Origin of the sequence: Lactococcus muris, from assembly GCF_042849115.1 — a bacterium.
Taxonomy (GTDB): domain Bacteria; phylum Bacillota; class Bacilli; order Lactobacillales; family Streptococcaceae; genus Lactococcus; species Lactococcus muris.
On sequence record NZ_BAAFQO010000003.1, the window covers coordinates 1 to 56,307 of the forward strand.

Annotated in this window: 61 protein-coding genes, 3 tRNA genes and 1 pseudogene (1 of these 65 only partly in view); 55 read left to right on the top strand and 10 right to left on the bottom strand. The window is 38.2% G+C overall.

All coding sequences use genetic code 11. From position 1 onward, the window contains the following. Together ACGHCK_RS02375 and ACGHCK_RS02380 are read left to right on the top strand one after the other, a co-directional pair. A partial coding sequence (locus tag ACGHCK_RS02375; RefSeq protein WP_394304459.1) for a hypothetical protein occupies positions 1-193 on the top strand: 193 nt, incomplete at its 5' end. A 269-nt stretch (positions 194-462) separates the two neighbouring features. Further along, positions 463-2,565, top strand: a complete 2,103-nt coding sequence (locus tag ACGHCK_RS02380; protein WP_394304460.1) for a Rib/alpha-like domain-containing protein — start codon at positions 463-465, stop codon at positions 2,563-2,565. A 117-nt stretch (positions 2,566-2,682) separates the two neighbouring features. Here ACGHCK_RS02380 and ACGHCK_RS02385 read toward each other — a convergent pair. After that, positions 2,683-2,814, bottom strand: a pseudogene (locus ACGHCK_RS02385) (IS3 family transposase); the annotation flags it as partial. A 650-nt stretch (positions 2,815-3,464) separates the two neighbouring features. Between ACGHCK_RS02385 and ACGHCK_RS02390 the strand changes: the two are divergent. The 6 genes from ACGHCK_RS02390 (at position 3,465) to ACGHCK_RS02415 (ending at position 8,211) form a co-directional block, all read left to right on the top strand. Then, on the top strand, positions 3,465-3,878 hold the full coding sequence (locus ACGHCK_RS02390) for a hypothetical protein (RefSeq protein WP_271329024.1): 414 nt from the start codon (positions 3,465-3,467) through the stop codon (positions 3,876-3,878). Beyond that, on the top strand, positions 3,878-5,095 hold the full coding sequence (locus ACGHCK_RS02395) for a hypothetical protein (RefSeq protein ID WP_394304461.1): 1,218 nt from the start codon (positions 3,878-3,880) through the stop codon (positions 5,093-5,095). Before ACGHCK_RS02390 ends, ACGHCK_RS02395 begins: the two co-directional genes overlap by 1 nt. A gap of 171 nt (positions 5,096-5,266) precedes the next feature. Continuing rightward, positions 5,267-5,584 (top strand): type VII toxin-antitoxin system MntA family adenylyltransferase antitoxin, encoded by a 318-nt coding sequence (gene mntA / locus ACGHCK_RS02400; protein WP_271327844.1) that lies wholly within the window; start codon positions 5,267-5,269, stop codon positions 5,582-5,584. Next, positions 5,577-5,915 carry a HepT-like ribonuclease domain-containing protein gene (locus ACGHCK_RS02405; RefSeq protein WP_271327845.1) on the top strand — a complete coding sequence of 113 codons (339 nt, stop codon included), beginning with the start codon at positions 5,577-5,579 and terminating at the stop codon, positions 5,913-5,915. Before mntA ends, ACGHCK_RS02405 begins: the two co-directional genes overlap by 8 nt. A 423-nt stretch (positions 5,916-6,338) precedes the next feature. Continuing rightward, a complete protein-coding gene (locus ACGHCK_RS02410; protein WP_271327846.1) occupies positions 6,339-6,881 on the top strand; it encodes a hypothetical protein in 543 nt (180 codons plus the stop codon). Between the two features lie 13 nt (positions 6,882-6,894). Next, complete coding sequence (locus ACGHCK_RS02415; protein WP_394304462.1) at positions 6,895-8,211, top strand: hypothetical protein; 1,317 nt, start codon at positions 6,895-6,897, stop codon at positions 8,209-8,211. Positions 8,212-8,380: 169 nt separating this feature from the next. Here ACGHCK_RS02415 and ACGHCK_RS02420 read toward each other — a convergent pair whose 3' ends face one another. Further along, on the bottom strand, positions 8,381-9,076 hold the full coding sequence (locus ACGHCK_RS02420) for an XRE family transcriptional regulator (RefSeq protein WP_271327848.1): 696 nt from the start codon (positions 9,074-9,076) through the stop codon (positions 8,381-8,383). 1,260 nt (positions 9,077-10,336) lie between these two features. Here ACGHCK_RS02420 and ACGHCK_RS02425 point away from each other — a divergent pair. The 14 genes from ACGHCK_RS02425 (at position 10,337) to ACGHCK_RS02490 (ending at position 17,908) form a co-directional block, all read left to right on the top strand. Continuing rightward, a tRNA-Glu gene (locus tag ACGHCK_RS02425) sits at positions 10,337-10,408 on the top strand. Positions 10,409-10,584: 176 nt separating this feature from the next. Further along, a tRNA-OTHER gene (locus ACGHCK_RS02430) sits at positions 10,585-10,659 on the top strand. A gap of 29 nt (positions 10,660-10,688) precedes the next feature. Next, positions 10,689-10,895, top strand: a complete 207-nt coding sequence (locus ACGHCK_RS02435) for a hypothetical protein (protein WP_271327849.1) — start codon at positions 10,689-10,691, stop codon at positions 10,893-10,895. Between the two features lie 309 nt (positions 10,896-11,204). Further along, positions 11,205-11,504 carry a hypothetical protein gene (locus ACGHCK_RS02440; protein ID WP_271327850.1) on the top strand — a complete coding sequence of 100 codons (300 nt, stop codon included), beginning with the start codon at positions 11,205-11,207 and terminating at the stop codon, positions 11,502-11,504. Between the two features lie 14 nt (positions 11,505-11,518). Then, on the top strand, positions 11,519-11,995 hold the full coding sequence (locus ACGHCK_RS02445) for a DUF961 family protein (protein ID WP_271327851.1): 477 nt from the start codon (positions 11,519-11,521) through the stop codon (positions 11,993-11,995). A 7-nt stretch (positions 11,996-12,002) separates the two neighbouring features. Then, positions 12,003-13,685 carry an FtsK/SpoIIIE domain-containing protein gene (locus ACGHCK_RS02450; protein WP_271327852.1) on the top strand — a complete coding sequence of 561 codons (1,683 nt, stop codon included), beginning with the start codon at positions 12,003-12,005 and terminating at the stop codon, positions 13,683-13,685. A gap of 358 nt (positions 13,686-14,043) precedes the next feature. Then, positions 14,044-15,291, top strand: coding sequence for a replication initiation factor domain-containing protein (locus ACGHCK_RS02455; RefSeq protein ID WP_274708622.1), 1,248 nt, complete (start codon positions 14,044-14,046; stop codon positions 15,289-15,291). Positions 15,292-15,332: 41 nt separating this feature from the next. Then, positions 15,333-15,620, top strand: coding sequence for a hypothetical protein (locus tag ACGHCK_RS02460; RefSeq protein WP_271327853.1), 288 nt, complete (start codon positions 15,333-15,335; stop codon positions 15,618-15,620). Between the two features lie 12 nt (positions 15,621-15,632). Beyond that, positions 15,633-16,022, top strand: a complete 390-nt coding sequence (locus tag ACGHCK_RS02465; RefSeq protein WP_271327854.1) for a hypothetical protein — start codon at positions 15,633-15,635, stop codon at positions 16,020-16,022. A 110-nt stretch (positions 16,023-16,132) separates the two neighbouring features. After that, positions 16,133-16,432, top strand: a complete 300-nt coding sequence (locus ACGHCK_RS02470; RefSeq protein WP_271327855.1) for a hypothetical protein — start codon at positions 16,133-16,135, stop codon at positions 16,430-16,432. Positions 16,433-16,561: 129 nt separating this feature from the next. Then, positions 16,562-16,825, top strand: coding sequence for a SemiSWEET family transporter (locus ACGHCK_RS02475; RefSeq protein WP_271327856.1), 264 nt, complete (start codon positions 16,562-16,564; stop codon positions 16,823-16,825). A gap of 130 nt (positions 16,826-16,955) precedes the next feature. Then, the gene (locus tag ACGHCK_RS02480; RefSeq protein WP_271327857.1) at positions 16,956-17,147 is read left to right on the top strand and encodes a hypothetical protein; all 192 of its coding nucleotides are present in this window, start codon (positions 16,956-16,958) and stop codon (positions 17,145-17,147) included. Positions 17,148-17,235: 88 nt separating this feature from the next. Further along, entirely contained in the window at positions 17,236-17,547 is a 312-nt protein-coding gene (locus ACGHCK_RS02485) for a hypothetical protein (protein ID WP_271327858.1), read from the top strand. 100 nt (positions 17,548-17,647) lie between these two features. Further along, on the top strand, positions 17,648-17,908 hold the full coding sequence (locus ACGHCK_RS02490) for a hypothetical protein (RefSeq protein ID WP_271327859.1): 261 nt from the start codon (positions 17,648-17,650) through the stop codon (positions 17,906-17,908). A 174-nt stretch (positions 17,909-18,082) separates the two neighbouring features. Here the strand turns inward: ACGHCK_RS02490 and ACGHCK_RS02495 are convergent, their stop codons facing one another. Continuing rightward, on the bottom strand, positions 18,083-18,691 hold the full coding sequence (locus ACGHCK_RS02495; RefSeq protein WP_271327860.1) for a ParB/Srx family N-terminal domain-containing protein: 609 nt from the start codon (positions 18,689-18,691) through the stop codon (positions 18,083-18,085). A gap of 438 nt (positions 18,692-19,129) precedes the next feature. On the opposite strand from ACGHCK_RS02495, the gene ACGHCK_RS02500 reads away from it, so the two are divergent. From ACGHCK_RS02500 to ACGHCK_RS02600, 21 genes are all read left to right on the top strand, one after another. Then, complete coding sequence (locus tag ACGHCK_RS02500; protein ID WP_271327861.1) at positions 19,130-19,465, top strand: hypothetical protein; 336 nt, start codon at positions 19,130-19,132, stop codon at positions 19,463-19,465. Beyond that, positions 19,462-19,851, top strand: a complete 390-nt coding sequence (locus ACGHCK_RS02505) for a DUF3850 domain-containing protein (RefSeq protein ID WP_271327862.1) — start codon at positions 19,462-19,464, stop codon at positions 19,849-19,851. The genes ACGHCK_RS02500 and ACGHCK_RS02505 overlap by 4 nt, the downstream gene beginning before the upstream one ends. Before the next feature lie 96 nt (positions 19,852-19,947). After that, positions 19,948-20,856: a serine protease gene (locus ACGHCK_RS02510; protein WP_271327863.1), complete on the top strand. Its 909-nt coding sequence runs from the start codon at positions 19,948-19,950 to the stop codon at positions 20,854-20,856. 170 nt (positions 20,857-21,026) lie between these two features. Further along, a complete protein-coding gene (locus ACGHCK_RS02515; RefSeq protein ID WP_271327864.1) occupies positions 21,027-23,792 on the top strand; it encodes a VaFE repeat-containing surface-anchored protein in 2,766 nt (921 codons plus the stop codon). 110 nt (positions 23,793-23,902) lie between these two features. Continuing rightward, positions 23,903-24,139 carry a hypothetical protein gene (locus tag ACGHCK_RS02520; protein ID WP_271327865.1) on the top strand — a complete coding sequence of 79 codons (237 nt, stop codon included), beginning with the start codon at positions 23,903-23,905 and terminating at the stop codon, positions 24,137-24,139. A gap of 14 nt (positions 24,140-24,153) precedes the next feature. Then, on the top strand, positions 24,154-24,651 hold the full coding sequence (locus ACGHCK_RS02525; protein WP_271327866.1) for an antirestriction protein ArdA: 498 nt from the start codon (positions 24,154-24,156) through the stop codon (positions 24,649-24,651). Positions 24,652-24,691: 40 nt separating this feature from the next. Next, on the top strand, positions 24,692-24,865 hold the full coding sequence (locus ACGHCK_RS02530; RefSeq protein ID WP_271327867.1) for a hypothetical protein: 174 nt from the start codon (positions 24,692-24,694) through the stop codon (positions 24,863-24,865). Between the two features lie 35 nt (positions 24,866-24,900). Further along, on the top strand, positions 24,901-25,140 hold the full coding sequence (locus ACGHCK_RS02535; RefSeq protein WP_271327868.1) for a hypothetical protein: 240 nt from the start codon (positions 24,901-24,903) through the stop codon (positions 25,138-25,140). Between the two features lie 34 nt (positions 25,141-25,174). After that, on the top strand, positions 25,175-25,795 hold the full coding sequence (locus tag ACGHCK_RS02540; RefSeq protein WP_271327869.1) for a translation initiation factor IF-2 N-terminal domain-containing protein: 621 nt from the start codon (positions 25,175-25,177) through the stop codon (positions 25,793-25,795). Between the two features lie 16 nt (positions 25,796-25,811). Continuing rightward, positions 25,812-26,033: a hypothetical protein gene (locus tag ACGHCK_RS02545; protein ID WP_202231608.1), complete on the top strand. Its 222-nt coding sequence runs from the start codon at positions 25,812-25,814 to the stop codon at positions 26,031-26,033. A 6-nt stretch (positions 26,034-26,039) separates the two neighbouring features. Beyond that, positions 26,040-26,453 (top strand): conjugal transfer protein, encoded by a 414-nt coding sequence (locus ACGHCK_RS02550; protein ID WP_271327870.1) that lies wholly within the window; start codon positions 26,040-26,042, stop codon positions 26,451-26,453. A 20-nt stretch (positions 26,454-26,473) separates the two neighbouring features. Continuing rightward, entirely contained in the window at positions 26,474-28,975 is a 2,502-nt protein-coding gene (locus ACGHCK_RS02555; protein ID WP_271327871.1) for an ATP-binding protein, read from the top strand. A gap of 11 nt (positions 28,976-28,986) precedes the next feature. Next, entirely contained in the window at positions 28,987-30,684 is a 1,698-nt protein-coding gene (locus ACGHCK_RS02560; RefSeq protein WP_271327872.1) for a hypothetical protein, read from the top strand. 1 nt (position 30,685) lies between these two features. Next, entirely contained in the window at positions 30,686-31,711 is a 1,026-nt protein-coding gene (locus ACGHCK_RS02565; protein ID WP_271327873.1) for a phage tail tip lysozyme, read from the top strand. Between the two features lie 223 nt (positions 31,712-31,934). Continuing rightward, a complete protein-coding gene (locus ACGHCK_RS02570; RefSeq protein WP_271327874.1) occupies positions 31,935-32,450 on the top strand; it encodes an EF0163 family protein in 516 nt (171 codons plus the stop codon). A 173-nt stretch (positions 32,451-32,623) separates the two neighbouring features. Next, the gene (locus tag ACGHCK_RS02575; RefSeq protein WP_271327875.1) at positions 32,624-32,908 is read left to right on the top strand and encodes a hypothetical protein; all 285 of its coding nucleotides are present in this window, start codon (positions 32,624-32,626) and stop codon (positions 32,906-32,908) included. A gap of 5 nt (positions 32,909-32,913) precedes the next feature. Then, positions 32,914-33,423: a hypothetical protein gene (locus tag ACGHCK_RS02580; protein ID WP_271327876.1), complete on the top strand. Its 510-nt coding sequence runs from the start codon at positions 32,914-32,916 to the stop codon at positions 33,421-33,423. Between the two features lie 30 nt (positions 33,424-33,453). Then, positions 33,454-33,987 carry a hypothetical protein gene (locus tag ACGHCK_RS02585; RefSeq protein ID WP_394304463.1) on the top strand — a complete coding sequence of 178 codons (534 nt, stop codon included), beginning with the start codon at positions 33,454-33,456 and terminating at the stop codon, positions 33,985-33,987. 110 nt (positions 33,988-34,097) lie between these two features. Continuing rightward, positions 34,098-34,313 carry a hypothetical protein gene (locus ACGHCK_RS02590; RefSeq protein ID WP_271327878.1) on the top strand — a complete coding sequence of 72 codons (216 nt, stop codon included), beginning with the start codon at positions 34,098-34,100 and terminating at the stop codon, positions 34,311-34,313. Between the two features lie 44 nt (positions 34,314-34,357). Next, complete coding sequence (locus ACGHCK_RS02595; RefSeq protein ID WP_271327879.1) at positions 34,358-35,485, top strand: tyrosine-type recombinase/integrase; 1,128 nt, start codon at positions 34,358-34,360, stop codon at positions 35,483-35,485. A 635-nt stretch (positions 35,486-36,120) separates the two neighbouring features. Further along, positions 36,121-36,501, top strand: coding sequence for a hypothetical protein (locus tag ACGHCK_RS02600; RefSeq protein ID WP_237459914.1), 381 nt, complete (start codon positions 36,121-36,123; stop codon positions 36,499-36,501). Positions 36,502-37,571: 1,070 nt separating this feature from the next. Here ACGHCK_RS02600 and rpmG read toward each other — a convergent pair. Both rpmG and rpmF read right to left on the bottom strand, forming a co-directional pair. After that, positions 37,572-37,721 carry a 50S ribosomal protein L33 gene (gene rpmG, locus ACGHCK_RS02605; RefSeq protein ID WP_003135293.1) on the bottom strand — a complete coding sequence of 50 codons (150 nt, stop codon included), beginning with the start codon at positions 37,719-37,721 and terminating at the stop codon, positions 37,572-37,574. 30 nt (positions 37,722-37,751) lie between these two features. After that, positions 37,752-37,925 carry a 50S ribosomal protein L32 gene (gene rpmF / locus ACGHCK_RS02610; protein WP_202230060.1) on the bottom strand — a complete coding sequence of 58 codons (174 nt, stop codon included), beginning with the start codon at positions 37,923-37,925 and terminating at the stop codon, positions 37,752-37,754. A gap of 364 nt (positions 37,926-38,289) precedes the next feature. Here rpmF and ACGHCK_RS02615 point away from each other — a divergent pair, with 364 nt between their 5' ends. Beyond that, a complete protein-coding gene (locus tag ACGHCK_RS02615; protein ID WP_251420418.1) occupies positions 38,290-40,083 on the top strand; it encodes a heavy metal translocating P-type ATPase in 1,794 nt (597 codons plus the stop codon). 461 nt (positions 40,084-40,544) lie between these two features. Here the strand turns inward: ACGHCK_RS02615 and ACGHCK_RS02620 are convergent, their stop codons facing one another. Next, entirely contained in the window at positions 40,545-41,807 is a 1,263-nt protein-coding gene (locus tag ACGHCK_RS02620; protein ID WP_251420415.1) for a replication-associated recombination protein A, read from the bottom strand. Positions 41,808-41,830: 23 nt separating this feature from the next. Then, the gene (locus ACGHCK_RS02625) at positions 41,831-42,304 is read right to left on the bottom strand and encodes a GNAT family N-acetyltransferase (RefSeq protein ID WP_202231277.1); all 474 of its coding nucleotides are present in this window, start codon (positions 42,302-42,304) and stop codon (positions 41,831-41,833) included. A gap of 161 nt (positions 42,305-42,465) precedes the next feature. Between ACGHCK_RS02625 and ACGHCK_RS02630 the strand changes: the two genes are divergently transcribed. The 11 genes from ACGHCK_RS02630 (at position 42,466) to ptsP (ending at position 54,856) form a co-directional block, all read left to right on the top strand. Continuing rightward, the gene (locus tag ACGHCK_RS02630) at positions 42,466-42,930 is read left to right on the top strand and encodes a DUF3013 family protein (protein ID WP_251420413.1); all 465 of its coding nucleotides are present in this window, start codon (positions 42,466-42,468) and stop codon (positions 42,928-42,930) included. A gap of 28 nt (positions 42,931-42,958) precedes the next feature. Then, positions 42,959-43,912 carry a 50S ribosomal protein L11 methyltransferase gene (gene prmA, locus ACGHCK_RS02635; RefSeq protein WP_251420410.1) on the top strand — a complete coding sequence of 318 codons (954 nt, stop codon included), beginning with the start codon at positions 42,959-42,961 and terminating at the stop codon, positions 43,910-43,912. 3 nt (positions 43,913-43,915) lie between these two features. After that, on the top strand, positions 43,916-44,671 hold the full coding sequence (locus ACGHCK_RS02640) for a 16S rRNA (uracil(1498)-N(3))-methyltransferase (protein WP_271327880.1): 756 nt from the start codon (positions 43,916-43,918) through the stop codon (positions 44,669-44,671). A 125-nt stretch (positions 44,672-44,796) separates the two neighbouring features. Continuing rightward, positions 44,797-47,022 (top strand): RelA/SpoT family protein, encoded by a 2,226-nt coding sequence (locus ACGHCK_RS02645; protein WP_271327881.1) that lies wholly within the window; start codon positions 44,797-44,799, stop codon positions 47,020-47,022. Positions 47,023-47,083: 61 nt separating this feature from the next. Further along, the gene (gene dtd / locus ACGHCK_RS02650; RefSeq protein ID WP_251420405.1) at positions 47,084-47,533 is read left to right on the top strand and encodes a D-aminoacyl-tRNA deacylase; all 450 of its coding nucleotides are present in this window, start codon (positions 47,084-47,086) and stop codon (positions 47,531-47,533) included. Between the two features lie 19 nt (positions 47,534-47,552). Further along, positions 47,553-48,167 carry an HAD family hydrolase gene (locus ACGHCK_RS02655; protein ID WP_202231271.1) on the top strand — a complete coding sequence of 205 codons (615 nt, stop codon included), beginning with the start codon at positions 47,553-47,555 and terminating at the stop codon, positions 48,165-48,167. Between the two features lie 122 nt (positions 48,168-48,289). Beyond that, positions 48,290-48,910 carry a lysophospholipid acyltransferase family protein gene (locus ACGHCK_RS02660; protein ID WP_251420403.1) on the top strand — a complete coding sequence of 207 codons (621 nt, stop codon included), beginning with the start codon at positions 48,290-48,292 and terminating at the stop codon, positions 48,908-48,910. A gap of 97 nt (positions 48,911-49,007) precedes the next feature. Then, positions 49,008-51,581, top strand: a complete 2,574-nt coding sequence (secA, locus tag ACGHCK_RS02665) for a preprotein translocase subunit SecA (RefSeq protein ID WP_251420400.1) — start codon at positions 49,008-49,010, stop codon at positions 51,579-51,581. Positions 51,582-51,678: 97 nt separating this feature from the next. Further along, positions 51,679-52,716: a 3-deoxy-7-phosphoheptulonate synthase gene (locus ACGHCK_RS02670; protein ID WP_251420396.1), complete on the top strand. Its 1,038-nt coding sequence runs from the start codon at positions 51,679-51,681 to the stop codon at positions 52,714-52,716. A gap of 146 nt (positions 52,717-52,862) precedes the next feature. Continuing rightward, complete coding sequence (locus tag ACGHCK_RS02675) at positions 52,863-53,129, top strand: phosphocarrier protein HPr (protein WP_202231267.1); 267 nt, start codon at positions 52,863-52,865, stop codon at positions 53,127-53,129. Beyond that, on the top strand, positions 53,129-54,856 hold the full coding sequence (gene ptsP, locus ACGHCK_RS02680) for a phosphoenolpyruvate--protein phosphotransferase (RefSeq protein ID WP_202231266.1): 1,728 nt from the start codon (positions 53,129-53,131) through the stop codon (positions 54,854-54,856). Before ACGHCK_RS02675 ends, ptsP begins: the two co-directional genes overlap by 1 nt. Positions 54,857-55,008: 152 nt before the next feature. On the opposite strand, the gene ACGHCK_RS02685 is transcribed toward ptsP, so the two are convergent. The 3 genes from ACGHCK_RS02685 to ACGHCK_RS02695 form a co-directional block, all read right to left on the bottom strand. Further along, the gene (locus tag ACGHCK_RS02685; RefSeq protein ID WP_251420393.1) at positions 55,009-55,308 is read right to left on the bottom strand and encodes a YbaB/EbfC family nucleoid-associated protein; all 300 of its coding nucleotides are present in this window, start codon (positions 55,306-55,308) and stop codon (positions 55,009-55,011) included. A gap of 174 nt (positions 55,309-55,482) precedes the next feature. After that, positions 55,483-55,568, bottom strand: a tRNA-Leu gene (locus ACGHCK_RS02690). A 229-nt stretch (positions 55,569-55,797) separates the two neighbouring features. Next, a protein-coding gene (locus ACGHCK_RS02695; protein ID WP_251420390.1) for an alpha/beta hydrolase crosses the window boundary here: on the bottom strand, positions 55,798-56,307 show its 3' portion. The gene runs 429 nt beyond the window's last position; 510 of the gene's 939 nt are visible here — the last part of the coding sequence; its start codon lies off the right edge, out of view — the gene reads right to left on this strand; it ends in the stop codon at positions 55,798-55,800.

Below are 56,307 nucleotides of genomic sequence, written 5' to 3' on the forward strand. Positions count from 1 at the left end.
AGAGCCTAATGGTACAGAAGTTACAGCACCAGAAGGTACTAAATTCGCTACTGCAACAACAGATGAGGAAAAGGAAAAAGCTAAACTTCCAGCTGATGCAGTCGTGCTTGACCCATCAAAAGTTACAATTAAAGTAGTTGCCGATAATAAAGTAAGCGCTTATAGTTCTGGAGATATTACTAACACTGGGTAATAATGAATCTTCTTCCTTGAAATAAAATTTATAAAATAAAGTATTGCTGAGATTTAATTGTTTAGCAGTTTTTTTATTTTATATGTCTTGTTAATAATTAATTTATAAAAGAGAACATTTTGAAAATGAGTATTTTTAATAAAATATGAAATTTCTATGATAAATGAGAAAGACTATTGCTTTCATAGTGGAAAAATGTTAAACTGTATTATTATCAGTCGAATTAAGAAATTCATTTTTTCACATTAAATTAATTAGGAGGTATGGGGATGTTATCAAAAAGAACTAAGAAATTACAAGAGGGGAGAATGACTCCAAAACGTCAACGTTTTGCGATTAAAAAACTCACTGTGGGAGTAGCTTCTGTTCTTATTGGAACTTTTTTTTCGCTTTTTATGTCCATAGGGACGGCAATCATTTCAGCTGATGAAACTTCAACGCAACCAGTTGAGGAAGTAAATGATAGTTCGATTGAAACGCCTTCTAGCGATGAAGAACCAAATTTGGAAAAAATGATTGTTACAGCGGAAGAAGTCTCAAAATCCAATGAAACTCCAAAAACTACGGTTCAATCTGAAGCCGTTAGCAGAACAAATGATACAACTATTCAAAATAATGAACCTATAATAAAAGAGCAACCAAAACTCTTTGCGACTGTACCAATAGATCTTAGAGGTAGTAAGATTGAATTTAATAAGCCGACGTTACATGTTAATCAAGATATTGATGCAATCAATGATTTGCTGACTAGGGAATATGTTGAAAACACGATTATCAAGAAGTTAACTTTATCTGATGGTACAGTCTATGAAGGGCAAGCCTTAAAAGATGTTTTAAATGAAAATGTGGCCAGCTATGACTGGTCAGATACTCCGGAAGTTGATGTAGCTAGTGATGATGTTTATGCTAGGTTACGCGCATCTCTCAATAATAGGAGAACTGTAACTTGGCTAATGGAAGTCAATGTAGTCGGAGCTAAAGCTAAAGAAAATCTTCACACGCCGTGGGGGACTGAAATCAATGCTATTGATGCGATTGCAAATACAGCTGAATTAAAGGAGTTTGATACAGCCATTGCTCCTGTTAGTTATGATTGGAAGGAAAAACCAAACTTTAGCCCTGAAGCAGGGAGCGACCACAAAGTTACTGGAGTAGTATCTGTGAACTATCCGGATGGAACAACACAAGATGTGGAGGTTACTATTTCAGTTGATGAGTCTGACGCAGAGAAATACGAACCAAAAGGTCAAAATGTTAATACAGGCTTGAACGAAACACCAAAAGCTGAAGACGGAATCTCTAACAAGAGCGATCTTCCAGAAAGTACAACTTACGAATGGAAGGTACCGGTAGATACAAGTACATCAGGTGAAAAAGACGGTGTAGTTGTGGTTAAATACCCAGACGGTTCAAGCGAAGAAGTTCCAGTTAAGATTGTGGTTACCTCAGATGCAGATAAGTATGAACCAAAAGGTCAAGACGTTAACACAGACTTGAACGAAACACCAAAAGCTGAAGACGGAATCTCTAACAAGGGCAATCTTCCAGAAGGTACAACTTACGAATGGAAGGTACCGGTAGATACAAGTACATCAGGTGAAAAAGACGGTGTAGTTGTGGTTAAATACCCAGACGGTTCAAGCGAAGAAGTTCCAGTTAAGATTGTGGTTACCTCAGATGCAGACAAGTATGAACCAAAAGATCAAGACGTTAATACAGGCTTGAACGAAACACCAAAAGCTGAAGACGGAATCTCTAACAAGGGCGATCTTCCAAAAGATACAACTTACGAATGGAAGACACCGGTAGACACAAAAACTCCAGGTGAAAAAGACGCTGTAGTGGTTGTTAAATACCCAGATGGCTCAAGCGAAGAAGTTCCAGTTAAGGTTGTAGTAAAAGACCTTACAGATGCAGATAAGTATGAACCAAAAGGCCAAAATGTTAATACAGGCTTGAACGAAACACCAAAAGCTGAAGACGGAATCTCTAACAAGGACGGTCTTCCAGAAGGTACAACTTACGAATGGAAGGCACCAGTAGATACAAGTACATCAGGTGAAAAAGACGGTGTAGTTGTGGTTAAATACCCAGACGGTTCAAGCGAAGAAGTTTCAGTTAAAATTGTTGTAACAGATAAAACTACAGATGCGGTTGAACTTGTTCCAACGGGACAAGATAAGGGAAGCTCACCAGAAAGTATGAAGCCAGATGTTAAGGCATCAGCTAATCGTAAAGTAACTTCTGACAGCAGTGGTTATGCATTACCAGCGACAGGTGATAATGATTCTGCTGGTTTAGTAGGCCTAGGAGCTTTACTGTTAGGTAGCTTAGGACTGGTGGCTACTCGCCGTAAGAAAGAAGAAGTCTAAATATTACTTCTAAAAAGTCTTTTGTGTGAGGATAGAATAAAGATAGAGATAGTTTGATTTTATCCAAAGCATTCGATTACGTATTTGTATTGCTCCTAAGAAGTTAAACATTTAAATTTAATTAAAGGATTTAGTTCTGTGTTGTACAGGGCTAAGTCCTTTTAGTTTTGTTTTGATATGTGTGTTGTGGTAATAAATATAGTCATCAATAGCTTGTTCAAGAGACTCTAATATCTTAAAATACTTCTCAACATGAGCGATTTAATCGAGCTGTCCAATAAGAAATATTGGTGATTGGCAAACTTAGATGAAAAGAATTTAAGAGTTATTAAAAATATTATTGATTTTGAGGAAAAGCGTTAAAAACGCATTCTAGGGTTAATGCTAATAATGGTGTTGAATGTCTTACAGAACGTATTTAGTTTAGTTAGAGAAAATTGCGAAGTTATTGAGTGATAAATTTAAGGAAAAACATTTGGATATAAATTGGCATAAGTATCTCAAAAATAGAAATTTTTATGTTCATGTTTATAGCGAGGGAAACAATCAAAGATTAGCAGAATCTTCAAAAGGATATTCCACAACTTAAAGTAAAAAAGGGGAAAAATATTTCAGAAATGTAGATTAACTACAAAACTAACCGGGCGGTGAAAGAAGTATATGTACGAATAAAATTTATAAAATAAAGAGTTGCTAAACAGTTTAGCAATTTTTTACTTTGTAGATTTTTTTATTAGTTTGTGCTGACTGTTTATTTGATTTTGAAAACTTTAGATTTATTGACAGTATAGCAAACAGAATGATAAAATAAGAGTGTGAGAAAATAAACAATCTTTTGTGTTATAGAAAATACTTGTACTTTAGAAAATAGAGAAATACATTTTTAGAAGGGTGCAGGAATGAAAAAAAGTATGTTAGTATTGGCCTGTGTTTTGGCTACTGCAGTTATTATTTTGACTATTGGAGGGATTTTTTCTATGAGGAAAGAAAGTCAAGGTAAAGAAAAGCAAGTATTACAGGAAACTGTTAAAAAGGAAAGAGTTGCTGCTCAGCAAATTAAAAATACCTTCTCAGATATACAAGAAATTCATTTTTGGGAATACACTAAAAATCCATTGACAGGTCATATAACTGTTAGTGTGTCAGTTGAAACTGATGATGTTAAAAAGTCAGAGTTTGATGTAGATATGGGTGAAAATGATGATAGAGATGAGAAATACTCAGGTTCTGGTGAACTTCCTAAACTTATAGAGGGGAAAACAGAAAATAAGATTAAAGTTATTTTTTCTGATCAATCAGAGGAGGTATTGTAGTGCTTACAGATAAGGAATTAAAAACTTTAAATGAACAAGTATATCAGGTTGACCCTAACTATAAATCAAAGTCTCAAAAAGTTTATACAAATAAAGCCGATGATGAACTAAAAGAACGTGAAAGAAATAGAATAAGAATAGCTGATAATACTTTAAAAGTCATTTCTGTCAGAAATGGGAAATGGGGATTTCAAGGAATGGCAGTTGCACCAGTCAAAGGAGGTCATGTAGATTATAGTCAAGTTACGGTGGTAGCTGCTGGAACTGATCCAAGTCAGCCTATTGATTTATTGGAAGCCCTCGATGCAGCAACGGATATAGGTTCTCTTCAAGAATCCTCTGCTGAACAATTTGTTCAAGATATAATGGAAAATCATCCAAATTGGAAAATAACTCAGCTTTCTGGATATTCCCAGTCATCATATATGCTTAAAGTCGGAGCCAAATTTCATATTCCTACAACTGTTTTTAATGGCTGGTTTCAGTATGGTTCGCTATCTAAAAAGGAAAAAGAATTTATGAAGAGTCATTCAGATTGGTTCATTAATTATCGGAAAAAGAATGATAGTGTAACAGTGTGGAATGACTTTAACTCAGAATTTTTTAATAGTGAAGATTATGGTACCATTGTTTGGTTAGATGGAGATAGTCATGATTTAGCAGATTGGAAATTTGATAAAAGTGGAATGGTTAAACTCCCAAAATCTTCGGCTATGACTGCTGATCGTATAAAACAAAGTCAAACTCTTTTAAATGTTAAATTCTCACAAGCAATGTTTCGATTGAAATATCTTCGCGCGAATTTTTTTGAAAGTGGAGGCGGACTATCCTCATCAGAAAAAATATATTTGGACTCTGCTCAAGCTCTAGCCATTGTTTCTACTGCTAGGGTTGAATTTAACTTGGCTTTAAGTAAAGTTATGAAACTTTATCAAAATGGGATTAAAGAACAAGAAAAATTATGGGAGGAAACAGTGCGGGAAGCACGAGAATTAGGAGATTATCTTGAGGATTGGGAAGTTTATGAAGCTCTTGAGGAGGCAGGTTTCACTCATGAGGCTATTGTGGATACTCCTACACAACTCTACCAACATAAAATCCGTCAAGTGAAACAAACGAGTGAAAAGTTTAAAAGTCTTGAACATGAGATTAAGGGTAAAATATCGGAGTTGGTAGCTCGAGATAAGGAACTGGCGCAACAATTAAAGTCTTCATAGCCAAGTGATATAGAAGTAAAATTTATAAAATAAAGGATTGCTGAGCTTTAGTCGTTTAGCAATTTTTTACTTTGTAGATTTTATATGTGTGATTGGGGAGTGAATAGGATTATTCTTTTCTTATTTTATGATATACTGAGTATAAAGAAATCTTGTTTGAGAGGAGTCCATATGATTTTAACTATCGAGGAAATTACAAAAAAAGTTGTACCTCTTGCAAAAAAATATAATTTAAAGGAAGTTTATTTGTTTGGCTCTTATGCAAGAGGAGAAGCAAGAGAAGACAGTGATGTTGACTTTATTGTGGATTCTTCTAGTATTGAAGATTATGATGAGCTTTTTAGTTTACAAGAAGATTTAGAAGATGTGTTGAAAACTTCTGTAGATATTGTTGAAATGGAGGTCTTATCGAATAATAAAACTTCTCAACGTGAACAATTTAATCGAGCTGTCAAAGAAGAAATGTTGGAGGTTGTTAGGTTTGGTTGAAAAGGACTTAAGATATGTTAAAAATATTATTGATTTTGGGGAAAAAGCACTAAAAACATATTCCAGAGTTAATAATGATGTTGAATATCTAGAAGATGATTATGACTTATACAATTCAGTTTTAATGAGTTTGGTTCAATTGGGAGAAAATGCTAACTTATTGAGTGATAAGTTTAAGGAAGAACATTCAGAAGTAAATTGGCGTAAACATATCAAAAATAGAAATTTTTATGTTCATGTTTACGGGGCGGTAAATAACCGAAGATTAGCAGAATACCTTCAGAAAGATATTCCACAACTTATTGAATATTTATATGGACTTAGAATGTAACACTTTATCTTTGACTGAGAAAAAAAGAAACCCTAGGAGTTTGAACTTCCTAAGGTTTTTAATTTTATTATCATTTTATGGAATGGATTAATAAATACGCACAGTAAATAAGAGGAAAAAAGCTTTCAGAAGTACAGACTAACCAAAAAATTAACCAAGCAGCGAAAGAAGTATGTGTACAAATAAAATTTATAAAATAAAGGATTGCTGAACTTTAGAAGTTTAGTAATTTTTTACTTTGTAGCTTTTGTAAAAGTTAGTCCACGATAAGTTGTGTATTTGATTTTAAAGTTTTTAGATTTATTGACAACATAGAAAACAGAATGATAAAATAAGAGTGTGAGAAAATAAACAATGTTTTATTTTTGTATAGGTTACTTGTACTTCAGGAAAAGGGAAATAAATTTTTAGAAGGGTGCAGGAATGAAAAAAAGTATCTTAATATCAGCCAGTATTTTGAGTGCTGTATGTATTGCTATTATTTTAGTTATCGGAGGGAGTAGATATATGAAAAAACAGACAATTGAAAAAGAGTACCAACAAGGTGTAAAACTTATACAAGATTATGTCACTGACTATTTAGTTAAAAATTACGAAGGAATTGAGAAAATTGAATGGCAGGGTATTGGTGTAGAATATAGAAATTCTCCAATTTTAGGTCCATCTTTATTTGGAAATTATGTTAATACTACAGTGAAGATATTTGTATCTGAAGTTACTTATTTTTCTGCAGATTTTACTCTAACTGATGAAACAGAATATGATAATAACTTAAATAAATATGTTAAATCGATTTCTTTAAATCCTAGAAATACGGATTTTTCAATTCAAACAGACTTAGAAAATGCAACTGATGAATTAACTCCATCTGAAAAAGAAGATTTTAAGAATTTTAAAAAATCTTCTTATGGAAGCAAAAAAGCAAAAGTTGTTTATAATTTGGACATTTATAAATTAACATATTAGAGGTGTAGAATTGATGAGTAGTGAGATTACAACAGAAATATTAGCTAAAGCCATTGATAAAACAAAAAGCACTGTTCACAAAAAAGGTAAAAAATTAACTCTAGAGATTCAGGAGAAAAAAGTAAAGTTTGAAATTATAAAGAAAAGTGCTAGTGATGACAATTCTCAATTGAATGCTATGGCTATTGCACCTATCAAAGAGGATGAGACTCCTGACTATAATAATATCGCTGTTATCTATGCTGGGACGAATACACCTACTGAGGTTGGACGAAACGGATTTGGGACTGCCGCTGAAGCTTGGGTTGGAGGACTCTCAGGAGAATATGTTGAGGCAGAAGCTTTCTTAAAACAAACGAAAAAAGAAATTTCTAAACATAATGGGAAAATTACTGATGTTGCAGGTTTTAGCCAATCCGGGGGCTATATGATGAAAATGGCCGCTGAACATGGACGAATAGATGGATTTAAAACTACCAGCTTTGATGACTGGGGGAACAATCAGTTTGAAACTTTAACACAATCACAAAAAGAATGGTTAAAAAATCATCCTAAAGCATTATTGCGCTATCAAAATGATTCTTGGGCAAGACTTTCTCATCGTGACAATAAATATGGTAATGTGCAGGTGATTGAAGGTATAGGAGAACATAATACCCTATCTAACTACTTTGATGGAGATCTATTGAATTTAGATCGTCTAGCTAAAGATGGTATTTTTGCACCTAATATGACCAAAGAGCAGGTTGAAGAAGCTGCCAAAAACTGGGAAAGGAAAACCGGATACTGGAATCCTTTTATGGATGATAATGATGTGGCAAATGAACTGGTTAAAGAATATCTAAAATTATATGGAACTTATGCAACTAAAGATTTTAACATTCAGATGAAGAAACTTTATCAATTAAGGGCTATATTGTTTGAGAGTGGTGGCGGGTTGTCTGCCAATGAAAAATTTTATCTTGACAGTAAAGAAGCTTTGATTATTGTTGAAGAAGCAAAACATGATTTTGAAACAGCAACTGAAAGGATTATTAAACTTTATCAAGATGGGATTAAAGAACAAGAGAAATTATGGGAAGAAACAGTGCGGGAAGCACGAGGATTAGGAGATTCTCTTGAGGAATGGGAAGTTTATGAAGCTCTTGAAGGGGTAGGTTTCACTCATGAAGCTATTGTGGCCTTTCCTACACAACTCTACCAACATAAAATCCGTCAAGTGAAACAAATGAGTGAGAAGTTTAAAAGTATTGAACATGAGATTAAGGCTAAAATATCGGAGATAGTCGCTCGAGATCAGGAATTGGCGCAACAATTAAAGTCTTCATAGCTAAGTGATAGAGAAATAAAATTTATAAAATAAAGGATTGCTAAATAGCCTAGCAATCTTTTACTTTGTAAGTTTTTGTAAAATCAGTATGTTGTGTAACACTTTATCCTTGAGTGAGAAGAAAAGAAACCTTAGGAATTTGAATGTCCTAAGGTTTTTAATTTTGAAATTAGTAGGGTACAGGTACGAAGTGTGCAATAACTTTGCCGATGATTCGAGGCTCTTCGTACCAAGAAGCGAACTTATCCGCATATTTATCATTAATGGATGAGAGAACAAAGCCGTCATCTTCCACATACACTTTTTTAATAAAAGAATTGCCGTCCCAGTCTACAGCACAGACTTGTCCGTCGTAATCTGGTACATTTTGTTCCTTGATAAGGACCACTTCCCCGTTGTAGAACTCAGGCTCCATGGAATCCCCTTTAATCCAAGTTGCCATGTCATAATCTACCTCTTTGTTCCAGTAAACTGTAGAATAGTTCAACTCATTTGTATAGCCATAACCTAGACCAGCAGAGAGGGCTTGATCCATTACATGATAAGGAAAAAGTTTTTCAGATGTGACAGGAGGTTCTTGTTCTTTTAAAAACTTTTCTATTAAGGTGTTAGTTCTTTTTTGATTGGTTTCATTAAGTTGAGATAATTCATTTTCAGAAGATTTAGACTGTCTAACATCTGTTATTCCAAGCAAATAGTCTGTACTAACTCCGAAATATTTAGACAGGGTGTTTAAACGGTCAGTTGTAGGCTTGTTTTTTTTGTAGTTATAAAGAGTATTTTTTGATAAATTCAACTCTTTTTCTATTTGATTTAATGATTTTTTATTTTCTTTTGCAAGTAATTGAAGCCTTTTATAGAACATAAAATATTTCTCCTAAAAAAATCAAAAAAATTTGTACTTATCACTTGACAAATTTTAATGCATACATTAAAATATAAGTATAGTTAATGAATGAATTAACTATAAACTGAAAAAAGCAAATAGCCCCATCGAGTGGAGCTCTTCGCAAAATTGTTATGATATAACTTAGACAATTATTATTATAACAGTTTTGGAGGAGAAAAGTCAATGGATATGCTAATTTGTGATTTTTGTTCATTGACAACTGAATATTCCCGCTAATCTCTTTTAGAGATGAAAGAGATGGGGCAGGTAGGGTCGCTCCTGACAAGTGCGACAAGTCACTACTGAATGAAAGATAAGAGTGTGTGGCGAACTTCAGAGAACTGGGCGGAACCCGACAAATCTGAAGGAGTATAAAAACGGCAGGCAACTGCCCTTTGAGATATAGTGTTCATGCTGGCGATATGCACTAGCAGAGGTATCCGTGTGAATGTGAAATCAGACCTGGTGAAACAGAGCCTGTTATCTGAAAGACCGTGTTTTTCTCGCCCTTGGCGACAGGGGAGTAACGAGGCACTCAAACAAAAAACGAGAAGACCAGTGTTGAGTTTCAGGGTATTTCTTCCACGCTTTCTCAACTGACTGTAAATGCAGTCAAAACAAAAATACGTAAAGAAAAGAATAAAGGCAGTAGGCCTTGTTGAGTTTTAGGTGTCTTATGCCTTTTCTCAACACAATGTAAAAAATAACATGACAATATCTGACCTTCTGAAAGAATAGATAGGGCTTGTTCTGAAAAACAGTAAAAACTTAGGTCAATGAGCTGTTCAATGAATGGTGTTTGTTCTTCTTATGTGAAGTAAGAAGAAACTTAAGTCAATGAGTTACTCCCAGAGTAATGTTTGTTTTACTGGCAATTTAAGTTGTATGATGAAGATATTGACTGTGTGAAGTGGAAAGAGAACGACGAGATACATTAAAAGAATGTCAAAGCACTAAAATGAAGTTCGGTAATACTATTCAAATGATTTCTTATAGACTTTTTAAAAAGTGCTGGCTATTCTTAAGTGTAAATCTTTGTTTTCTTTTTATTAGGAATATCTCTTTGATGAGTTCTAATACATCAAAAACATCTATGTTGTCTCCTTTCGTTTTAGGTTGGAAACATTTTGTTTATCGGTTTTCGAAAGGAGAGGAGGATATTTTGACATATAATGATAGGGGACTATTTTTACCTTGTCAAGTTATAAAAAGAGAGCATTTACTCTCTTTTTTCTTGTTGCTGTAGTATAAGGGGTATTACGAAAGGCTTTCAATCTTTCAATGCAAGTTCGAGTCTTGCCGGCAACCTCGTCAGAAATGACGTTAAACATTTGTTGCTATTGTACGTCTATTTTTCATTCTGCGATAAACTTCTCTTTTTAATATAATAAACTAAAATTTCCAATCCTTTCTTTTTTGTAGATACGCGCTGCTAGAGGAAGAGAAATAGACGCGGCCTGTATGTCTCACATACAGGTTTTTTTGTGGTCATAGTCTAAGGGAAAGACGCTTGTATAGAGGGGATACAAGAGATACGGGTTCGACTCCTGTTGATCGCATAAATAAAGAAAGAAAAGGAGTATATAATATGAGCCATTTAAATATACACATTTCAAATAATTTGAATGATGGAGATATAATAATTCGCATATCACAGACTAAGGAATTGGAAGAAGATGAAAGGGACGGTGTTTTTGAATTTGAACAGTCTGATGATTTTAAAGATAAGTTGAGAGACAATCTAGATATGAAGATAAGTAGGTCTGTAAAGATAATTAAAGAAGATAAGGATTAATTCCTTATTTTTTTGTGATTATAGTTTAAAGGTTTTTCCTTCTTTTGACCTAGGGTAAAACACTTGTAAAATCTTTGCTTTTACAAGAGATACAGGTTCGACTCCTGTTCATCACATGGTCAGAAATGACGTTAAACATTAAAAAAGAGCATTAAGAGGGGGATTTGATGGAATAAATATTGAGATTATGAAGAAATAAGAGTGATGATTATTTTGAAGTGTTGCATGAAGAAGTTGAAAAAATGATGTCCGAACCTTGTCTGCTATGACATAAACTAGCCAAAATACATACATTTAAGGAGGGGAAATATGATTAAATTTCCAATTCAAGCCCAAAAATTTTTGGGAGATAAAATCACTGTAGATAAAAAAATCGAAATTGTGCCTAAACGTGGTGCTGAAGCAGGCTATACCCGTTATCTTGCGACAAGTAAGAAGCACCCTGAAGGTTTTGAAATCCGTGTAGAAGGTGCCAATGCCGCAAAGCCTACACGACGCCAAGAAGTTGTCTTGACAGGGGTCAAACTTGCACAGGTGCGTAACCGTATGCCTAAAGGGGGCTATGCTTACGAGTATGTGATTTATGCGGATTCACTCAAATTGGCTTAAGGGAGGAAAAAAGTATGGTATTAAAATTAAGTAAAGATTTTACAAAACAAAATGAATTGACAGAAGAATTTGGGGACTTTGATAAGGGGCTTGGGAAATTGCTCTTTTTGTCTGCGGAAGCTCAACTGCGTTATGAAGACTATGAAGCAGAAGAAGGGGAAATCAAACGCCGTCCAACAGATGAGGTGGACTATTACGAAGTTAAGCTCTATTCTGAAGCCATGGGCGAACAAATTGAAGTTAAAATGCCTGCGGATACAAGTTTTGATGGACTGGACTATGAAGATGAAGTTAAACTTGTTCATCCTTCTGCCTTCTTCTGGAGTGAGAAAGAGCTTTCCGTTTTTAATGGTCAAAGACGTGTAAACTATTATGACGGGGTCAAGTTCCGTGCAGAAAAAATCGAAAAAGCAGGTAAAGCTACAGTCTCTACTCCAAATGTCGCCACAAAATCAGAAGACAAGTCCGAAAAAGCTTCTGAGAAGAAATAGATAGCTTATGCGACAAAAAAACGTGTCCAAAGGCGCTCGTCTGTATTTGTGGAACAGGTATGACCGTCAAAGCTTTGTGGGACTTGTAGGACTTCTCTTAAGCAGTCCCAGTCTCATCTTTTATAAAGACTTTCAAGCCATGGATTCTAAAAGGCTTGCCCTTGTTTTGGCAGCCATTTTTTTTGTAGCTTTTTCTTTGTCTTTTGGTTTACTTGTCTTTACTTACCAGCGTTTTAGGGCCTTCTCCGTCAATAATTACAAACGTTTATTGTTGAATTACTTGCTTAAGCATAATCTGGTGGAGAAGGTGACAGTCAAGACAGACAGGGGGAGTCGGGAGCGCAAAAAGCTTGCCCGTATTTATGTGAAGCAACCCAACTCTTATGAATTGCATGTTTATTTCCCCATTGACGGGGGAACACACCAAGAGAAATTCTTGTCCCTTTCTGGGGAGCTTGAGACGACTTTCTTTGCGGACTTTCAAGAACAGAATTTCATCAATGAAAAGAGGATTCTGACTAAAAGGTCTTATGTGGAGTATGTCTTTGCCATTGAGGGTGAGCGAAACAGGATTCATGTGAATGATGTCGTCATTGATAAGAAACTGGGTGTGAAGCTCATGAACGGAGTCTACTGGAACTATGAAGCAGACCCACATTTATTGATTGCGGGCGGCACAGGTGGTGGAAAGACCGTTCTTTTAATGTCTTTACTCTCAGCTTTGGCTCGTGTGGGTCAGGTGGATATTTGTGACCCTAAGCGTTCCGATTTTGTAGGTTTAAAAGATGTTCCTGTTTTTAAAGACCGTGTGTTTATCGATAAAGAAAGCATGATGAATTGCTTAAGAGAAGCAGTGGTTTTTATGGATAGTCGCTATGATGTCATGACCAGTCACCCAGAATATAAGCCGGGTAAACGTTATTCAGACTATGGCTTATTTCCTAAATTCATTCTCTTTGATGAGTGGGCAGCTTTTATCGCCAGTCTGACCTATCAAGAATATGAGGAAGTGATTCAGTCTGTGACACAGATTGTTTTAAAAGGACGTGCCTCAGGTGTCTTTCTTATCTTAGCCATGCAAAGACCCGATGGCGAATACTTAAAGACCGCCCTACGGGATAACTTTATGAAACGTTTGGTGGTAGGACGTGTAACAGCGACTGCTTACCGCATGATGTTTGGGGATGAGAGTGATAAGAAAATCTTTAAATATATCAAAGGCAAAATTGGTCGTGGCTATGTGGCCAACAATGGGGAGCTGGCTCGTGAGTTTTATAGTCCCTTTGTGCCTATTGAAGAAGGCTATGACTTTATCACAGAACTGGCAAAACTTCCTGTCTTGAAAGAGACTCAAGCTGTTCAGCTTGAAGCTCCTCCTGTCTCAAATGTAGAGCTGGAGCGTGCAGAAGCAGGACGCTTGGAAGACAAGACCTATACCATTACGTCTTTAAGCCGCAAGTTAGAGCAGCCCAACAAGACGGTAAAAACAGTCATTGAGCGCTTAGCCGCAGCTGACTTTCCTATTCGGGAAAAAGCACCCTATACGGAGGATGATTATTATGCCTTACAGTCGGTCTTTTCTGCCAAGGAAGCAGGAGCTTTGACACTTCATGAAGCCATTGAGGAAATCTTGGCGGATGAAGAAGAGTACAAACGAGACTTTGAGAATTTTAAAGAGGACTTGGAGTGATTTTCTTTAAAGAAGGGATAAAACTCTCGCAGTCGGCGGTGGGAAATTATAGGACTTGTCCGTTTGTCTGAAAGACAACTTGCCCAAGGCAAGCAATTTTCCACGGTCGTACTGCCCTCACAAACGGGAGTGCGTGACAGCAGTTTCCACTTCTTGAAGCTTGTTTTTCTTTCTTTGGATTTTAGTCGTGCAGAAGCGTAAGCATAGCTCCGTGCGCAGCGTAAGGAGTGAGCGTGCGTATGCACGGAGTGGTGGCGCAAGCCGCCACTCGATCAACCCCCAGAATGCTAATGAGGGGGGTAAGAAGTGACACTACCCTAACCAAGCCAGTAACCATGCCCCTCTAAGAGGTGTCACCTTGATTTGGAGTGTGGGCAATAAAAAGAGAAAGGAGGGCAAGTCCATTGATATAAAAGCCGTAAGGACAGGGGCGCACGTGACCCAACAGTTTATGGCAGATATTTTGGGTATCTCTTTGAGTTACTACCGCAAGATAGAGAAAGGAGAAAAAGCCTTGACTCTTGACATTAAGGAAAAGATAAAAGCAGCTTTTTATAAACCTTTTGACAGTAATTCTAAGTTAGTGGCGACCATTGACTATGTGAATATCCGATTTCAAACCCTGAATGTCCGTGAGGTGATACAAGAGGTTTTGGGTTTAAAAATTGAGAACTTTCATTTGAATGATTTCAAGCGCTACAAGTACCCTTTCTTTCTCAATTACGGACATATTAATGTTTATTACCATGACAAAGACCCTAAAGCAGGGGTCTTGATTGAAATGAGTGGACAGGCTTGTCGGGAGCTGGAGTATGACTTTGAATTTCATCAAGGCAAAAAGACCTGGTATGACTTTTTCAAAAATGCTATAGATTATGCTTTAAGAAAAGCCCCTGACAATGACAATTTCATGAAAGTGACCCGTTTTGATTTGGCGCTTGATGAAGTCTACAATGAAAAAGAGGGGAACTTTGATTTGTTTCAGCTCTTGAGTGCTGCCCGTGAAGGGCGCTGGAACGGGAGAAAAAAGAGTTATGCGGCAATATTAGGAGGCAGAAGAACAGGGGAGGGCTTAATCAATGACGGGCTTTCCCTTTATTTTGGCTCCAAACGCACCCATCTCTTTTTCCGCTTCTATGAAAAAGATTATGAACGTGCCGAACAGGAGAAAACCTCTGTGGAAGCGATTCGGGACCTTTATGGTTTGAAAAATCGCTATGAGATTATCATGCGCAAGGCAATTTCAAATGCTTTTGTGAGAGAGTTTGTGGAGACAAACTTTAATCTGGCAGAAGAAGGGGTCAAGATTGTCAATGATAATTTGACCTTTTATGATTCAGAAGGTGGTCTTTATATGGACTGGTATAAGGTAATGGGGACAATGCATGCGATTCATTTTACGGTACAGCCAGAAGCACCCGATGTAAACAGAATCTTTCACTGGTTTGAAAATGGTGGTCCCGCTTCTACTTACTTATTGTTAAGCAAGTATGATGAGATGGTGGGGGATAGTCGTTTACAGGAAATCATAGCTTCTGCGGAAATCACAGAACGCAACGAAAGAATTTTAGAGCAGTTGGAGCTGATTAGAGGAGGGACGTCATAGAAGGTAATATCGAACATTTTCGTAAGCTTCAAGAAAGAAGAATGAACAACCATGACAAGCTTTTACGTTTCTTTCTCAACCAGTATCGTTTTGATAGAAACAAGTATGACAGTGGTGTCTATGACAGCCTTTATTTTCAGGTCTTTGATGAAGAAGCGGCTTTGGATGTGTTGGAGCAACTGGGTTTTCTCTTTCCTCCTGAGCCTAAGGTCTCAAGAAGAAGCTACTATGAAAGATATAAAAATAAAAAGATAGGAGAGCTTCCATTGGGCTATAGGGGAGCGCTTTATTTTTTAATCGAAAATGGTTATGCGGAAGCTGTCTTGTAGAAAGGAAGGAAAATGGATGAAATAGAAAATGAAATTGAAGCTCAAAAGCAATTCTTAACTTTGAGGAAAAATCATTCTCGTTATGAAATGAGTATTGATTTTTATGAGTCTCCTCAAGGTATAATCTCCATAGATGGCTTTAGTCCGTTTAAAATTCCATCGGGATTAAGAAGGGAGGGCTTGCCTTATATAAAAGAAAAAGAGTATTCCTGTTTTACTCGTGAACAGCTTTCTCAACTGGCCGTTCAATGGTTTGTATTGATAAATTGCAATACGGGGATAAGTTCAGAACCTGTGAGCAAAAGTGAGGAAGAAGTAGAAAAAGCAGTGGAGGAACTCACGGCTTTCTTTTCGATATTATTGAGAGAGCGATTATCTTCGCCTCATTTTTTGTTTATTTAAAATGATAGAAGCAATAAATTCAAGATTCCTTGAGCTTATGTACAAATAAAAAAGAAGTTATGGGTAAACAAATTTACTGTATTCACTATAAATAGGTATAAGGAGAAACGATGTTATTCAAAAAATTTATAAACTTCTGCCATGAACGAAAAGTGGCTTTGATTAGAAAGTCTATTTTAGAGCGCTTTACTATTCATCAAGTGTACTATTATGACGGTAGAATATCCTATGAAGTGGTTGAGATGAAAGTGAGGGCTTACTGTGGGAACTATCCTCTCTATGGTCCAGATTTTAGGCGCTTGGCAAGCTTTGATTCGGAAGAAAAGGCTGTCCAGTATTTAAGAAAGCTGCGCAATGAACAAGTGGTATTTAAGCGTGCGCTTGGTGGTTTATCGGATAAACGGGACTAAAAAATGTATTGAAGGAGAATGAGCAAAATCTTTGAATATATTTTCTGTCTTTATTATAATAGTTTTTCATGAAATTTACTAACTCTGTTAGTAAGTTTCATAGATTATATAAAGAGAGGTAATATTCTTATGACAAAAGCTAAATTTAATACATTAATAGGTACTATTGGTGCAACCATAGGTGTATTTGTATTTTTGGCATACATTCCTCAAATTATAGCTAATTTAGAAGGTCATCAAGGTCAGCCTTACCAACCTTTGGTTGCGGCTATATCTTGTTTGATTTGGGTATTGTATGGCTGGACAAAGGAACCCCAAAGAGATTATCTTCTTATTCTTCCCAATGCGGCAGGTGTTGTGTTGGGTTTAGCGACTTTTATAACATCAATTTAAACAAAAATGAGTTTAGCTACTCATTTTTTTATTTGTCTTTAAAATAAAAGCTTTACCTCAATCTTGGGTAGAGCTTTTAAATGGTTGAGAGCTTTTGTGTTTAGAAAAACTGAAAAATCTGGAAAGGAGGATGTATTTTATTTTATCAGAGTGTGAATGTGTTGCTTTAGAGGAGAAAGTCCAAAGCGGTCAAGCCTTAAGCCACCGTGAACAGCGCTTGATTTTTTTAAGTCTTGATAAACGCTTAGGCTACAACGCGGACGGCACCAGTCGTATTATAGAAAAACTTGTGGATCTCTGGCTTATAGAAATATTTGGTTAGACCTTTTTTATAAAAACATTTCAGAAGCTTGAAGGCAAAATCAGAGGAGGGAAAAAATAAACGATAGAAAGAAAAGGAAGAAGACATTATGCCAACATTATCACAGGAAATCAAAGCCCTTCAAGCAGAAGTAAACGACATTGAAGCCCTTTTTGCGGCAGGGAACGCTTTTCAAGAAGCGGCTCAAAGGCTAAAAGGAAAAGGTAAAGTTTTACGAACCGTTGAAAATGACACAACAATTTTGGATGATAGCATTGAGATTGTGTCCAATCGTACCAATGACTTGATTAAAAACTTAGTCAAGGCGTCATCCTCTTACAATTTTTCAAAGAAATCTTTCAATGAATTGAAATCAAAACTTGAAGAAGTTCAAGCGCAAGCTCGCCGTGGCGCAAAATAAAAAGACGGTTTCATAAATAGAATGAGGGTGGGATTTTGCCTTCAACCTTCTGAAATGTAAGAAAAGCGTCAAAAACCAAAGAAAGAGTGAGGGAAATATTATGACATACAGTAAAGACGAGGCACAAAGTAAAATCCAAAGACTGGGTGAGTTAATGATTGCCAAAAGATATAAGGAAGTATGGACTGTCGCAAGTAATTTATTGGCTTATTTTAGAGCTTATGGTGATGTAATGCCAGGCTCAGATTATTTGGTTGTTGATGAAGTGCTTAGAAGCTTTTTCTCTGTGAATAACCAACTTGACGAGGTAAGCATGCTTGCTTATGGCATGGGTCAAAAAGCATTGAATACTCAACTCTAAAAACAATTGGATAGAGTTCAAAAAGAAGTTCATACAAGTTCAAGGTTCGACTCCTTGTGCTTGTTTAAAAATAAAAAGTAAGCTGTTTGTATACAGACTCACTATGAAAGGAATGTTATATGAAAAAATGTATTATGTTTTTGGGAGAAAAGGGAGTGGGGAATACTAAAATGGTTAGTCTATTGTATCTCCATAATATTTGTTCATCTCATCAACAAAAATACGAAAAGCCTTACGGGTCATTTCATTGTAATGGCTTGAAAAAAGATGGAATTCAAAAATTTCTTCTTCGTTAACAAAATAGGCAGAAATATTTTCTAATTTTGCTTCTTTTGCCTGAGAAACTCTGTGGTTTCCATCAATTACACGTAAACCTCCGTGAAATTCTTTTAAAATAATAATAGGTTGACCTTGAGAGGCACTTTCTTCGGTGGAGGGAGTGTATAAGATGTTGGTTAGACTAGGTAAATACTGTTCATTACTTTCAGAGTATTGCGGAATAAACTCTTTTAGAGGAACTTGTATTTCATTTCTTTTATTGAGGGATAAGTATTTTTGAAGCTTTGGTATTGAAATACGAGAAGGAAATATCCAATCAGTTCCGAGTGTTTCTCCAAAAGAATTATTAATAGCGTAGTGGTTCCACCAGTCGTTTTCCTCATCAAAAAAACTTTTAGGAATATTGGTTATTTGATTAAGAATGAATTTTATTTTGCTACTTGAAAGGAATTCGTAAGACTCTAAATGTTGTTTGAATTTTTCTTTTACTGGATTATTTTTCATATTGTTATTTTAGCATATATGATTTTTACTTTACAAATCTTATAGGGGGGATAAAAGTTGGAAGGATTTATACTTGTCATATTTATTGAGTTATTGTTAATCATCTATCTTAGAGAGGAGGAATATGGAGAAGGATTTAAAATTATATTCTCAATTCTTCTCGCTCTCCTTAATGTTCTTATGGTTTTAAGATTTTAAAATTCAATATGTTATATGTAAAGGAGTTAAAAAATGAAATGTAAATTATGTGGTCTAGCACTTCCAAAAGAAGAGGTTATTCCAGATCAAAACTATCAAATTTGTGATGAATGTGAGGTTAAATTAGAATATGGAAACTAAAAAAGGGGTTGTGCTTTGCGAAAAATGCCATAAAGATACTGCACTTGCCACAATAGAACATCAATTATTGTGTAGAAAGTGTTACGAGGTAGTCAAATAATGCGCCTAAAAGATATTCAGCCTGTAAGTCCAGAAGATTTTGTAGTCTTTGAGAATGGCACAGCTTATAGCTATTTCATAGATAGGGGTATAGCGCGTAGAAATGCGCAAGAAGTTGAAGACTTTCCAAAGTTCTATACGGCAGAACAAATGGAAGCCTATGCCAGAATTGAACGTGATTATATTGTCGTGTTAGAGGGAGACACTATCACGAAAAGCTATGCGAAAAAGAGATTTACAGGGGCTAGCGCAGTTGACGTTTATGGGGACAGCTACAGGGTAGTGCATCATGTAAACAAAGGAAAGAAGTGGGTTTTACAGAAGGGGGAAGCATGAAAACTCATGAATTAAAATTAGACATCAAGTACTTTGACGATATAAAGAACGGCAAGAAAAACTTTGAAATTCGCAAGAATGACCGAAATTATCAAGTCGGGGATATTTTGGACTTGAAAGCATGGCAGCCTAAAAGCGCTATGTATGTTGGGGAGTACAACGAATGTGTGCATCATTATCATGCCAAAACACTCAAAGTGAAGGTGGTTTCTGTTTTCAAACCCAAAACAATAAATGCCAAAAAATATTTAGGTAGAGGTTATATAGATGAAAATTCTTCTGTTTATATAGTGAATGATGACGTCTTTAAGACTCTAAGAGAATATTTTGATACAGACCGTTTGCCAGTGGGTTATGTCGTTCTCGGAATTGAAGTGTTTCAGTGAAGAGAGGGTCAGAAGCCCTTATCAAGAGTGGGAAAAATACATTAAAAAGTTTATAATAAAATATATTTAATACCAGAAGAAGGAGTTTTAAAATTTATGGAATTTACAAAAAAACATTGGATTGTGGCAGGTATTGCCTGTCTGATTTTAGCAGGAGGAAGTGCAGGCCTTGTCGCTCATCATCAGGCGCAGGTAAAAGCAGAAAAGACAGCGCAAGAAGCTAAACGCACCTACGATAAGCTTGTAGCTTCTGCCAAAAAAGCAACAGAAAAGGCAGAGACATTCAAAGCTGAAGAAGACGTTAAAACTGCCCAAGCTGCCATTGAAAAGCTAGACAAGAAAGACCAAAAAGCACTTAGTACTCGTGTAGAGAGAGTGCGTAAGAACTGGGTCTTCTTTCATCAAGCAGACAAGGCTGTAAGTGCTGCGGAGAAAGCGAAGACAGGCCAAACTATCAAGACAGCTCAAGATGCGGTCAATACATTAAAAGATGCAATGACAAAGTCTAAAAAAGCAGAATTACAAAAGCGTTTAGACAAAGTCAAAGCAGATTTAAAGGCTAAAAAAGCTAAAGAAGAGGCAAAGGCTAAAACTCAAGCAGCACAAGAACAGGCAGACAGCTCAGCACAGCCAGCGAATAATACGCAAGAAGCTCAAGCAGAAACTCCTGCGTCAGGAACAAGTCCAGAAAATGGACAATATAGCCAAGCGCCCGCAACACCAAGCTATACAGCTCCTGCGACAGGTGGAGGTGCAGTTGCCCCAGCACAGCCAAGTGCCAGCACAGGCAACTTTGCGCCTAATAACGGATCTTCTTCTAATACCAGTGGAGGTGAGCTTACACCACCAGCTGCTCAAAGCTTTACCGGCTGGGTAAGAAATAAAGCGGGACAGATTGTTTGGTCTCAAGGTGGTTTTGGCTCTTTATCCGAAGCAGCACGTGTAGCAGCAGATTGGTTGAATGGTAATGCGACAAGTGGCGGTTGGTCTTCAGGCGCATATTAAATAAAGGTAGAAAAAGATAGTTTCTTTTAAGGGCTATCTTTTTTTTGTCCTCAATCAAGACATAAAAAGGATTGTAGGAAGGACGTGTCTATATGGTATAGGAAAAGAAGAGAAAGCCAAGCCGTGGCTTTTTATTTTGCGCAAAATAAAAAAGATAGGAGTAAATACAGATGTTCAAATTTCAGAAGAAAAAGTTGAAAAAAGCACTGACAGAAGAAAAACAGACAGGTTTTCGTTGCCATAAAAAAGGCAAGCACTTTGTGACAAGTGCCTTGCTTGTAGTAACAGCAAGTGGTATAGTCGCAGGGCTTGTACAAGCCGATGTCTTGAATACCAAACACTCCCCCTCAGTCTCATTGCCAGAAAAAGGTGGCGTAAATTATAAGTTCACAGGTACAGGGACGGTCAAATGGTCGAATGGGCATGACACTTCCGCAAATTTCATGCAAGTGAACGGGGTCACCACATTTTGTTTGGAGCCTTTCACAGATGTCTTTAATGGGGCTTTGGCGACACGTGCCGGTCAAAATGAAGCGGTCTATAAATTATGGCAGTCAATGTCGGAGTACCAACGCAATTTGGTGAACAATATTGTCTATATTGGAGAGGTTAATAATGCGGAGGCAGACCCTAACATTAACCTTGCGACACAATTTGCCATGTGGTTAGTTGAAGCGGGACAAAATGAAGTTTCAGGGCTACTTCCAAAAGTTTCAGAAGTGGACACTTCAAAACTGAATAACGTTGTAGGTGGACATAAAATTACAGGATTAGCGTCCACTGGAGCGGATATCAGTGAAGTAGTAAAATATGCGACCACTATCCTTAAACAAGCCGCCGCAAGTTCTAAAAGTCCAGACTTTAACCCCAACCCTTTAACAGTTCTGGCAGGCTCAAGTGCCACAGCTACAGATAAGGCAGGGGTTCTTGCGGGAAATGCGGGAGGCTACGGTTTGCCTTTTGACCGTATTAAAGCAAGTGAGGGATTGACTGCTCAACGTAAAGGCAATAGCCTTGAAGTCTCAGCTACCCCAAAGGCAATTGGGAAAGAGGGGAATGTGGCAGTTTGGAATAATCAAAATAGAGATTTTGCTCCAAGCTATATTTATGGCACTATTAACCCTAATGGTACTGTAGGACAAACCCTATTTGCCACAACTGACCCAGCAACTTTGGAAGGTGAATTAAAAGTCAAAACAATTGGTTTAGGTGAAGCTACACTGCTTAAGCAAGATGCCGATACAGGTAAGGCAGAAGCTCAAGGGGCGGCTCATTTAGAAAACTCAGAGTGGGGGCTCTTTTATAAGTCTAACAATCAACCTGTGACGTGGAAAGACGGTAATGAAGGCTATCCTATTACTGTGGTTTCAGGCGAAAAAGTCGCAGGTGATAATATTGTCCTTCGTATGACAGATGTTTCCAAAGGGGTAAAACTTAAAAATCTGAACTTCTCAGATAAAGTCTACTGGCAAGAAACCAAAGCTCCAGAAGGCTATGAGTTGTCTACGAAAAAGTATGATGTTGAATTTGACGAAAAGGATAAATTCAATTCAAGTACGAAAAACTACATGGAAGAAGCCACAGCCAAAGACCGTGTAGGTAAGTTTGGAGTGGTTTGGTCGAAAGTTCAGGATGTCAATGGTTCACTTACTGGCTTGAATGGGGCAGAATTTGAAGCCAAACCAATTAATGGCACAAAAGGAGAGCCTGTAAGAGTGACTTCTAAAGCAGTCACTGACCCTAGCACAGGAATTACAAGCAATGGTGTTGTAGACTTCAAAGATTTACTTATTTTTGGGGATCATGTGTTTACAGAAGTAAAAACACCCAAAGGCCTGAAGCCAATCAATCCGTTTACAGTTACACATACAACGAATCGTGATAAAGACGGGAATATCACAAGTTATACCTTTGTCTTTACAGATACGGTCACAGGTCAAATTATTTCCACAAATGACGTGGACGTGTCCCACATGAAAGATAACAATATCATGTTCAATCTGAACCTAGGGACATTCACAGATAAACCGGAAGAAAAACCTACCCCAAGTATTACAACCACTGCCAAAGACAAGGCGGATGGCGATAAGTTGTTGGGTGTAGGTCAAGCCCGTGTGACGGACATGGCTCAAATGTCTAATTTGCCTGCTTCTCAGGAGTTCAATCTTAAGGGGAAGGTCGTGTATAAAGGTACAGGCCAAGAAGTCAAGGATGAAAAAGGCAAAGCCATTGTTGCGGAGAAGAAGTTTAAGACCGATACAAATGGCAGTGCCTCTGTGCAGTTGGATTTCCCAATCATTTATACCCTGAAAGACCAAGACAAGGAGTACACGGTTACTGAACTTGTCACAGATGAGAAAGGAAACAAGGTTGTGGAGGAAAACGACTATAAGAATAACCCTTCTCAATCTGTGAAGGTGGCTAAAGCTGATGGACACACAGAAGTGCAGGACAAAGAAATAAGTCCGACAAGTACTGTAGTTAAGGATAAGTTCTTCTATGAAGGCTTAGTCAAAGGGGACACTTATACTGTTAAAATCAGTCAAGCCTACGACCATGACTTGAAGAAAGTTATTGATGTGGACGGAACTTTGACTTTTAAGGCGACAGATACAAAAGGTGTTGTGGAAGTGCCCGTCAAAGTGGATGCGACAAAATATGCGGGACACAAGATAACTTTCTATGAGGACGCATGGCACGGTCAAAAACGAAAAGACAAGGAAAAACCACTTATTTCTCATCACAACAAGGATGATGAAAAAGAAAGCTTTACAGTGAAAAAACCAACTCCTCCAAGTCCTAAGGGACTTCTTCCTCAAACAGGGGAGAAAATCGCCTTGTGGGGCATGGCAGGTTTTGGTTTCTTGCTTGTAGGTCTTGTGCTTGCGCAATGGGATAAAATTAAGTCTGTCCTTAAGAAAGACCAAAAAGATTAAAATGACTTGACCCTAAAAAGGGTGAATGGCGGTGGGAGGAATAAAAATGTCTGATATTGAAAAAATAATGCCTTATCCTAAGACGAGGCGTTTTGTATTGGAGGAAGAAAATGGAATACAAAGAAGCGTCTATGAATTATTCAAGAAAACAAGTCTATTCGTCTATTGAGCATTTGGAAAGGCGTATAGAGCATGCACGTGAGAGTTCAAGTGCTGCTTTATTTCGTACAAATTTTGGAGAAGAGGCTGGTCAAAAACTCCATGAAGCGCATCAAAGGTTTAGGGAAGTGGATGCTCTCTTATACAAGGCTTTACAAAAATTATCGGAAATTAGACAAAACTTTTGAGAGGTGAGAAGGACATGAAAACACCAAGAGTATATATTGTCAACTTAGGCAACTATAACCGAGGTCAAGCTAGAGGGAAGTGGTATGACTTACCTGTAGATTATCGTAGAGTGCAACGGGACTTGTTGCTTGATGAAGTCCATGGAGAAGAATATGCCATTCATGCTTTTGAAAACTTTTATGGCTTTTCAGTAAGCGAATATTCTTCCATAAAAGAACTCAATGCTTATGCCCAACAGCTAGAAGAAGTGTCTCATATGGATCATATTGAAGATATTCTAGAAGTCTATACCCTAAAAGAAGTTCTGGAGTTGGGAGACAATTTTGACTTTGTACAAGCTGATGATGAGGAGGATTTAGCCTATGAGGTGGTTGAACAAATGGGCGGGTTAGAAAGTTTTGAACCATCGACTCTGGAGCTGTATTTTGACTACGCAGCTTATGGCCGTGATTTAGCCCTACGTGGCTACCGTCAAAGCTCAAATGGCTATGTCCGCAAGCTAGGAAGATAATTTAAAGGTAAAGGGAGGGGAGTGGCGGAGGGTCAAAAATATGAAAATTTTAAAAGAAGGTCTTCGACTGATTTGTTGTAGTTTGATTTGCCTTGTGTTTTTTGTTTTTGTTTCTCTTTTTTGTGCATTAGCGCAGATGTATCCGATTGTTGGAGTGCTTATTGTGTCTGTGTTTGGAGGTGTCGCTTTAAGATTAACCTTATTTTCTAAGTGAAAATTTCAAGAAGTATAAGATCAAGAAAGGAAAAAATGATACATAAAATAACGAGTGAAATATCTCTTCTACTTGATAAGGCGGTAGATATTAAATCGGATTTTAGAAAACGAGAGTACACTTTGGATGAGCTCTTAGTGTTTTTACAAAAAAATAATCGCTCAAAGGATTTGCGTCACCTTTTGAGCGCTATGGATAGTCTTGAGTCTACGCTTGACCTTTTAAACAATAGTTTAAATACTATTGCGGATATCCAACAAAAATTTAGAGGCTAGAATAAGACCTCGATGAATAATAGGAGGTAAACCATTGGAAATTTATAAACTGGCAAGAGAGCTGGGGGTGAAAAGTCAAGCCCTCCTTTTTCTTGCCCAAAAAGAAGGAATAGAAGCTAAAAGTGTAGCTTCCCCATTAACAGAAGAGGAAATGGACAAGCTGCTTGTGGCTTTTGATGAAGCAGGAGGGGACTTAGAAAGTCTTGGGACTGTGCCTGATGTTGAGACAGTACAAGAAGGACATGTAGAGCTTTCTCAAAAGAAGAAGGGACTAAAGTCTCCTTTTGCTAGTCTTAAGGCATACGAAAAGCAGCCCCCAGCCCCTAAAATCCCTAAAGTGAAAACAGTGAAAGAAGGCAAGGCACTGCGTATCTATCGGGTGCTTGCTACGCTTGTGATTGCCCTGTTTATTGGTCTAGGCTACTCGGCTTATAAGGCAAATGTACAGGTAGAAACCCTCACCAAGCAAGTCAATGCGACCACGCAAACCCTAAGTGACAATCAAAAAATGCTTTCTGAGGAAAATAAAAAATTAGTGGCCCGTGTTCAAGCTTTAGAAGAAGGACAGAAAAAGGCAGAAGCTGCTTCTAAAAAAGCAAGTCCAAAGCCTTCAACTTCTAAAGCTAAAGGAGAGGCAACTAAAAATAAAAAATAGGAGGATGTATTAAAGAATGAGTTTTGAAGACATAAAATCAGGCTTTATCGTGGTGCTGGCGGTTGTTGCGGCTATTATGATTTTTAAGCACTGGAAAAATGCGGCTTGGATGGAAATTATTTCTGTTCTTGCCATTGGTGGGATTATGTGGGCACTCTTTACAGGTAAAGATATATTTGCCATGATGTGGAAGGTTATCACTGCCCTTTTGAAAGTCTTTGGGATTAATGCTGCGTGAGTGCCTATGAAAAAACAAGAACGATTACATTATGACTATGCGATTGGCTTAGAAATGCCCTACTGGATTCAAGAAATCAGACTACGTGGAAAAGTTTATTGGACTTTTCAAACACCCTTGTCTTTGTCATTTTTAGTGGTTATGGGCTTAAGCGCTCTCGTGATTTTTCTTCTCATCCGTCCCCTATTTCCCTTTCTAAGATATGTGCCTTTTATTCCTGTTTCTTTGTTTACGGTAGTTCCTTGGTTTATCGGGAAGACCTATGTTGAAAAGGAGCCTGACGGGAAAAAAGTCCATACTTTCCTTTTCGGGACTTTGCGTTTTGTCAAAAACTTTGCTTTTGATAAGCGCTGTATTTATGGTGAGGAACGGAGGGAGGAGGTACAGGAAAAAATTGTATTTGAAAAAGTTATGCTTTAGATAAAGCTAGAAAGAGGATTATGAAACTTAGTTACCCGATAGAAAAATATAAGGACAATTTAGTATTAACCAAGGAAAGAGAGGTCATGGCTTTTTATAGTATCCCTTACTTTTCGTCTTCTTCTATCAACTTTAAGAAAAAAGAAGAAACAAAAGAAAGCATAGAAAAAGCCATAAAAAAATTATTACCTAATGCCTATTTTGAGCTTTCTTTAGTTCCTCGTGATTTTCTTTTGGAAGAAAAAATGTCAGACCTTGCGGATACATTTGTATCTGAAAATAAGAAGTCGGGAGAGATTTACCTTAAGGAAGTCACAGCACGTTATACAAAAGAGATGGAGATTCCTTATAAATATGTGTGGTTACTAGGGGTCTACCTCTCCAAGGAAATGAAAGATATGTCTTTCAAAGAACTTATAAAAACTACAGTGAATAAACAAACGACAGCCTTAATGCATACCTTAGGAAGAGTGGTGCAAATAAGAGAAGACTGGTTTGAGGAGTGGAGGATAACAGAAATGGAGTTGAGACAGACCCTTTCTGCTCTAAAACCTGTGCCCTTGTCACATGAACAGATGTATTACTATCAAAGGTTACAGTTCTTGCCTTACATTCCACATCTATTTAAGGATGTTTTGGGGTCAAAAAGTGTCCATAATGTCACAGATACCATGATTTATGCTAATAATATGGGAGAGTTACAGTTTGTCAGTCCCTATGGTACAAGTTACTTGTCTATTTTGCCCATTGGAAAGTCTACAGGGATATTGAGCAATAATCATATGGATGAGATTGTCCAAAGTTTTAACTTTCCCATAGGATTAAAAAAGAAGTGTCATTTCCCAGATATGAAAAGTTCCTTTGGATACAAGTCTAAAATGAGTCAGAGCCTTGTGCGCTCCAAAACGATTATGCGTGAGACGGCAAACACAGGGAATGTCATGTATGACCGTATTATTATTGGGCGTCAAGCCCTTAATGACATGGCAAAGAAAGTTGAAGCCAAAGCGCCTATTATTGAATATGGCGCTTTTTTATTTGTGGCAGCTTCCAGTCGTGAACAGTTAAGAAGTCGTGTAAAAACGGCAATTCAAGCCTTCGACGGTAAATTTGTCTTGGAGCGTGCGCGTATGGATCAAGCCTATCTTTTTCAAGCCTTGCTCTATGGCGCAAAATTAGACCGTACCACTCGTTTTTGGTATCACTCCTCGGATTCGGCAGGTTTTTCCCAACATCTGCCTTTTACCACGACAAAGAGCGGTTCAGATTCAGGTTTTCCTTTAGGGCGAATAGATACGAATTATCACAAGTGGGAAGATTTAAACCAAGCCATTCATGCCTCAAGAAACATTGTCCTCTATAATCCCATGCTTGCTAATAAGGAAGGAATTGCAGGAAAGATTACCAAAAATCTTTTAACCACAATCACGGGGATGACCGGTTCAGGAAAAACTATTTTGGCACAGTACCAATTTTTACAAGCGGTACATTCTAAAATCAAAACCCTTTACATAGACCCTAAACACAGTATTCGGGCGCAATGGTTGAGTGTTTCTCAAAATCCAGTCTGGCGGGATAAAAATCCAGAACTGGCGGCTGTCATTGACCGTATCAATTTTGTGACTCTTGATTATCAGAAAGCAGAAAATAGGGGTGTGCTTGACCCTATTGTCTTTTTGAGTCCAGAAGACGCTTTGACTGTGGCAAAAACCATGCTTAAGTATTTAGGTGAGGGGACTTGGAAAAAAGAGGAAAGCACCGCTATTTCTAAAGCAGTGAAAGCTGTAGTGAAACGTAAAATAGAGGGGGAAAGTGTTGGCTTTATGCATGTGCTTGACCTCTTAAAAGACTCAGAAAAAGAAGATGTAAGAGCGGTGGGAGAGTATCTTTTTGAAGCCGTTGAAGGCTCTATCTTATCCCTAGCCTTTTCATACGGTCAGGTTGAGGGAATTTCCTTTGAAGAACATGCGACAGTCTTGGAAATTTCGGACTTAGAATTGCCTGAGTCTGATTCTGAGGATGAACTTTCAGAAGAAGAACGGCATTCGGTTGCTTTGATGATGGCGCTGGGTACTTTCTGTAAACGTTTTGGGTCAATGAATGACCGAGAAGAAACCATTGAATTTATGGATGAGGTTTGGGTCATTATGACGTCTAAAGAGGGAAAACGAATTATTAAATCTATGAAGCGTGTGGGGCGCTCGCAAAATAATAAGCTCGTGCTTATCTCACAGTCGGTCAATGATGTGAAGGACTCTAACGATACCACAGGTGCAGGGGAGCGTTTTTGTTTCTATGAGGACGGGGAGGAAGAACATATTTTACGCACTTTGAAATTGGAAGTGAATGAAACCAATATCCAATGGATTCGAAACATGAACCAAGGACAGTGTGTATATTTAGATGTTTTTGGCAATATCAATCGTGTGTCAATTGAGATTCCTGCAGCTTGGCTGGAGTTGTTTGCGCCTAAGAATGATTCCGAACAATCGCAGCTAGAAAAACACTACCAAAAACATTAGGAGGTCAAATCATGAATTTTAGTACGCTATACAAAAGTATAATGAATTATGGTGTTTATCGTGAAGCTGTCCACGGTAAAGTTTTAGAGCCCCTTCCTATGTTTTGGAATTTCATCTCAGGTATCCTCCTAGACATCCCTTTTCAACTTTTCCAGATACAGGCTTTAGTGGTCAGTTTTTTAAGCCGTCTTCTCAATATTTCAGAAGCATTGAAACCCGTTCAAACCAATGTGATGATTCAGGCTAAAGCTATCTTTTTAGGCTTTATCGGTGGGTCAAATGGTACAATTGCCCAGGCTTCAGGGGCAGGGATGTTACTTGCCATTACAGGTTTTTATCTGTTTTATCAATATACCAATGGTAAAGGCAATTTCATGCGTGCTTTTGTGCATTTAATGGCAGTTGTTGGTACCATGTTTTTCTTTTTTGGAAATTTTACAGTAAGAACCCCAGAAGGGCAAGTGAAAACAGAAATGGGGGGACAAATTCTCTTTAATACCGTCACTTATGTCTCAGATATGGCGAAAAAACAAGTCATTCATGGGATGACTGGCTTTTCAAATACAGAAAACTCAGGAGACTTCATTGAAAACTATGTGGTGAAACCTACCGCAAATTTTATCAATACTGGCAATCCTGCGGGGGTCATTGATTCAAAAACAGGAGAAAGATTTGATTATGCGAAAGCTAAAGGAGAGGGAGGACAAGATTATGTAGATAGAATTTCCAAAAAAGATGACTATCTTAAAAATGAGGGCAAACAGCTGGGGTTTCAAGTCGCCGCCGGTTTTATGGGTGGGATGAACTTATGGATATATGCCGTGCCTATTGTTGTAGTAAATTCGACTATATCGGCCCTTTCTCTTTTGGTTTGCGTGTTTGTCTTCTTTATACCTGTAAGTGCCTTGTTAAGCTTTATCCCGTGGTTTAGAAATGCTTTCTTTACAACGGTTAAAAGTAGCCTTGGCTTACTTGTCGCCCCTTCTCTTTTAAGTGTCATGTTGGGTTTTCTTTTTTTCCTCATGATACAAATAGATTATGGGGTCTTAAGTTTTATTATTGGTAAGCCACAGACCAACCTTGAGGCTGCAGTATCGGGCTTAGCCAGCATAGAATTTCTCATCTTCTTACCTGTAGTCTTTATTTTAAAAATTGTCTTCATGTTTTTCCTGTGGAAAAGCCGTTCAAGCCTTTCACAAAGAATGTCTGGGACAGATATGGCTACGGGGAATATGGAACTTACTCATATGAAAATGGAGTGGGAAAACTTCAAAAATAGCTTTAAGGAAAAGGCTGAGGGAGTTTCTAAAATGGCGCTGGGTACCGCAACAGAAAACCCAGAATTGGCTTTGGATGGTGCTTTACTGCTTGCGCCTCATCTCTCTAAAGGTTTTGGACCGAAACATCAAGCCCCTTCTGGTGAAGGGTCAGAACTTGAGGAAGTACCTCAAGAAGAAGTGACACTTGAAAAAGAAGAAGGCAGAGAGGAAAGGGAAGAAGAAATCCCAGAAATTTCCCTTGAAGACAATATTCTTTCAGATGAGCGACAAGGGAAAGAGGAAATTCCTGTTCAAGACTTGCAAGATTCTTCTGATAGGGAAACCTTGTTTGCGACAGAGGAGCGTTCAGAAGATGAAGAACTTGTGGATTCAAGGGATTTGATGAGCTGGGAAGAAGCCTTCCAAGATTTAGAAGAAATGAGAGCTTAGTATGAAGAAAATAGTTTTAATTCTTGCAGGGCTGCTTACGCCTGTTTTTCTTTTCTTTGGCTTGGTTTTGGTTCTTCTTGGTTCCATGTTAAGCATAGGAAGTCAAGAAGATGTTCCAGAGATTACAGGGGGAGGGTCACCTCCTGTGACGGGGGAAGCTCTAAAGGTTGCGACAAAAACTTATCAGCACTTGATGAAAGAACAGCATTTTACTCCAGAAGGGGCTTCGGGTGCTCTTGCGGTTGGTCAACGGGAAAGTAACTTTGACCCCAAAGCCATTAACCCTGCAGGAGGAGTGGCAGGACTTTTTCAGTGGTCGGGTTGGGGGAGCTTCATTAATGGCAATCGTATCCATGCGGAAGGCTCGATTAAGGGAATGGACTTGTCTACTTTGACCCTTGATAATGAGTTAAAACTCCTTGATTATGAGCTAAATGGCTCTTATTCTAAGGTGAAGGATTTATTGAGTAAGTCTAAAGACCCTGTCCAAGCCGCCAAAGATTGGTCACTCTACTATGAGGGGGTGAGTTTATCGGATGGACAGAGCAAGATAGAAATGATTTCCCAGCTGGCCAACCAGTGGTATGCCTACTTTAATGGGGCTGCTTCATCAGGTGGGGATATAAAATTACTTAATGAAGTCTTAGGTAAAAAAGTGGGTTCTGGGCAGTGTTATGCCTTGTCCGATTACTATGTACATTCTATCAGTGGCTTTCATCTTCAAGGCTTGTGTGCTTTTAATATTGGCTCAGATAATTTCAGCAGTTTCACTTCTCATGGTTGGAAAGTTATCCTAAAGCCCAAAGCCAGCGATCTTGTGGCAGGTGCTGTGATTAATTGGGGCTTTGGACCTGTGGCAGGTTCAGCCAGTGAGAACCCCTATGGACATACAGGGGTTATCAGTAGTGTGAAAGGCAATAGTTTTAGCACTTATGAACAAAATGTGGGTGGTGTACAAATTGTGCAGAAAATGAACCGCACATGGGACAGCAGTATTACAAGTATTGCCATACCGCCTAAAAAATAAAGGCGTTCTTTAGAAGTATGAGGAGTTGGAAATGCATATTGAATATTTAATTTTAGCCTTATGTCTTATCTATAATATGAAAAGTATTTTTGAACTTATAGACTATGGGTGTACAAGTTCGAAAGAGCAGATAAGTTTAAAAGTAGTTTTTTCGCTTGTCTCATTGTTTGTGTTGATTTATTACCTTTTTAAGTTTAAATCTTTTTAATAGGGGAGAGGAAAAATGAAAAAAATAAGATTATTGATACCCATTATGGCTTCTATATTGTTACTTTGTGCTTGTGGTAATCCTCAAATTGTAAAGCCAGATAAGGTAGAGCTTTCATCTTCAAAGGAGATGAAAAAATCATCAGAGGAAAAGGTATCCACTCCACAATCTTCGGAAAACAAGCCTATCTCAGAAGAATTTGACTCGGCGAAAGCCAAAGCTGTCGTCAAAGACTTTCTTTATAGCTACTATAACTATGAGTCAGAAAATAAGCGCAATGAAGCCACAAAGGTTTTTTGTAGCCCAGAGGTGCAAAAGAAACTGCATTTAGTCAGAGTGGATAAGGATATAAAAATGAGGTCTTCTGTAACTTCGTCAGATATTTATGAGGGAGGAGAAGGGGAGTACATGGTCTTAGTCAGCTATGAACTTAATGGCAATTCAGTAACACCACAGGTTTTAAAAATTTCTGTTCAAGAAGAAGAAGGGAAGTATTTAGTCAGCGCGGTTGACTTTCCCTTGATGAATTAAGGAGGCTCTTATGAATACCAATAGAATTAGAGATGAGTCAACCGCTCATTTTTATTGCAAATAATAAGAATAAAGACTTGTCATAAGACAGGTCTTTTCATATTTAAAGAAACATAAAAATGAATGAAAGTTAGCTATGAAAAAAAGCAAGCAAAGAAAGAGGGGGAACAATTATGAACGAAAAAAAATTATCAGAATTTATTGAACTTGCAACATCTGGACAGAAAGAAGTTCGGAGTTTTTCAGGTTACGTAAAAATTATGAATGTTAGCTATTATAAGCATCTGATCTTTCACTGTGTTAGTGTTAATGATAGCAGGGCTATTTATAAATGTAGAAATCATACCGTGATTATCCGTTATAAAAATATAGGTAGCGAAGATTTCGCTAGATATACTGGTTTTGTAGCAGAGTATATCGCACCAGTAACTGAACTTGTCGAACGTTCTGGATATTAGAAATTATGGATTTAACACAGCTTCGTAATCAAGTTAAAAATGCGGAAAGTCAATGGAATATGAAATATCTTGCCTTTGATAAACGGTTAAGAGAAATTGAACAGGAATTATCTTTACCACCGTATGCTAGACTTTCTGATGTCATTCAATGGAGCGAGAAATTGATTGCTTATGAACGAAAAATTGAACTTATGCGAGAGGCGACTGTGACCTTATCACGTGAAGCATGGGGGAAATTAGAACAAAATATATACGATTATCAAAGGAAAGATGATAGAGCCATAAGAATCATGTCAGATTTTGTAAGTTTCTTAGTGAGTTTAGATAAAAGATACAGTCAGCGTTTGGAAGTCTTTTTAAATTTCTTAGATAACTGTGTCCGTTATGTGAGAGGCTATACGGAAGATTTAGAAAAACACGGTCTTCCGATAAATAACACACTACAGAAAGCTAGGCAGTTAGGTTCTATGCATTGGATAAATGGAAAATCATATCAATCAAAATTGGCTGTTTAAATAATCACTTGTAAATCAATGAAATAAAAAATGGAGAAAATTTATATGTTGGATGAATATGCAATGATAGCTTTAGTAACTTTGGATAGTTTTCTCATAATCATCGTCCTACTTTTAGGAGCCTTTGTTAAGCTTGAAGGATATATTCTTTCCCTCAAGCAAGAAATTGAATTCTTGTCGAAAGATAATAAGATGTTATTTCAATCTTTATCAAAAGAGAATGATTCAATAAAAAAATCTATAGACTCTATTGCTAAAGAATTTTTAAAAGAGCAGATGGCTCATGAAAACTTGTATAAAACTACTGATCGAGCTAAGGAACTCTTAGAGACAATGGATATGATGAAAGAAGCTGTGATGCAAAATGCTCAGTTAAATGCGATGATTACGCAATCGGAAGTCGAAAATCAAGAGTTAATCAATCAAAATCATGAGATACAAAGGATGCTAGGGGCTTTAAATGATGTTAGTCATCAGTTGTCTACCCTTGAGGGTTCTAGAGATTCCGAAAAAATTGAAAAAGTTTTTAGAAATATTAAACGTCAATTTTCAGACTTTCTATAGAAGTTGAGTCGTATTAAGTTTTACTGAAAATAAATAAGAAGAGAAATAAAGAGTTAGTACAAGGACAAGAACAATCTTGTCCTTCTTTTTTTGTATCGTAAGGGGGAACTATGGAAGAACGTTTTACAGATTTGTGTACAGCACATAAACTGGCAAAACTCTTTGAATATGAGTTAAAAACAGTACAAAACTATATCAGTCGGATGAGAAGAGACCCAGAATATGGCAAATATGTGGTAGGCCCGAGAGGGCATACCATGGTAAGTTATGCAGGATTTTATGATTATTGGACAAGTAGAGGAGAAAAGCAGAGGGAAATGTTATAATAAAGCTTATAACTTCTCTCTGCTTGGTCAATAAGGGAGAAACAATGTTTTATAAAAAATTAGACAATGGAAAATATCGCTATTTTGAAAAATTTTTTGATCAGACACAAGACAAATGGCGTCAAGTGACAGTGACATTAAATTCAAAGAGTCGAGTGGCACAAGCAGAAGCTAAGAACAGGCTGGCTTTAAAAATAGAGGAAAAGCTCCGTCAGGGAAGCTTTAAAGAAGTCCCTAGCGTGCAAAAAGTTTTTGAGGAGTGGCGCAAGATTCGGGATGAAGAATTAAAAGCTTCTTCTGTTCATACGGAAACGTGGGCTTTTAGAAAGTTTTTAGACAATTTTGGAGGAAGAAAAATCTCAGAAGTCAAGGGCAATGAGATTCAACAATTCATATTAGATTTAAATTTAGCACCTACAACACGAGTGTTGAGACGAACCTATTATAATCTTCTCTTTACTTATGCGCAAAATGTTGGCTATATAGAGCATAATCCTATGGCCCAAGTGGTTTTACCTAAAGTAAAAAGGACTTTAGAAGATATAAAGAAAAAGCAAAATGACTTTTTAGATCGACGAGAAATGCGTCTTATTCTTGATTATGGCTATAGCCTTTCCAAATGTTATAGGAAGACGGCTATTTTAGAGTTTATGTTCTTAACGGGTTTACGTATAGGAGAAGTGTTGGCTTTAAGATGGGAAGCGATTGATTTTGAAGCCTCGACTTTAACAGTTGCGCATACCTTAAATTTTCACGGTTATGTGGCAAATGCGCGCCAGCTCCTCTCCCCTAAAACAGCCCATTCTTATAGAACAATCGCATTAAATGAAAGATGTATCGAAATCCTTACGCACTTTTTTACAGAATGTTATGATAAGGAGTTTGTTTTTGTGAATGAAAAAGGTCATATTTATGGTAGAGATGAGCTTTCTCATTATCTTAAAAAAATCTGTTTTGAAAAACTTGATAGAGAAGAATCTGACAGAAATTACCACTTACATATGTTAAGGCATTCTCATATCTCCTTGTTGGTTGAAATGAATGTACCAATTAAGGCGATTATGGAGCGAGTCGGGCATTCGGATGAAAAAATGATTTTACAGGTCTATAGCCATGTGACTCAAAATATGCAAAATGATTTGAAAGAGAAGCTGAACGCACTTGACTTTTGAGAGTAACCAAATATTAACCAAAAGTATAAGAAAAGGGAGGAAAAAAGAGGAAAAAGAAGGACAAAAGAAATTGTGGAAAAAGCTGTTATAGCGCTTGTTTATAGGGTTTTTGTTCTATTATTTTCTAAAATATAATTATAGCAAAATAAAAAAATTCAGATAATAGAGGAGGTAATTATGATGATTATATACATTTTGCGTTAGTGGTCTGCATTTTCTGGTTGATTGATGTTATCAAATCAGTGAAATTTAGCGAAAGGTAGTGTTCCAATGTATTAAAAAGCTGAATTGCTGTTATAAATGCCCCATTAGGGCTAGAAATAGAGAATGAGTATGAATAAAATTTTAAAAAAAGTAACTATTAGTTCCGTTGTGTCTCTCGCACTATTTTCAGCAACTGCAGCGATTTATGCCATGGGCAATTTTCGTCTTTTCTATTAATCTGGCTTATGAATAAAAACATACAAACTTATATTTATAGTTGTCTAGTTTTTCTTGGGGCTAGCTTCCTGATATTCATCTCAAAGCCTGTCAATTTCAAAGATTTTGATAGCCTTTTAGGTCTCCTTACAGTGATTCAGGTAAGTTTTATTTTGAGTAGTATTGGTATATTCCTTTTTCAAAACATTGCATTTATGAAAAAAGAAGAAGAGATTAATTTTTACAAAAAGAGGCTACCAAAACTTCAAATTATCTCCTACTTGATTGCTTTGATATTTTTCGCTATCGCTTCATCCGTGAATTTCATAGTAGTAGTGTCTGCTGTATTATTAATACTGGTTAATTGTGCACTTTTGTTTTATCTTACCAGTGTTCGCATGATAAAGCTTATGAATATAAAGAGACAGCTGCACCACTATTTTTCTGGTAGTATTTTGGCAATATCTTTTGTTTTACTTACGATTATCTTTAATCCACTGACGATAACATTTTTTGTAGCAATGCTCTTAAGTCAGACGGTTTGGAATTGCAAGATAATTATAGCTCATAATTCTAAGAGAATTAAACGAAAATAGCCGAATAGAACGTTAAGAACAGGAAATAATAAAATGAATAAAAAATTTCTATAGAAGCTGGAGGTGAACAACAGGCTTTCTCGCTTTCTTTAGCAGATGTTATAAGTTTATCAGGTGATGATCGTGCTTTTCCTGATGTTGCAAGTCGTGCACCTTCAAACAATCACTCATGGTGGCTCCGTACTCCTGGAGGTCCTAGAACAGGTTGGAATTCACGTCATGGTTAATATGGACACGTTGCAGGAGTTTTGTTTGGTACTGGAATGGCAAATTCTGTCTCCGCTTATAGAGGTATCCGCCCGTCCTCATCATCCACCAGTAAAACTCTGATGAAAAGCAAGATAAAAACTCAGTATAGATAATTTTAAAAACAAGAAAACACAGATTTTTATAATAAGCTGTGTTTTCATTTTATAAGTTGTATTCATCCGCCATTGGGTAAACTTGGGGGAAATGCGGGCGTTTTTACCTAACCTTATCTTCCACGGTCATTGATTATACTATAATAATTGAGGCGCACCTAACCAATGCAGAGATGCCTAAGGGAGGGGGTGAGAAAATGCTTCTGCAAATCTTCGGAACAATTATAGTGGTGGGTGTAGTCCGTGAGCTGTTCAAGGACTGGTTGAGAAAACGGTCGAACAAGCGCCACTAATTCCATGTTTCAAGCCGTCAGACTTACTCAATCTGACGGTTTTTTCATATAAAAAATGAGCCACAGCTCCCTGTGACCCATAAATAGCTGTGAGAAACCACTCCCACAAATCTTCGTTAATTTCATTACAGCATAAGCGCCAAGTTTGTCAAATTATACAGTTGGAAGAAAACAAGAGTATTTGAGTGAGTATTAAGTCTATTTTGATAGAGATTTAATGCTTAATTTTTTCCGCACGATAAGAAAAACCAGCACTAATACAGCGTTGGTCTTGATTCCCCATTTGTTTTTATTTCTCAAAGCTAGAGAAAAAGGTAGAGTTTCAAGTGATTTTTAATGCAATATACTGAAATTCAAAATTTCAACAATCGCACTAAATCAATATTTTACAAGTCTATTGACCTGTAATCAACCCTTATTTAACTTCTTTAAAAATAACGTGTTTACGAAGTTTTGGAGAGTATTTTTTCAACTCCAAACGGTCTGGGTTGTTACGTTTGTTCTTTTGAGTAAGGTAAAGACGTTCACCAGATTCTTTGTGTTCAAGTGTAATATTTACGCGCATAACGGTTCCTTTCTGACTTTTTTACTGTTTTTATTTAGCGTCTCTTACTTGGCGGCCTTTGTAGTAGCCTTTAAGTGAAACACGGTGTGAGTGACGGTAGTCACCAGTAGTTTCGTCAAAAGTAACAGTTGGAGCTGTCATTTTGTAATGTGTACGACGTTTGTTTTTCTTAGATTTAGAAGTGCGACGTGCAGGTACTGCCATAGTTTGATTCCTCCGTAAATTTTTTCGTTTTGGATGCTCCCAAAAACGTACCTTACCATAATACACTAATCTTTTTCAAAAAGCAAGCTTTGTAAAGTATTTTTACTTGACATTTTCTTTCGTTAATAGTGTGGGAAAAATGAAGGGTGACAAATATGTTTGACAGTCATGAGGTTAGAATTATGGACCATTTTTTGCTAGTATATAGACAAGGATGTTGTAACTTCTAGAATAAAAGCTCAGTTCTTCGGAATCAAAGTGCGACAAAGATTATTTTTCTATCCCGAGCAAATCAGTGTTCGATGAAAACTCTTCGGAGTCAAACAGGGCAAAGTTTCAGAAATTTATTTTATAAGGAGAAGACATGAAAAACTGGCAAAAACTTGTTTTAGTATTTTTCATAGCTGCTGTGTCTCTTTTGGCTCAGTTTGCTTTTAATGCACCTCAAATTGCGCGTTTTATTATCACTATCGCAGGGGGAATTTTGGCCTTGTCGATGTTTATTGAGATGATAAAGACCTTGCGTAAAGGGAACTATGGTGTGGACTTATTGGCGATTACGGCCATCATTGCGACACTTTTAGTTGGTGAGTATTGGGCTTCATTAATTATTATTCTCATGTTAGTTGGAGGTGAGACATTAGAGGACTATGCGGCTGGTCGAGCTAACCGAGAGCTCTCGGCCTTGCTGAAGAAAACACCTGAGATAGCCCATGTCGTGCGAGAGGGTAAAGTTATTGACATGGAATTGGATGATGTCGAGATTGGGGCACGTCTCTTGATTAAGCCGATGGAGGTGGTGCCTATTGATGGCTTGCTTTTATCAGAAGCTGCTCTTCTGGATGAATCCTCTATTACTGGTGAAGCTAAACCGATGGAACTTCAACAAGGGGATGAAGTTCTCTCAGGAGCAATCAATGGCAGTTCAAGCATTGAAATCCAGACAAGCGTAGCCGCGAGCGAATCACAATTTCAAAAAATTGTTGCCTTGGTTCGTGAAGCGGCGGAGACACCTGCTAATTTTGTGCGTTTAGCTGACCGATATGCTGTACCCTTTACGACCATGGCTTATGTCATTGCGGCTGTTGCTTACTTCGTTTCAGGGGATCCTGTGCGTATTGCGGAGGTTCTTGTTGTGGCCAGCCCCTGTCCACTTATTTTAGCTGCACCAATTGCGTTTGTATCAGGGATGAGCCGTTCATCAAAAAATGGTTTTCTTATTAAAAATGGAACAATCATTGAAAAGTTAGCGACTGCTAAAGCGATTTTCTTTGATAAGACTGGAACCATTACCGATGGTAAAATCGAGGTGGATGAAGTTGTACCTGTGGAAGGGGTTTCTCGTGAAGAATTACTTGAAATTGTCTACACTATAGAGAGATCTTCTAATCATATCTTAGCCAAAGCAGTATCAAGCTATGCAGAGTCACATGGTGTTCATGCGTTAGAGTTGGGAGATCTGAATGAAGTTGCGGGATTAGGTGTTACAGGACAAATAAAAAACCAGCTCATCAAAATTGGTCGGGCAAACTTCGTCGGAGCACCAGAGGGCTTAGACTTTGAAACGGCCTTTTATGTCTCGCGTGCGGGACAATATATCGGAGCAGTAACCTTTTCGGATAGTTTACGCAAAAATGCACCAGCAGTCATCAAGGACTTGCGTCAGGCTGGCTTTGACCATATTACCATGCTCACGGGTGACAATGCACGTGTAGCAAATAAAATCGCAGCACAGGTTGGAATTACTGAAGTCTATAGCAGTATGTTACCAGAAGAAAAGTTAGCAAAAATAGAGGCATCAAGTGTTCATCCAACTATTATGGTTGGTGATGGGGTGAACGATGCTCCAGCTTTGACGCTCTCTGATGTCGGCATCTCTATCGGTACAGGGAATAATACTGTGGCAAGTGAAGCAGCGGATATCGTGCTTTTGAAAAATGACTTATCTTCAGTAGTCAAGGCTGTTCATATTAGTCGCGATACCCTAAAAATTGCGAAGCAGTCTGTCTTGATTGGGATTACTATATGTGTCATCTTGATGCTTATTGCCGCAACAGGGCTTATACCAGCGATTATCGGTGCACTTTTTCAGGAGCTCATCGATGTGGTTTCGATTCTTTATGCTCTGAGAGCTTTGAAAGGATTTAAAAATAAATAATATAAAAAAATTGATCCTGTAATCACGAACCTTGTGCTTTTCAGAAATGACGCCACAAGTAGGGTAAACCATTTGCTTTGGTTGATAAGTAGCAGTAAAAACTTGTGCTTCATGCTTACCTATCAGCTTTGTAAAAGCTAAACGGAAATGATTTTCCTGCAGGAAAACTAAGTCTGAGGCTTTGAGGCCTAGCAAAAGTATGATAGAATCAGAATGAGTCATAGGAGTCCTAACTAAAATGTGTTGTGTCGTAACTACTATTTTAGCGGACTACTATGGCTTTTTTTGCGTAAAAAATGAGGCTGGGACAAAAGTCGAAATTTGACTGTTTTTGTCCAAAACTAAAAATTCAAAATCGCTCAACCACGACATTTTTAATGACCGTAATTGAGCGACTTTCCATTATTTTGGACTTTTGTCCCAGCCTCATAGAGTGTACAGAACCAGAAAAATCGTTATTTCTAACGCTTTTTCTTTTGCCCTTCAATCCATTTTTTTCGCTCATTGAGCGCCCATTCATATTTTCCTGTTGCATCCGGTTGAAAATAATCTGCTTTACGTAGCTTATCAGGAAGGTAATCCTGAGCTACCCAGTGTTCCGGAAAATTATGGGGATACTTGTATCCTTCACTTCTTCCCAAATCTTTAGCACCAGCGTAATGTCCATCTTGTAAATGTGGGGGGATAGGTAGGTTACCATATTTTCCTAAGTCTTCTATGGCAGTATCAAGAGCTACATAAGCAGCGTTGGACTTGGGAGAAAGCGCCAAATCAATAACGATATTTGCTAAAGGGATCCTTGCCTCGGGAAAACCTAATTTTTCTGCGGCCTGCAAGCCAAGCATAGTGTGTACCGCAGCATCAGGATTGGCTAGACCAATATCCTCATAGGCTATAACAGTTAAGCGACGTGCTAAACTTTGTAAATCTCCCCCTTCAATTAAACGGGCAGCATAGTGTAAACTTGCGTTTACATCAGAGCCGCGGATTGACTTTTGCAAAGCGCTGAGTAAATCATAGTGGACGTCTCCGTCTTTGTCAAAACTAAGCGCTTTACGCTGTAAAGAGTTTTCCATATCGTCTAAAGTAACGTGATGGTCTTCAGAGGATAAAACAGCCAACTCTAAAGCGTTGTAAACGGCGCGTAAATCTCCATTCGTTGCGTGGACGAGGAAATAGAGCGCATCGTCATCCAAAGTGACTTGGAAATCAAAGCCCCGTTTTTTATCTTCAAGGGCAAGGTTTACAGCATTCTGTAAATCATCACTTTCCAAAGGCTTTAGCTCAAAAATCTGAACGCGGCTTCGAATTGCGGGAACAACACTAAAGTAAGGATTTTCCGTGGTGGCACCAATAAGAATAATCTGTCCATTCTCAAGTAAAGGGAGGAGAAAATCTTGTTTGGGCTTGTCAAGACGGTGGATTTCATCAAGGAGCAGGACCAGTTGACCAGAAAATTCAGCTTCTGCTGCTATTTCCTGTAACTTTTTCTTACTGTCAGTTGTTGCATTAAAACTCCGAAAGGCGGTGTTCATTGTCCCTGCAATTGCTGAAGCAATTGAGGTTTTACCTATACCTGGTGGTCCGTAAAGAATCATTGAGGTAAGGAGTTTTGTTTCCACCATTCGGCGAATAATTTTTTTAGGACCCACAAGGTGGGACTGACCAATGATTTCGTCAATATTACGTGGGCGCATTCGTCGTGCTAGGTTTTGATGAGTCATAATAAATAGCTTCTCCTTAGGGATTAGAGATAATAAGCGTAAATCAAACTGTCAACGTAAGTTCCATCGATGTAAAATTCCTTTCTCAGCTGCCCTTCAAGTATAAAGCCAAGACGCTCGTAGAGATGTAAAGCTTCGGGATTGCTTGACATCGCATTGATTGTGATTTTTTCATAATTTTCGGCACGTGCCTCACGGATGAGGTACTGGATAAGTTGGGTTGCGATACCCTTTCCTCGAGCTTCCTGAATAGTCATGATACCAAAAGTGAGGACATGAGCACCAAACTCTGACTTGTGACGTGGGCCGTAATCCAAGACACCTAAAATTTTTCCGTTTTCTTCAGCAAGGAGATAACGCGTACCTTTTAAGATTTTTTTCATAATTTTTTCCGCTGAACTGTTAATAATAAGCGGTGTGGATTTTAAAGTCCAGTTTTGATTTTCAAGACGTGCCACGATAGCGAAATCATGGGGTTCAATAGGTCTGATTTTCATAAGGTTCTCTCTAGAGATAATTTTTATTTCTGGTATAATTATAACAGAAAAGTATTCCAAAGTTGTAAGAAACTCAGATAATTCCTAGGGAGTTGTTGTCTTCCATGCGCAGCTTTAGTCGCAGAGGGAGCAGCAAACTGCAACAGAAAAAGAGGTGAAAAATGGCGAAATATGGTTTTTTAGACATTTTAGATGAAGAGCTAAGCAAAAATTTTAGTTATGATTTTGAGATAAATTGGGACAAACGTAATTTTGCAGTAGAAGTCAGTTTTTTGTTAGAAGCTGCTAATCCAGAAGGTGTGGTTCTTTTGGATGCAGATGGTGTGGAGTCAGAAGAAAATGTTCTTTATGAAGACACCGTTATTTTTTATAATCCAAAAAAATCCAAGTTTTCAGAGGAAGATTACTTGGCAGGTATTGCTTATTCAGACAAAGGTTTGTCACGTGAATATATTGCTTACTTTGTTGAGTTTTTGCAAGAAACAGCAGATAAGGGACTTGATGCCCTGATGGATTTCTTAAGTTCAGAAGAAGAAGAGTTTATGCTTGAGTTCGAACAAGAAAAGTTTGAACAAGGCTTAGAGACTCTTGGAGAAACGACTTTCTTCAAGTATCCACGTTATTAATAGAAATTCAAGAGCAGAGGAAAGTAAAATGAACAATTGGAACAGCATCACCGTGAGTATCGTTCGAGCAGCAGAGGAGGCTATCAGTAATATTTTAGTTGAGGCAGGTTCAGCAGGTGTTGAAATCAAAGATAGCGCCGACTACCTTAATCACAAAGACCTTTTTGGTGAAATACTCCCGAAAGTAGAACAGTCAGAAATGATAGAAGTTACAGCTTACTACCCAGAAAGCTTGCCCATCACAGAGTTGAAGTCAGATATCGAACAAAAGATAAGTGCTCTAGCTGGAAGTTTTGATGTGACGAATGTGACAGTAAAAACAAATAATCTTGCGGAGCAAGACTGGGCGGATGCATGGAAAAAATATTTTGAACCAGCACGCATCACCCACGATTTGACGATTGTCCCAAGTTGGACAGATTATACACCTCAATCACCAGTAGAGAAGTTGATTCGTCTTGATCCAGGCATGGCTTTTGGTACGGGTACGCACCCTACAACAAAAATGAGTCTCTATGCCTTGGAGCAAATTATTCGAGGTGGGGAAACTGTATTGGACGTGGGTACAGGCTCTGGTGTACTGTCTGTTGCCAGTGCCTATCTGGGAGCGAATGATATTTATGCCTATGATATCGATGAGATTGCTGTTCGTGTGGCACGTGAAAATATCGCACTCAATCCCAGTACAGAGAGAATTTCTGTTTCGTCTAACAACCTATTGGAAGGGATTAATCACCAAGCAGATGTTATTGTGGCTAACATCTTAGCTGATATTCTCGTTTTGATGATCGAAGATGCTTTTCACTTAGTTAAAGACGAAGGTTATCTAATTATGAGCGGTATTATTGCGGACAAAGCAGATCAAGTTATCCAAACCGCGGAGAAGGCTGGGTTTTTCCTCGAGACACGTATGAGTCAAGGGGAGTGGAACTGTGTGATTTTCAAGAAAACAGAAAACCGTGAAGGAGTAATTGGCGGCTAAGTCATGGCAAATCAGTATTTTATATTTAAAAATCAGCCAGAAATAGGCACAGTATTCACTATCGAAAACAAAGCAGCTGCACATCATATTTTTACAGTTATGCGTGCCAATGCTGGGGAAAAGCTACAGCTCGTCTTTGAAGAAGGACGGGTGGGTTTGGCCGAGGTGGTTTCGAGTGGAGAAAAAACAGTTCGCCTTTTAGAAATCTGCGATATACAAACGGAACTCCCGATTCAAGTAACAGTGGCTGTGGGTTTTCCGAAGGGAGATAAACTAGAATTTATCAGTGAAAAGGCAACAGAACTCGGTGTAAGCAGCATTTGGGCTGCGCCATTTAAATGGTCTGTGGCGAGATGGGATGCTAAAAAACGTTCAAAGAAAAAAGAAAAGTTGGATAAAATCGTCCTAGGAGCGGCAGAGCAATCTCAGCGTCAAATTCTCCCAGAGGTCCGCTTTTTTGAAAAATTCTCTGCGCTTGTTGCAGAGTTTTCTCAGTTTGATCAAGTGCTGATTGCTTATGAAGAGACAGCTAAAAAGGGAGAGCAGTCGATGTTTGCCCAAAGCGTTGCCGACTTGCAAGCCGGACAAAAAATTCTTTTAGTTTTTGGACCGGAAGGCGGTATTGCACCGGAAGAAATAGCTTTGTTTGAGGAAGCCGGAGCAAAACTTGTTGGATTAGGACCACGTATCATGCGGGCAGAGACAGCACCATTATATGCATTAGCTGCTCTATCAACTTATTTTGAACTCTTAAAATAAAACGAACAAAAGGATAGAAATTCTTGTTTTAGGAATTAAAAGGTTAATTTTCTTACCTTAAATATGGTAAAATAGTAAAAATACATTAAAGGAGGAAAGTGGAGCTACTTCACAGTAAATAAAATATGCCTTCAGAACCAAATTTTACAGGAGACCAAGTGGTTAAGCTTGCCTCCACATATATGAATGAAAAAGATGTATTACTGGTGCGTAAGGCTTTAAAGTGTGCTTCTATAGCGCATGCGGAGCAATATCGTGCGAGTGGAGAACCTTATATCATTCATCCGATTCAAGTCGCAGGAATTTTGGCTAAGTTACAGCTTGATGCAGCCACTGTATCGGCAGGTTTTTTGCATGATGTTGTTGAGGACACAAACTTTATACAAGCAGACTTAGAGGAGTTATTTGGCTCAGAAATAGCGAATATTGTTGATGGTGTAACCAAGCTTGGTAAAGTAGAATATAAATCGCATGAAGAGCAGCTTGCAGAGAATCACCGTAAAATGCTCATGGCTATGAGCAAAGATATTCGTGTCATTTTGGTTAAACTTGCAGATAGACTTCACAATATGCGTACGCTGAAAAACCTCCGTCCCGATAAGCAGAAACGTATCTCGAGTGAAACGATGGCTATCTATGCACCGCTTGCGCATCGTTTAGGTATCGGGAGCATTAAATGGGAACTTGAAGATTTATCTTTCCGCTACCTCAATGAAACAGAATTTTACCGTATTCGTGGTTTGATGAATGAAAAACGTGCGACACGTGAAAATTTAGTTTCCGAGGTCATTGAGAAGTTAAACGAGCGCATGGAGGGTGCCAACGTTGATGCTGAAATTTACGGTCGTCCGAAACATATTTATTCAATTTATCGTAAAATGCATGATAAGAAAAAACGTTTCGATGAAATTTATGACTTAATTGCTATTCGGTGCTTGACAGACTCGACAAGTGATGTTTACACTACTCTCGGTTACATTCACGACTTGTGGAAGCCAATGCCGGGACGTTTCAAGGATTATATAGCAAACCCTAAAGCCAACGGTTACCAGTCAGTTCACACAACAGTTTACGGTCCTAAGGGACCAATGGAGTTCCAAATTAGAACGCATGAAATGCATCAAATAGCGGAATACGGGGTAGCTGCGCACTGGGCATATAAACAAGGGCGTAAATCTAAAGTTGATGTTCATGAGATTTCTGAAACTCTTAACTGGATTAATGAGCTGGTAGAGTTGCAGGAACAGTCAGGAGATTCAGCGGAAGAATTTGTAAAGGCTGTTCAGGAAGACATTCTAGGAGATAAGATTTACGTCTTTACTCCAACAGGTGCTGTACAAGAATTGCCAGCAGGGTCTGGACCTATTGATTTTGCTTATGCTATCCATACACAAGTTGGTGATCATGCAGTAGGAGCAAAGATTAATGAGCGGATGCAGCCACTCAACTATGTACTTAAAACTGGTGATAAGGTTGAGATTATCACATCAAAAACGTCATTTGGTCCGAGTCGAGATTGGATCAAGCTTGTTAAAACTAACAAGGCCCGCAATAAGATAAAACAGTTTTTCAAGAGTCAAGATAAAGAGCTCTCTATTCATAAGGGACGTGAAATGCTGCAAGCGGAGCTGGCAGAAAATGGCTTTACACCTAATCAATATTTAGATAAAAAGCATCTGGATGAGGTTCTTGAAAAGTTAAGCTATCGTGACAGTGAAGCAGTGTTTGCAGCAGTAGGTTTTGGTGAAATATCGGCAACTTCAGTTTTCAATCGGTTGACAGAAAATGAACGGCGAAAGGTTGAAAAAGAAAAACTTAAAGCCGAATCAGAGCAACTGATGAAGGGTGAAGTTAAACGCGAGAACAAAAACAAAAACGTCATGAAAATTCGCCATGACGGAGGCGTGAGCGTTTCCGGTGTTGACAGCATGTTGATTCACATCAGTAAATGTTGTAACCCTGTTCCTGGCGACAAGATTGTTGGCTATATTACTAAAGGTCGAGGTGTTTCTGTACACAGAGAAGACTGTAAAAATGTTCGAGGTCAAGAAGATTATGAGAAACGTCTGATTGACGTTGAGTGGGATGACTCTCAGCATTTGACTAAAGAATATGTGGCAAATATTCATGTCTATGCTTTTAATCGTCCGAATTTGCTCAATGACATCGTTCAAGTATTGTCCAATACAACAAAGAGCCTAATTTCAATAAACGCTCATCCAACAAAGGATCGTAAGATGGCTAACATTAACCTGTCGATTGGCATAAAAAATCTTTCGGACCTCACTTTGATTGTTGATAAAATTAAAATGACGCCAGATGTTTACAGCGTAAAGCGAACAAATGGCTAATGAAGTATAAAAAGATAAAAGAAATCTATCCATTGGATAGTTTTTTTGATAAAATAAAATTATGAAAATAGTAATTCAAAGAGTGAAGGAAGCTTCAGTTAAAATAGAAGGTGAAATCAGAAACCAAATTAAGCAAGGACTCTTGCTTCTTGTGGCAGTAGAGGATGCGGATACTGAATTTGACCTTGATTACGCTGTCCGTAAGATAAGTAAAATGCGCATCTTTTCAGATGAGGCTGGTAAGATGAATTTGTCTGTTCAAGATATTCATGGTGAGGTCTTGTCCATCTCGCAATTCACGCTTTATGCAGATATACGCAAAGGAACTCGTCCAAGCTTTTCTCAGGCAGGGCATCCTGCTTACGCAGAGACTATGTATCTTAAGTTTAATAAAAAGCTTAACAGCATTGTACCTACCAAGTCGGGAGAATTTGGAGCAGATATGGATATAACTCTTGTTAATGATGGACCTGTAACAATACTCATAGATACAAAGAATGCGCGTAAGTAGATTAAGTCAGGAGGAAGTTGTGACTTTCAAAAATATAATATTCGACCTTGGGGGAGTACTTCTTGATTTAGATTTTAAAGGAATGAACAGGAAATTTCAGAACCTTGGGATTCAAGACTTTGAAAAGTATTTCACTTTAAAGAAGCAGTCGAGTTTTTTTGAAGAGCTAGAGTTGGGTTTGCTTACGCCAGCTGAGTTTTGTGAACGCCTGAGACAAGAAAGTCAACTAGATTTAGAGGACAGAGTAATTGAAGAAGCTTGGAATTTGCTCTTAAAGGACTTCAACAGGGAGCGTATGCGCTATCTTGAGAAACTTTCAAAAAAATATAAGATTTTCCTGTTTTCAAATACGAATAGTATACATGCCCAATGTTTTGAGCAAAAATGCTTGGAGCAAATGGGGAGAAGTTTAGAATCTTATTTTGAAAAAGTTTTTTACTCGCATGGTTTACACCTAAGGAAGCCTGATAAAGAGTCTTTCTTAGAAGTTTTACACTTGGCTGGTTTACAGGCTTCGGAAACTCTGTTTATTGATGATAATGCTGCAAATATAGCGGGTGCTCAAGAGAGTGGCCTGCAAACAATTCATCTCCAAAGCCCTCAGACCATCTTGGACCTAGAACTTGGCTTGTAAAAGAGAAAAAGTATAGCCCAAAATCCCTTGAGGAAGCTTTGGTTTTTTAGACTGGCTAAATCTCGTTAAATAGTATAAAATTTATAAAAGCTAAATATTTTGCTAGGAGTATCATATCGGTTATGTTTTATACATTTTTACGCGGTTTAGTTCGCTTTTTACTTTTTATCTTCAATGGTAAAGCCCAATATCACCATACGGAACGTATCCCAGATAAGTCCGAGAACTACATTTTAGTTGCGCCACATCGCATGGTCTTGGATCCTGTTTATTTGGCTTTTGCAACGCGTCCAAAGCAATTTATCTTTATGGCAAAAAAAGAACTTTTTAAAAATCCTTTTTTTGCTTGGTGGATAAAAAAATGTGGTGCCTTTCCTGTGGACCGTGAAAATCCGGGGCGTGAAGTTATCCAATATCCAGTGAAGATGCTGAAAAAGTCAGACAAGTCTCTCATTATGTTTCCAACTGGTTCACGTCATTCAAGCGAATTAAAAGGTGGTGTGACCATCATTGCTAAGATGGCTAAAGTTCGCATTGTTCCAGCTGTCTATCAAGGTCCTTTATCAATGAAAGGCATTTTCAAACGTGAGAAAGTACAGTTGAATTTTGGTGAGCCTATTGATATTTCAGATATTAAAAAAGCAAATGCCGAAGGAATTGAAGAAGTGAATCGCCGCTTAGAATCCGCTTTTGCGCAGCTTGATAAAGAAATCGACCCGAATTACAAATACATTGCGGAATGATACAAAAGTATTTTGAAATTTATGTTATCTATTGGAAAAAACCTTTAAAAATGCTAAAATAGGGGAAATATCCCTTTAGGATAGTAACGGAGAATACATGTCAAATATTATTAAAAAGTTAGTGGAGAACGACAAAAAAGAGCTGAAAAAGCTACATAAAATGGCTCAAAAAGTCGAATCATACGAAGAAGAAATGGCTGCCCTTCCAGATGCGCAGTTGCAAGCAAAAACAGAAGAATTTAGAAAACGTGCGGCAGCAGGCGAAAGCCTTGATGATATGTTGTACGAGGTTTTTGCTGTCTGTCGAGAAGCAGCCAAACGTGTGCTGGGACTTTTCCCTTTCCACGTGCAAATTATGGGGGGGATTGTACTCCACAATGGTGACGTTCCTGAGATGCGTACCGGTGAAGGTAAAACCTTAACAGCAACTATGCCTGTTTATTTGAATGCTATTTCTGGTAAAGGAGTGCACGTTGTTACAGTCAATGAATATCTGACAACACGTGATGCTACTGAAATGGGTGAGCTTTATAATTGGCTCGGTTTGACAGTAGGGTTGAACCTTAACTCTAAGTCGCCAGAAGAAAAACGTGAAGCTTACAATTGCGACATCACTTATTCAACGTCATCAGAGCTTGGTTTCGACTACTTACGTGATAACATGGTTACGCGCTTTGAGGATATGGTACAGCGCCCGCTTAATTATGCACTTGTCGATGAAGTGGACTCAATCTTGATTGATGAAGCGCGTACGCCGTTGATTATTTCAGGACAAGCGGAGGGCTCCTCTGCACTTTACTACCGTGCAGACCAGTTTGCTAAAACTCTGATTGGTCGTGAGGCCTATGAAGAGGGAGATGATTACAAGATTGATTTGCAATCTAAGACCATTTCACTTACAGATGAAGGTATAGACAAAGCTGAGCGTTTCTTTGATATTGAAAATCTCTATGATATGGAAAATGTTGCTTTGACTCACTTTGTGGACAATGCACTTCGCGCTAATTATATCATGCTTCATGATATTGACTACATGGTTGATGATCAACAAGAAGTATTGATTATCGACCAGTTTACGGGTCGTACGATGCCAGGTCGTCGCTATTCAGACGGTTTACACCAAGCGATTGAAGCAAAAGAAGGGGTGCCAATTCAAGATGAATCTAAGACAATGGCTTCCATCACTATTCAAAACTACTTCCGTATGTATAAAAAACTGGCAGGGATGACAGGGACAGCTAAAACAGAGGAAGAAGAATTTCGTGAAATCTATAATATTCAAATTATCCCAATTCCGACCAATCGTCCAATACGTCGTGTAGACCATCCAGATTTGCTTTATCCAACGATTGAATCAAAATTAAATGCTGTTTTGGACGACGTGAAAAAGCGTCATTCTGAAGGTCAGCCTATTTTGATTGGTACAGTTGCCGTAGAAACATCAGAAGTCATCTCGAAAAAATTGGTTGAAGCCAAAATTCCTCATGAGGTTTTGAATGCTAAAAATCACTTCCGTGAAGCACAAATCATTATGAATGCTGGACAGCAAGGCGCAGTAACGATTGCGACCAACATGGCCGGTCGTGGTACTGATATTAAGCTTGGTCCTGGAGTTAAGGACCATCCGAATCCAGAGTATCAGGGGCTCGCAGTCATTGGTACGGAACGACATGAGAGCCGACGTATTGACAACCAGCTCCGTGGCCGTTCTGGGCGTCAAGGGGATGCTGGTGTCTCTCAGTTTTATCTTTCGCTTGAAGATGACTTGATGAAACGTTTTGGTTCTGAGCGTGTTTCGGCCTTTCTTGACCGCATGCGTATAAGTGGAGATGATGCTGTAATTAAATCAGGTTTGATTACACGCCAAATCGAAGGTTCACAGAAACGTGTTGAAGGAAACAACTACGATTCGCGTAAGCAAGTTTTGCAATATGATGACGTTATACGTGAGCAGCGTGAAGTTATTTATGCACAGCGCCATGAAGTAATTGTGGCAACTGAGGATATGACTCCTGCGCTATATGGTATGTTCAAGCGTACTATTGATCGCCAAGTTGATGGTCATGCAGCAGCAGCCGATCTGAAAGAAGAAGCAAACTTACTTAATCTCTATGAAACAATTGAGAACACGATGCTTTCTGCAGATGCATTTAGTCTGTCTGATCTCCAAGGCAAGAGTGTACAAGAAATTAAAGATTTCCTCTTTGAAAAAGTCAAAGAACATTATGCTAGCCAAATGGAACGCTTGGGAGAAGAAGGCCGTCAAATTGATTTTCAACGTGCAGTTATTCTTCGTGTGGTAGATAATAACTGGTCTGAGCATATTGATCACCTTGATCAAATGCGTCAATCAGTAGGTCTTCGCGGATATGCGCAAAACAATCCGATTGTTGAATATCAAGAAGAATCTTACAAGATGTTTAACAACATGATTGGTGCGATTGAATTTGAAGTGACACGTTTGATGATGAAAGCTCAAATTCACCCGCAAACGGCAGTTCAAGAGCAAACACCACGTGTAACTGTAACAGTTTCACAAGCAAACATGACAAATGTGAGGCAGGCTTCTGCAGAAGAAATTGACTTTAGCAAGGTAGGGCGTAACGACATGTGTCCTTGTGGTTCAGGTAAAAAATATAAAAATTGTCACGGTCGCGTTTACACCGCTTAGTCAAAAAAGTGATAAAATAGATGAAACACCCTGGTTTAGGGTGTTTGTTTTTGTAGGTTTGCAACGCATAAAAGATTAATAAGTTGAAAGGAGAAAGATGTCTTTCAAAATAATAAGCCCAGAGATAAATGTTGATGCGATCAAAATGTTGAGCCACCTTGATAACGATCAACATAGGCGAAAAGAAGCGAGAGATAGAGAGTTGGAAGCAATCATCAAAGGTGATGACCAAAGACTTTTATTAATCATTGGTCCCTGCTCTTCTGATAATGAAGAGGCAGTCCTCGAATATGCGCATCGTTTGGCAAAGCTTCAAGAAGAAGTAAAAGATAAAATATTTATGGTTATGCGTGTTTATACAGCAAAACCACGGACAAATGGGGAAGGTTATAAGGGACTTATTCATCAGCCTAATGCTTTGGGAAAAGCAGATCTGATCAATGGCATACGTATGGTCCGAGACTTGCACTATAAGGTGATTACACAAACAGGTTTGACAACTGCAGATGAGATGCTTTATCCGGAAAATCTCCCTTTAGTAGATGATTTGGTTTCTTATTATGCAGTGGGCGCGCGCTCTGTGGAAAATCAACAACACCGGTTTGTAGCTTCGGGGATAGATGCCCCAACAGGCATGAAAAATCCAACATCTGGAAATATCAAAGTGATGCTTAATGGGATATATGCAGCACAGCATGAGCAAGATTTTCTCTTTGGTCGTGCAGAGGTACAAACTCAGGGAAACCCATTAGCACACGCTATTTTACGCGGAGGACAAGATGAGTATGGTAAGAATATCCCCAACTACTATACAGATAATCTGCAAGAAGTTATCGAAAACTATGAAAAAATGGGGTTGAAACATCCGTTTATCATTGTGGACACGAATCATGATAACTCTGGGAAAAAATATATGGAGCAGATTAGGATTGTCCGGCAAACTTTAGTTAATCGTGATTGGGATGAAAAAATCCAGCGTTATGTTCGTGGATTTATGATTGAATCTTATCTGGAAGATGGTCGTCAAGATACTCCTGAAGTATTTGGAAAATCTATCACAGATGCTTGTTTAGGCTGGGAAAAAACAGAAAAGTTAATCCACGAAATTTATGAGGCAGAAAGACGCGAAGTTTAGAATTAAAATGAAAAAGATTGAATGATAAATATAATTTAATGGAATAATCATTGCAAACCTTTTCACTTTATAGTATAATGTAATAGTATAGATATGCTGAACAAAGCGGCATCATCGAATAAAATTTGAAATAAGGAGATTCCAAAATGGCATCTAAAGAATTCCACATCGTTGCAGAAACTGGTATCCACGCACGTCCAGCTACACTGCTCGTTCAAACAGCTTCTAAATTCACTTCAGAAATTAACCTTGAATACAAAGGTAAATCTGTAAACCTTAAGTCAATTATGGGTGTTATGTCACTCGGTGTTGGTCAAGGTGCTGATGTAACTATCACTGCTGAAGGTGCTGATGCTGACGACGCATTGAACACAATCGCTGAAACAATGGTGAAGGAAGGTCTTGCTGAATAATGACAACTATGCTTAAAGGTATCGCTGCATCATCAGGTGTAGCCGTAGCAAAGGCATACTTGCTTGTTCAACCTGACTTGTCATTTGAGACAGTTACTGTTGAGAATATCGAAAATGAGGAAGCTCGTCTTGAAGCAGCACTTGCTGCTGCTCAAAGCGAGCTTCAAATTATTAAAGATAAAGCAGTAGATAGCCTCGGAGAAGAAGCCGCAGCCGTATTTGATGCACACATGATGGTCCTTGCAGATCCAGATATGACCGCTCAAATCAAAGCTACTATTGAATCTAAAAAAGTTAATGCTGAAGCAGCCCTTAAAGAAATCACTGACATGTTCATTGCTATCTTTGAAGGCATGGAAGACAATGCTTACATGCAAGAACGCGCTGCCGATATTAAAGACGTTACAAAACGTGTAATGGCAAACCTTCTTGGTGTGAAATTGCCGAGTCCAGCTTTGATTAACGAAGAAGTAATCATTGTTGCTGAAGACTTGACACCGTCAGATACTGCACAGCTTGACAAGAAGTACGTTAAAGCCTTTGTTACAAACATTGGTGGACGTACATCTCACTCAGCAATTATGGCACGTACGTTGGAAATCCCAGCTGTATTAGGTACAAATAATATTACTGAACTTGTTTCTGAAGGTCAACTTATGGCTGTGTCAGGCTTAACAGGTGAAGTTGTTCTTGATCCAACTCCAGAGCAACAAAGCGAGTTCCATGCAGCTGGTGAAGCTTATGCTGCACAAAAAGCTGAATGGGCTGCTCTTAAAGATGCTGAAACGGTTACAGCTGATGGCAAACACTTTGAGTTAGCTGCCAACATTGGTACACCTAAAGATGTTGAAGGTGTTAACGACAATGGTGCGGAAGCCATTGGACTCTACCGTACAGAGTTCCTCTATATGGATGCTCAAGACTTCCCAACGGAAGAAGATCAGTACGAAGCTTACAAAGCAGTTCTTGAAGGCATGAATGGTAAACCAGTCGTTGTCCGTACAATGGACATCGGTGGTGACAAAACATTGCCATACTTTGACTTGCCAGAAGAAATGAACCCATTCTTGGGTTGGCGTGCTTTACGTATCTCACTCTCTAATAGTGGTGATGCAATGTTCCGTACGCAACTTCGTGCACTTCTCCGTGCATCAGTTCATGGTACACTCCGTATCATGTTCCCAATGGTTGCATTGGTTACGGAATTCCGTGCTGCTAAGAAAATCTACGATGAAGAAAAAGCTAAATTGATTGCCGAAGGTGTTCCAGTAGCTGAAAATATCGAAGTAGGTATCATGATCGAAATTCCAGCAGCAGCGATGTTGGCTGATCAATTTGCAAAAGAAGTCGATTTCTTCTCAATCGGTACAAACGATTTGATTCAATATACAATGGCAGCAGACCGTATGAATGAGCAAGTTTCGTATCTTTACCAACCTTACAACCCATCTATCCTTCGCCTTATCAACAATGTTGTTAAAGCAGCACATGCAGAAGGCAAATGGGCTGGTATGTGTGGTGAAATGGCCGGCGATCAAACTGCCGTTCCACTTCTCATGGGTATTGGACTTGATGAATTCTCAATGTCAGCAACATCAGTTCTTCAAACACGTTCATTGATGAAACGTTTGGATTCGAAGAAAATGGAAGAACTTTCCAACAGAGCTCTTACAGAATGTGCAACAATGGAAGAAGTTGTAGCTCTGGTTGAAGAATATACAAAATAATAAGATAAAAGCTGGGACAAAAGTTAACCAATTTTACCAGCCCTACGAAAAAACGCTCAAATGGCATTTTCTAGTTCCATTTTGAGCGTTTTTTGTTTTAAGCTTTCAAAACCTACTGTACAACATAAAAAAGCCTTAAGAGGCTTTTAAAATTAGAAAGGGAGTCCTTTAGAGAACTTACCAAGTTTTTGTTCAGTTGTCTTTTCTATTTGAGTCAGGGCATCATTTACAGCATCTGTAACGAGGTCCTGTAAAGTTTCAGGATCTTCCGGATCAATAACATCAGATTTTATTGTGAGGTTGGTCAATTTACGATCGCCAGAAAATTCAGCAGTTACTAAATCTTGCGCCGATTTCCCTAAAAAGGTTGTGCTAGCAATTTCTTCTTGAGCAGCCTGCATTTGCTTTTGTAACTTTTGAGCCTGCTTCATCATATTTTTCATATTCATCATGGTAGTTCTAATCTCCTTACTTCCAGACATGTAGAGGTATTTTTTCAGATGTCATTAATTATACCATTTTTATGGCTGATTTTGAAGTTGGATGTGGGCATGTTTCAAGAAATGATAGCCTTAGTTTTTTTAGGGAAAAGAAAAAAACGTCCAGATAATAGACGTTTAGTGAAATGCGGAAGGCGGGACTTGAACCCGCACAGCCAAGATAGGCCACAGGATCCTTAATCCTGCGCGTCTGCCAATTCCGCCACTTCCGCGAATTGGTACTTTAATATAGTACCATTTTGCTAAAGAGAATGCAAGAATAAACTGTAATTCGTTACGCTAAGTATGTGAAGCTCATTTCTATGGAAAAGTAGATATTTTAGCGGAGGGAAGTAATTTTGTACAGTTTTAGGATGGAACAGCAGGGAAGCTATCCCCTGCTCCTATAATATTTTCAAGAAGTTATCGTGACAGCTTATCTTTGATCAGCTATCGCAAAGGTTATAAACCATTATATTTTTTTAGAAATTTTTCAATTGTTTGCTGATAAAGGGACGGATTTGTCTCGAAAGCTTTGGCGTGTGCTGCTCCTTTGATAAGGAGCATTTCCTTTGGTGTGCCTGCTTTAACGGCTTTATAATTATCATAGAGCATAGCTGTTGGCACATAGGTGTCAGAATCTCCGTGGATGAGGAGGATGGGACGTTTGTTTTCAGAAAGAGCTTGAGTTGCGCTGGCTTCTTTTAAAAACCAACCTTGACGTACTTTATTCATGGCTGAGAGGCTGTAAACAAGGGGGAAGGGCGGAATATTATATGTAGATTTAGCTTGATAGGTTATTTCAGACCAAGCATCGCTATAACCACAATCTTCAATGATGCTATTCACAGAATCTGGGAGTTCTTCTTGATTGGAGGCCATCATGACAGTTGCTGCGCCCATGGAAAGTCCGAACAAAGTAATGTTAGTCTTAGGATTTTCATCAGTCAATTTCTTGGCCCAGGCTATAAC

Excerpts from the sequence above, each read along its gene's own strand:
- ACGHCK_RS02380 (WP_394304460.1), top strand. The coding sequence starts at position 463 with ATGTTATCAAAAAGAACTAAGAAATTACAAGAGGGGAGAATGACTCCA.
- ACGHCK_RS02390 (WP_271329024.1), top strand. The coding sequence starts at position 3,465 with ATGAAAAAAAGTATGTTAGTATTGGCCTGTGTTTTGGCTACTGCAGTT.
- mntA (WP_271327844.1), top strand. The coding sequence starts at position 5,267 with ATGATTTTAACTATCGAGGAAATTACAAAAAAAGTTGTACCTCTTGCA.
- ACGHCK_RS02410 (WP_271327846.1), top strand. The coding sequence starts at position 6,339 with ATGAAAAAAAGTATCTTAATATCAGCCAGTATTTTGAGTGCTGTATGT.
- ACGHCK_RS02415 (WP_394304462.1), top strand. The coding sequence starts at position 6,895 with ATGAGTAGTGAGATTACAACAGAAATATTAGCTAAAGCCATTGATAAA.
- ACGHCK_RS02420 (WP_271327848.1), bottom strand. The coding sequence starts at position 9,076 with ATGTTCTATAAAAGGCTTCAATTACTTGCAAAAGAAAATAAAAAATCA.
- ACGHCK_RS02435 (WP_271327849.1), top strand. The coding sequence starts at position 10,689 with ATGAGCCATTTAAATATACACATTTCAAATAATTTGAATGATGGAGAT.
- ACGHCK_RS02440 (WP_271327850.1), top strand. The coding sequence starts at position 11,205 with ATGATTAAATTTCCAATTCAAGCCCAAAAATTTTTGGGAGATAAAATC.
- ACGHCK_RS02445 (WP_271327851.1), top strand. The coding sequence starts at position 11,519 with ATGGTATTAAAATTAAGTAAAGATTTTACAAAACAAAATGAATTGACA.
- ACGHCK_RS02450 (WP_271327852.1), top strand. The coding sequence starts at position 12,003 with ATGCGACAAAAAAACGTGTCCAAAGGCGCTCGTCTGTATTTGTGGAAC.
- ACGHCK_RS02460 (WP_271327853.1), top strand. The coding sequence starts at position 15,333 with ATGAACAACCATGACAAGCTTTTACGTTTCTTTCTCAACCAGTATCGT.
- ACGHCK_RS02465 (WP_271327854.1), top strand. The coding sequence starts at position 15,633 with ATGGATGAAATAGAAAATGAAATTGAAGCTCAAAAGCAATTCTTAACT.
- ACGHCK_RS02470 (WP_271327855.1), top strand. The coding sequence starts at position 16,133 with ATGTTATTCAAAAAATTTATAAACTTCTGCCATGAACGAAAAGTGGCT.
- ACGHCK_RS02475 (WP_271327856.1), top strand. The coding sequence starts at position 16,562 with ATGACAAAAGCTAAATTTAATACATTAATAGGTACTATTGGTGCAACC.
- ACGHCK_RS02480 (WP_271327857.1), top strand. The coding sequence starts at position 16,956 with ATGTATTTTATTTTATCAGAGTGTGAATGTGTTGCTTTAGAGGAGAAA.
- ACGHCK_RS02485 (WP_271327858.1), top strand. The coding sequence starts at position 17,236 with ATGCCAACATTATCACAGGAAATCAAAGCCCTTCAAGCAGAAGTAAAC.
- ACGHCK_RS02490 (WP_271327859.1), top strand. The coding sequence starts at position 17,648 with ATGACATACAGTAAAGACGAGGCACAAAGTAAAATCCAAAGACTGGGT.
- ACGHCK_RS02495 (WP_271327860.1), bottom strand. The coding sequence starts at position 18,691 with ATGAAAAATAATCCAGTAAAAGAAAAATTCAAACAACATTTAGAGTCT.
- ACGHCK_RS02500 (WP_271327861.1), top strand. The coding sequence starts at position 19,130 with ATGCGCCTAAAAGATATTCAGCCTGTAAGTCCAGAAGATTTTGTAGTC.
- ACGHCK_RS02505 (WP_271327862.1), top strand. The coding sequence starts at position 19,462 with ATGAAAACTCATGAATTAAAATTAGACATCAAGTACTTTGACGATATA.
- ACGHCK_RS02510 (WP_271327863.1), top strand. The coding sequence starts at position 19,948 with ATGGAATTTACAAAAAAACATTGGATTGTGGCAGGTATTGCCTGTCTG.
- ACGHCK_RS02515 (WP_271327864.1), top strand. The coding sequence starts at position 21,027 with ATGTTCAAATTTCAGAAGAAAAAGTTGAAAAAAGCACTGACAGAAGAA.
- ACGHCK_RS02520 (WP_271327865.1), top strand. The coding sequence starts at position 23,903 with ATGGAATACAAAGAAGCGTCTATGAATTATTCAAGAAAACAAGTCTAT.
- ACGHCK_RS02525 (WP_271327866.1), top strand. The coding sequence starts at position 24,154 with ATGAAAACACCAAGAGTATATATTGTCAACTTAGGCAACTATAACCGA.
- ACGHCK_RS02530 (WP_271327867.1), top strand. The coding sequence starts at position 24,692 with ATGAAAATTTTAAAAGAAGGTCTTCGACTGATTTGTTGTAGTTTGATT.
- ACGHCK_RS02535 (WP_271327868.1), top strand. The coding sequence starts at position 24,901 with ATGATACATAAAATAACGAGTGAAATATCTCTTCTACTTGATAAGGCG.
- ACGHCK_RS02545 (WP_202231608.1), top strand. The coding sequence starts at position 25,812 with ATGAGTTTTGAAGACATAAAATCAGGCTTTATCGTGGTGCTGGCGGTT.
- ACGHCK_RS02550 (WP_271327870.1), top strand. The coding sequence starts at position 26,040 with ATGAAAAAACAAGAACGATTACATTATGACTATGCGATTGGCTTAGAA.
- ACGHCK_RS02555 (WP_271327871.1), top strand. The coding sequence starts at position 26,474 with ATGAAACTTAGTTACCCGATAGAAAAATATAAGGACAATTTAGTATTA.
- ACGHCK_RS02560 (WP_271327872.1), top strand. The coding sequence starts at position 28,987 with ATGAATTTTAGTACGCTATACAAAAGTATAATGAATTATGGTGTTTAT.
- ACGHCK_RS02565 (WP_271327873.1), top strand. The coding sequence starts at position 30,686 with ATGAAGAAAATAGTTTTAATTCTTGCAGGGCTGCTTACGCCTGTTTTT.
- ACGHCK_RS02570 (WP_271327874.1), top strand. The coding sequence starts at position 31,935 with ATGAAAAAAATAAGATTATTGATACCCATTATGGCTTCTATATTGTTA.
- ACGHCK_RS02575 (WP_271327875.1), top strand. The coding sequence starts at position 32,624 with ATGAACGAAAAAAAATTATCAGAATTTATTGAACTTGCAACATCTGGA.
- ACGHCK_RS02580 (WP_271327876.1), top strand. The coding sequence starts at position 32,914 with ATGGATTTAACACAGCTTCGTAATCAAGTTAAAAATGCGGAAAGTCAA.
- ACGHCK_RS02585 (WP_394304463.1), top strand. The coding sequence starts at position 33,454 with ATGGAGAAAATTTATATGTTGGATGAATATGCAATGATAGCTTTAGTA.
- ACGHCK_RS02590 (WP_271327878.1), top strand. The coding sequence starts at position 34,098 with ATGGAAGAACGTTTTACAGATTTGTGTACAGCACATAAACTGGCAAAA.
- ACGHCK_RS02595 (WP_271327879.1), top strand. The coding sequence starts at position 34,358 with ATGTTTTATAAAAAATTAGACAATGGAAAATATCGCTATTTTGAAAAA.
- ACGHCK_RS02600 (WP_237459914.1), top strand. The coding sequence starts at position 36,121 with ATGAAAAAAGAAGAAGAGATTAATTTTTACAAAAAGAGGCTACCAAAA.
- rpmG (WP_003135293.1), bottom strand. The coding sequence starts at position 37,721 with ATGCGCGTAAATATTACACTTGAACACAAAGAATCTGGTGAACGTCTT.
- rpmF (WP_202230060.1), bottom strand. The coding sequence starts at position 37,925 with ATGGCAGTACCTGCACGTCGCACTTCTAAATCTAAGAAAAACAAACGT.
- ACGHCK_RS02615 (WP_251420418.1), top strand. The coding sequence starts at position 38,290 with ATGAAAAACTGGCAAAAACTTGTTTTAGTATTTTTCATAGCTGCTGTG.
- ACGHCK_RS02620 (WP_251420415.1), bottom strand. The coding sequence starts at position 41,807 with ATGACTCATCAAAACCTAGCACGACGAATGCGCCCACGTAATATTGAC.
- ACGHCK_RS02625 (WP_202231277.1), bottom strand. The coding sequence starts at position 42,304 with ATGAAAATCAGACCTATTGAACCCCATGATTTCGCTATCGTGGCACGT.
- ACGHCK_RS02630 (WP_251420413.1), top strand. The coding sequence starts at position 42,466 with ATGGCGAAATATGGTTTTTTAGACATTTTAGATGAAGAGCTAAGCAAA.
- prmA (WP_251420410.1), top strand. The coding sequence starts at position 42,959 with ATGAACAATTGGAACAGCATCACCGTGAGTATCGTTCGAGCAGCAGAG.
- ACGHCK_RS02640 (WP_271327880.1), top strand. The coding sequence starts at position 43,916 with ATGGCAAATCAGTATTTTATATTTAAAAATCAGCCAGAAATAGGCACA.
- ACGHCK_RS02645 (WP_271327881.1), top strand. The coding sequence starts at position 44,797 with ATGCCTTCAGAACCAAATTTTACAGGAGACCAAGTGGTTAAGCTTGCC.
- dtd (WP_251420405.1), top strand. The coding sequence starts at position 47,084 with ATGAAAATAGTAATTCAAAGAGTGAAGGAAGCTTCAGTTAAAATAGAA.
- ACGHCK_RS02660 (WP_251420403.1), top strand. The coding sequence starts at position 48,290 with ATGTTTTATACATTTTTACGCGGTTTAGTTCGCTTTTTACTTTTTATC.
- secA (WP_251420400.1), top strand. The coding sequence starts at position 49,008 with ATGTCAAATATTATTAAAAAGTTAGTGGAGAACGACAAAAAAGAGCTG.
- ACGHCK_RS02670 (WP_251420396.1), top strand. The coding sequence starts at position 51,679 with ATGTCTTTCAAAATAATAAGCCCAGAGATAAATGTTGATGCGATCAAA.
- ACGHCK_RS02675 (WP_202231267.1), top strand. The coding sequence starts at position 52,863 with ATGGCATCTAAAGAATTCCACATCGTTGCAGAAACTGGTATCCACGCA.
- ptsP (WP_202231266.1), top strand. The coding sequence starts at position 53,129 with ATGACAACTATGCTTAAAGGTATCGCTGCATCATCAGGTGTAGCCGTA.
- ACGHCK_RS02685 (WP_251420393.1), bottom strand. The coding sequence starts at position 55,308 with ATGATGAATATGAAAAATATGATGAAGCAGGCTCAAAAGTTACAAAAG.